Genomic DNA, 48,623 nt, shown 5'->3' with positions numbered 1-48,623 from the left:
GTGAGCGTGAGCGTGAGCGTGAGCGTGAGCGTGAGCGTGAGCGTGAGCGTGAGCGTGAGCGTGAGCGTGAGCGTGAGCGTGAGCGTGAGCGTGAGCGTGAGCGTGAGCGTGAGCGTGAGCGTGAGCGCGATGGTGTAGCTGCCCAGGCCGAAGAAGATGCCCTGCCCGAAGGACAGCAGCCCCGTGTGGCCCAGCAGCAGGTTGCAGCCCATGGCCGCCAGGCCATAGATCAGCACCTCGCTGGCGAGCGATCCGGATTGCATGGTGAGCGGCATCGCCAGCACGAAGGCCAGCGCCAGCGGCAGATGAAAGTGTTTGCGCAAGATCGTCATGGCGGGGTTCATCCTTTGCGGCCCAGCAGGCCATGCGGGCGCAACAGCAGCACGGCCGCCATGGCGATGTAGATCATCAGGCGCGCCCCTTCAGGCCACACCGTGCTCATCACGCTTTGCACGATGCCGATCAAGAGGCCACCGACCAGCGCGCCGCCGAAGCTGCCCATGCCGCCCACCACCACGACCACGAAGGCCACGCCCAGCGCCTCGATGCCCATGAAGGGCTCGGCCCCGCGGATGGGGGCGGCCAGCACGCCCGCGATGGCCGCCGTGGCAGCGCCCAGGGCGAACACCAGGCTGAAGATGCGGAACACGTTGATGCCCAGCAGCGACACCATCTCGGTCGATTCGCTGCCGGCACGCACCGCACTGCCCAGGCGCGTGCCCTCCAGCGCATACCAAAGGCCCACGGCGAGCACGGCCGTGAAGCCGATGACGAACAGCCGGTACTTCGGATAGACGAAGCTGCCCCACATCACCACGCCCTGCAGCAGGTCGGGCACCGCCACGCTGTCGCCCAGCGGGCCCCATTGCAGGATCACCAGTTCCTGCACGGCCAGCGCCAGCCCCACGGTGACGAGGATGTGAAACTCGTGCGGCTTGGCGTACACGTGGCGCAGCACCAGCTTTTCGGTCAGCCAGCCCAGGGCGCCCACCACGATCGGCACCACGGCCAGCGCGAGCCAGAAGCTCAGGCCCCAGCGCGTCATCTGGTAGCAGAAATACGCGCCCAGCAGGTAGAACGCGCCATGCGCGAAGTTCACGAAGCGCAGCAGGCCGAAAACGATGGACAGGCCGACGGCCAGCAGGAAATACAGCATGCCGATGCCGATCCCGTTGATGACCTGTAGCAGGTAGATGCTCATGGCGGATAGGAAAGGAGGAAGGGCCAGCCCGCGTGCGCAGGCTGGTTGAGGGGCACCCCAGAGCGCAGAGCGCGGGTGCGTTGCCGACGGACCGGGCCTGTGCAGGCGCCGCGCCCGGCGCGCGTCAGGCGAGCTTGCAGCCCGTCTGATCGACGGGCAGGAAGGACTTGCCGGAACTCACCACATCCACGTAGTCGTCCTTGTTGGTCATCCTGGCCTTGGGCCTTGCCCTTGAGCAGGTAGTAGTTCTTGAGCACCTGGTGGTCGCCCTTGCGGACCTCTTCTTCTCCCGTGAGGCCGGCGTATTTCATGCCTTCCAGCGCAGCGATGACGGCCTTCTGGTCCACCGTGCCGGCCTTGATGATGCCGTCGATCAGGAGCTTGGTGCAGATGTACGAGCCCGCCATGCTGTAGTTGGGATTGGCCTTGAACTTGTCGTTGCTGCGCTTGACCAGTTCCAGGTTCAGCGGCGCATCGGCGGTGTGCCAGTACTGCGCGCCGAAATACACGCCCTCGCACAGGTCTGCGCCCAGCGATTCGAATTGCTCCAGGCCCGACGCCCAGGCGATCAGGATGGTCATGTTCTTGTGCATGCCGAAGCTCACCGCCTGGCGCAGCGCGTCGGACGACTGCGAGCCGAAGTTCAGCAGCAGCAGCACGTCGGGCTTGGCGGCCATGGCGTTGGTGAGGTAGCCGCTGAATTCCTTCTCGGCCAGCGAGTAGTAGCTGTTGCCCACGTGCTCCAGGCCCTTTTCCTTGAAGATGTTCTTGGCCGCCGACAGCAGGCCGTCACCGAACACGTACTGCGGCGTCCCTGCCTGGTCCACGGCTGCACGGCCCTGGTGCATACACTGCACCACGGAAGCGACAGACGCGTGCAGGGCACCGCACTGCGCACTCCACCCCCCTTTCCAACCAGCAACGCACCATGGCCACGAAACCGCCCGCCGGCAAGCCGATCAAGCCCCTGAAGCGCCCCGACCTGGTGGCGCAGGAGATCAAGCGGCTCATCACCGAAAAGAACCTGAGCCCCGGTGACCGCCTGCCGCGCGAGAGCGAGCTGCAGGCGCAGTTCGAGGTGAGCAAGGGCACGATCCGCGAGGCGCTCAAATCGCTGGAGGTGCAGGGCCTGGTGACCATCTCCACCGGCCCCTCGGGCGGGGGCACCATCGCCGAAGTGTCGCTGGACCGCACGCTCCAGTTCCTGCAGAACTACCTGTTCTTCCAGGACGTGACCATCGACAACATCTACGCCGTGCGCCAGTTCCTGGAGCCCGAACTGGCCGCTGGCGCCGTGCCCCATCTGACCGAGGCCGACTTCGAAGCGCTGGAACACAGCATCGCCTGCTGCGACCCCAACTCCAGCAGCGAAGACCTGCTGAGCCAGCGCCGCGAGGACGTGAACTTCCACGACATCCTGGCCGCAGCCAACCCCAACCCCTTTTTGCGCTTCACCTGCGAGCTGATCAACGAAATGCTGCGCCAGCTCATCGTGTACGGCAACCGCACCCCGAAATCGGAGCACCGGCGCTTCGGCGAGGCCAACGCCAATTTCCACCGCGACATCGTGCAGGCGGCGCGCGCGCGGGATGCGGCCCAGGTGCGGGAGTTGATGGCACGCCACATGCAGGACGCGGCCAGCAGCGTCAAGCGCATGAAGGGCCGCATCCAGGGCCGGCTGATCCTGGATGCCGACACGCTGCGCAGTCCCCGCTCGGCCCACGTGCGCGATCGCTGAGCGATTCCCTCCATTCGCGGTACTTGCGGCATTCGCTCACTGTGTTGGCGGGTGTTATTTTTGAATCAATTGGTATCTTTGGGAACCATTGCCACGGATTTGACCGCATCCGCGGCGACACTTCGCGCCTGCGGGCTGCAGCGACCGGGAGGGCGATGCCGCTCAGCGAGTCCCGATACATTCCTTTTCATTCTTCCAACGCACCATGAATGCAGTTCTTCCGTGGGCCGGATGGCTGGCGGCCGCTGTGCTGCTGACCGCAGCCCAGGCCGGAACCAAGGCCCCTGCGGCGGTGGACCCGGCCCACTGCAAGCCGGCCGGCACCGATCTCGCGCTGCCCACGGCCTGGGAGCCCTACCGCGCTGCGGTGCGCGTGTGCTCCCTGGCACAGGCCGGCGCCGGCAAGGCCCCGCCCAAGGTGCGCCTGCTGGCGGTCTTCACGGACGAGCATTACCGCCGCTTGCCGGCCGACGCACCGTGGGAGAAGTTTCCGCTGCCCCAGCTGGTGGACGAAACGGGCCGCTGCCTTGGCCAGTTGCCGCATTTGTTCCCGGTCGATCCGCCCGAAGAACTGGAAGTGCGCCCCGGCCGGTGGCGCGCCGGCCTGCCCCAGGAGATCCAGCTCCAGGTGCGTTCACCCGCAGCCGGTGGCGACTACCGCCTGCCCACCCTGCGATGGGATGCCAAGACCCGCCATTACCTCGCAGCCCCGGCAGCGCCCTCGGCCCCGTCGCCGGGCCAGGACAAGACCCCATGCCCGTAGATGCCACCGCCGTCGCCAAGCTGAAACAAGCGTGCGACCAAGCCGCCGACCTGCATCCCAATTCCTGCAGCCACACCGTGTGGCACGTGATCAAGCAGTACCTGCCCGACCAGCCCTACATGAACGCCAATGCGCTGATGGACCATGTGCAGGGCCAGCGCCGCTGGCGCTCGGTGCAGGCCTCGCAAGTGGGCGAACTGGTGCGGTGCGGTGCGGTGCGGTGCGGTGCGGTGCGGTCATCGTGGTCTATCCCGGCCCCGACCAGGCCGCGGGCGGGTATTCGTACACACGCGGCGGCAAGACCCAAACGCTGCGCACCCGCGGGAGCTCTACCCGCCCGCCATGTCCACCTCGCTCGGCGACTGGGAAGGTGCCCGCAGCAAGGGCACCAAGACCATCTGGGACCCCTGGGCCAACGATGCCAAGTTCGCGAGCGTGACCTTCTGGCAACTGGTGGAATGATCCGCCGACCCACCGCACCGGCCGGGCTCCGGCCTTCCCGACGAACCCTTTTCATTCACAGCAACAGGCAACCTTCATGACCTCTCACAGCAAACTCCTGGGTCTTCTTTTCAGCGCCGCGCTTCTGGGCGGCTGCGCCAACACGTCGGGCAACGCCGACGCCAATGCCGCGGCAGCCGATGCCGCGGCCCAGGCCGCACCAGCGCCCGCCCCGGCACCGGCCGCACCGGCACCCGCGCCCGAGCCGGAACCGCTGCGCATTCCTGAAGACGGCACGGTGGCCGAGTTCTCGGGCCTGGAGACCGAACTGCCGGCCGACACGCCTGCGCTGCTGGACATTCTGACCGCCGACAAGAACGGCACCCAGCGCTGGGAAATCAAGGGCTATGCCGATCGCAAGGCCGCCAAGAACGCCCGCGAAATCGCGCTGGCCCGTGCCCTGGCCGTGCGCAAGGAACTGGTGTCGCGCGGCGTGCCGGCGAAAAATCTGCGCGTGATGTTCAGCACGGACCAAGCCCGCAACGCGGTCACCGTGCTGCCGCGCTGATCGATCGCTTCGCTCAGCCCATCGCTCGCCTGAGCCGGGAACAGCCCGGCAGGCCACCCGCGGCCCGGGCGCCCTTGCGCGCCACGGGCCGCTGTGCTTTCGATCAGCGGCTGCTTGGAAACGCGAACACCGCGCCTTCGCGCACGCCGGCCGAGGGCCAGCGCTGCGTGATGGTCTTGCGCTTGGTATAGAAGCGCACGGCGTCCGGGCCGTAGGCATGCAGGTCGCCGAACAGGCTGCGCTTCCAGCCGCCGAACGAGTGGTACGCCACGGGCACCGGCAGCGGCACGTTCACGCCCACCATGCCGACCTGGATGTGGTCGGTGAAGTAACGGGCGGCCTCGCCATCGCGCGTGAAGATGCAGGTGCCGTTGCCGTATTCGTGGTCGTTGATGAGCTGCATCGCTTCTTGCAGCGTCTTCACGCGCACCACGCCCAGCACGGGGCCGAAGATCTCTTCCTGGTAGATCTTCATGCCGGGCTTCACGTGGTCGAACAGGCAGGCGCCGAGGAAGTAGCCCGCCTCATGGCCTGCCACCTGCATGCCGCGGCCATCGACCACCAGGGTGGCGCCCTCCTGCACGCCGCTGTCCACATACGCCTTCACCTTCTCGAAGTGCGCCTGGGTGACCAGCGGGCCCATGTCGTTGCCGCCGTTGTCGGTCTGGGTGCCGGGGCCGACCTTCATCTTCGCGATCTCGGTCTTCAGGCCCGCGATCACCGCATCGCCCACTTCGTCGCCCACGGCCACCAGCAGCGGGATCGCCATGCAGCGCTCGCCGCACGATCCATACGCCGCGCCCATCAGCGCGCTCACGGCGTTGCCCACGTCGGCGTCGGGCATCAGCACCGCATGGTTCTTGGCGCCGCCCAGGGCCTGCACGCGTTTGCCGTGCTTGCAGCCTTCCGAATAGATGTACTCGGCGATCGGCGTGGAGCCCACGAAGCTCACCGCCTTCACGCGCGCATCGCGCAGCAGCGTGTCCACCGCCGTCTTGTCGCCGTTGACCACGTTCAGCACGCCGGGCGGCAGGCCCGCTTGCAGCGCCAGCCGGGCGATGAACAGCGTGCTGCTCGGGTCGCGCTCGGATGGTTTCAGCACGAAGGTGTTGCCGCAGGCGATGGCCATGGGCCACATCCACAGCGGCACCATGGCCGGAAAGTTGAACGGCGTGATGCCGGCCGTGACGCCCAGCGCCTGGAACTCGCTCCACGAATCGATGTTCGGGCCCACGTTGCGGCTGTGCTCGCCCTTGAGCAACTCGGGCGCGTAGCTGGCGTATTCCACGTTCTCGATGCCGCGCTGCAGTTCGCCGTGCGCGTCGCTCAGCACCTTGCCGTGCTCGGCGGTGATCAGCGCGGCGATTTCATCGGCGTGCTCTTCCAGCAGCACCTTGAGCTTGGACATGACCCGCGCGCGCTTGAGCGGCGGCGTGTTGCGCCAGGCGGGAAAGGCCGCTTCGGCCGAGGCGATGGCCTGCTCCACCGTGGCCTGCGAGGCCAGCGCCACGCTGGTGGACGACTGGCCCGTGGCGGGGTTGAACACGGGCTGCGTGCGGGCGGTGTCGGCCACGATCTGGCCGTCGATCAGGTGGCCGATGGTGGCGGTGACGTTCTGGTCTTGGTGCATGGGAATGGATTTCAGGATAAAAAATGCCCCTGGCGCATATTCCACTAGGGCACATAGCTACAAAATTAATAGCAAACAAGGGCAGCGGGACTCAAGCCGTCTCGGCCAGCGCATCGCCCAGGGCGTTCACCAGCCGGTCGATCTCGGCGCGTTCGCTGATGAACGGCGGCGCCAGCTGGATCGTGTCGCCGCCGTAGCGCACGTAAAAGCCCTTCTTCCAGCAGTTCATGGCGATCTCGTAGGGCCGGCGGGCCGGCTCGCCGGGCAGCGGTGCGATGGTGAAGCCGGCGGCCAGGCCGTAGTTGCGGATGTCCAGCACGTGCTGCGCGCCCTTCAGGCTGTGCACCGCCTGCTCGAAATACGGCGCCAGCGCCTTGGCGCGGCCGGGCATGTCTTCCTTTTGCAGGATGTCGAGCACTGCCAGGCCAGCGGCGCAGGCCACGGGGTGTGCCGAATAGGTGTAGCCGTGCGGAAACTCCAGCATGTACTCGGGCCCGCCCTGCGCCATGAAGGTGTCGTAGATCTCCTTGGAAGCCACCACGCCGCCCAGCGGCTGCGCGCCGTTGGTCACCTGCTTGGCGAAGTTGAGGATGTCGGGCGTCACGCCGAAGGCTTCCGACCCCGTCCACGCGCCGCAGCGGCCGAAGCCGGTGATGACCTCGTCGAAGATCAGCAGGATGTTGTTCTGCGTGCAGATCTCGCGGATGCGCTCCAGATAGCCCTTGGGCGGAATCACCACGCCGGCCGAGCCCGAGAACGGCTCCATGATCACCGCCGCGATGTTGGAGGCATCGTGCAGCGCGATCACCTCCAGCAACCGGTCCGCCAGCGCGCGGCCGCCTTCTTCGGCCATGCCTTTGACGAACGAGCCCATCGCCGGCTGCGTGTGCGGCAGATGGTCCGCCTCCACGCCCTGGCCGAAGGTCTTGCGGTTGCCCACCATGCCGCCCACCGAGATGCCGCCGAAGTTCACCCCGTGGTAGCCCTTCTCGCGGCCGATCAGGCGCGTCTTGCTGCCTTGGCCCTTGGCACGCCAGTAAGCGCGCGCCATCTTGAGCGACGTGTCGGCCGACTCCGAGCCCGAGCCGGTGAAGAACACGTAGTCCAGCCCCGCGGGCGTGAGTTCCTTGATCTTGTTGGCCAGCGCGAACGACGCCGGGTGGCCGAACTGGAAAGCCGGTGCGTAATCGAGCGTGGCGGCCGCGCGGCCGATGGCCTCGGCGATGTCCTTGCGGCCATGGCCCAGCCCCGCGCACCACAGGCCCGAAAGGCCGTCGAAGATCTTGCGGCCTTCGGAATCGGTGTAGTAGGCCCCCTGGCCCGAGACGATCATGCGCGGCGCGGCCTTGAACTGCCGGTTGGCGGTGAAGGGCATCCAGTGCGCATCCAGCCAGGCCGCGTCCATGCGCGGCGCGGTGGCTTCGGAGGCGGAGTCGAGAACGGTGAAGCTCATGGTCGATCCAATCAAGGGGCAAGAAAGCAGAAAGCAGAAAGCGGGAGGTGCCGGGCAGGCCAGGCGTGGCGGCACGCCCCAGCCGGCGGACAGCCCCATTGTTCAGGCCGCCGATAATCTCTCAAATAGACAGATATCAATGTTTACTTGACGATTCATGCAAGTAAAGGACGCCGCCGTGCCCCGCCATGCGCCACCCCCAGCCCCTGCCCAGCCCCGGGCCACAAAGCCATCCACACCCGTCGCCGTCGCCGCTGCCGCGCCCCCCGCACCGTCATCGCGAGAGCGGGCCGTTCTGGGCCAGCTGAGCGACATGGACCTGCGGCTGCTGCAGGTCTTCAAGAGCGTGGTCGATTGCGGCGGCATGGCCGCGGCCGAGCTGGAGCTGAACATCGGCACCAGCACCGTCAGCCGCCACGTGAAAGACCTGGAAACCCGCTTGGGGCTGACCCTGTGCCGGCGTGGCCGCGCGGGCTTCGCGCTCACGCCGGAAGGCCAGCGCGTGTACGACGAAACCCTGCGCCTGCTGGCCGCCGTGCAGGGCTTTCGCGACAGCGTGGACGGCATTCATTCGCGCATGGGCGGCCAGCTCGCCGTGGCCGTGTTCGACAAGACCGCCAGCAACCCGGCCGCACGCATCGGCGAGGCCATCGCCGCCTTCACCGCCCAGGCGCCGGACGTGCACCTGCAGATGCACGTGGGCTCGATCAATGCCATCGAGCGCGGCGTGATCGACGGCACCTACCAGGTGGGCATCATCCCCGCCCACCGCGCCTCGCAAAGCCTGCTGTACACCGACCTGTTCGGCGAAACCATGCTGCTGTACTGCGGCGCGGGCCACCCGCTGTTCGGGGCGGACCACTCGGCACTCGACTGGGACGCCGTGCGCGCCTACCCGTTCGCCGGCCTGGGTTATCACTCACCCAACATGGAACTGAGCCATCAGGCCCGCCTCACCCGCACCGCCACAGGCTTCGACCAGGAGTCGATCGCCACGCTGGTGCTCTCGGGCCGCTACCTGGGATTTTTGCCGGACCACTACGCCGAAGCCTTCGAGCGCCGGGGCCGCCTGCAGGCCGTGCGGCCCGAGGCGCTGCGTTACGACTGCCAGTTCGTGAGCCTGCTGCGAAGGTCGCCCGAGCCGCCGAGGGCGGCGCAGGCGTTTCAGCGGTGCTTGGTGGGGGCGCATTCTTCTAACAAGTAGCCAGGGGAACGACCGTGGACACCATCCATGGCAGGCGGCATCTATCCCTCATTTGAACTTTCCTTCCTTTACGGTGGTGAAGCTGGTGTTCAGCTCAGTGCGTGGCACTGCCGTTTTCTGAGCTGCCTATGCGGCAGTGAAGACCGCCAAGGTCGGCAGCACCCGCAATACCATTTTCTGAGCTGGCTATGCGGCAGTGAAGCAGCGGGGCCTCCAGGAGGCGCCAGCCGGGCATTTCTGAGCTGCCTATGCGGCAGTGAAGACGAAGATGGTCCTGTTCCACGATCCGCGACTTTTCTGAGCTGCCTATGCGGCAGTGAAGTTACTGCTGCGCGCCAGCGACCCATCGCTAGCTTTCTGAGCTGCCTATGCGGCAGTGAAGCAATGGCTGGCCTCTCCTTCGCACTGCCGGGTTTTCTGAGCTGCCTATGCGGCAGTGAAGCACTCTCTCTTCGGGTGCGTCCATGTGGTGTTTTTCTGAGCTGCCTATGCGGCAGTGAAGCAGCAGCAGTGCGGCCTGCCAAGATTTCTGCGTTTCTGAGCTGCCTATGCGGCAGTGAAGTCGCGTTGGCGTCACCGCCGCAGAACGGGCAGTTTCTGAGCTGCCTATGCGGCAGTGAAGCGGCCCCACGGGCGCGCAGTACCTCGATCGCCTTTCTGAGCTGCCTATGCGGCAGTGAAGGCAAAAAAGGAGGATGGATGTACCAGCAGCGTTTTCTGAGCTGCCTATGCGGCAGTGAAGCAGGCAGTGGAGCGGGATGCAGCACTGAGCCATTTCTGAGCTGCCTATGCGGCAGTGAAGCGGTCCAGGCGCTCAATCTCTGCGATTGCTAATTTCTGAGCTGCCTATGCGGCAGTGAAGGCCATATTGAGCCATGAGGGAAAGGCTAGGCTTTTCTGAGCTGCCTATGCGGCAGTGAAGTTTTTACGGAGTCGTCAACGTGAGGACTTATATTTCTGAGCTGCCTATGCGGCAGTGAAGCCCAAGACGACGCCATTCCCACTCTGCGCCAGTTTCTGAGCTGCCTATGCGGCAGTGAAGTTGGCGTTGATCGTGGCGTAGCGGCTGGCGTTTTTCTGAGCTGCCTATGCGGCAGTGAAGCGGAAGTACTGCAGATCTTCAAGCTCTTGTGCTTTCTGAGCTGCCTATGCGGCAGTGAAGGTTGGGCGGCAGGCTCATCGCGTCACCTCAATTTTCTGAGCTGCCTATGCGGCAGTGAAGCACCCACTTCGGGGCGTGCATCGGGTACGGCATTTCTGAGCTGCCTATGCGGCAGTGAAGCGTTGTCTTTCAGTTTTTCGGTTGTTCTGTTATTTCTGAGCTGCCTATGCGGCAGTGAAGACTCCAGAAAATTCAGGTTAAAGGGTCTTCATTTTCTGAGCTGCCTATGCGGCAGTGAAGAAAGACCCGCGCAGCACGCAAGCTCTTTATGTTTTCTGAGCTGCCTATGCGGCAGTGAAGTTGATGCGTATCTGGCTTCGGCGCCCCAGGCATTTCTGAGCTGCCTATGCGGCAGTGAAGTGCTCGCGCTCGCTCTTGATCGGCGCCAGTGTTTTCTGAGCTGCCTATGCGGCAGTGAAGGCGGCGCTGAGCCAGGCGGCGCGCGACGTCCTTTTCTGAGCTGCCTATGCGGCAGTGAAGGTACGAGTACTCCCTTCTCGCCAAACGATCTTTTTCTGAGCTGCCTATGCGGCAGTGAAGTGGAGAAAAATCTCTCCAACTTATTGATTGATAACTAGAAAACAGCCGCTGCCCCTATTTGTCCCTTTTACCCCCAACACTCCCAAGTGCTTGATTTATAAAGGCTTCAACCATGGCTCCAAAAAAAGGGTTAAAACCACGGAACCGTTGTCAGAGGACTCAACCCATAAGCGCTGAAGCGGCCGGGGCTCGGCACGGTTTGCACCGGGCCATGCTCGAAAAACAAGCGGAAGGCTTGTGCTGTGCTGGAGCTCTGCAAGTTCAGATAAGGCAGGTCCAGCCGCCGCGCCGCGCCATCCGGGATACGCCTTTGGGCCTCTGCCTCGTCATAGCCATGCCGACGCATCTGGCGGCGCCGCAAGCGATCAGGGCTGCTGTGCACCTGCACCCGGCGCACCACCCGGTGTGCCGCGCCCACAGGCACTGGCACGACGTTGCCTGCCAGTACATGGTCGCGCATGCCTTGCAGCCAGGGCAACGCTTGTAATCGCTCCAACGCAGGCTGGGGGCCATGGAGCCGCAGCGTGTCGCCCAGGTGCGTTTTTTGCGGATTCAAACCCGGAAAACTCACGCCGATCTCGCCCGTTCCCAACTGCACCAAAACACGGTGCAGTTTGGAAAACAGTGCGCTGTGCAACAGGGTTGGGCTGAACTCCGGATCCGGCAGCAGAGACAGGTCGATGTAATGCGTGGTCATGGTTGGCGCTCGACTCAGCTCGCATCGCCGAAAACGCCGCCACGGATCAATACGGCCATCACGAAGTGCTGTTGTTCAGCGGGGGGCACCTTGTCTTTCAGCAGCCATTCATCCAGCAGCGTGTAGAAATCCAGCTTTTGCTTAGGCTGCCGATACGCTTTTCCCTGAGTAGTGACAGAGCCGTAGGGTTCCACGGCAATCGGGCCCAGTTCGCCGGCGCCTTCGTACCAAGTGTCGATGGTGCGAATGGCGTTGCCGATCTTCTGAGAGTGAATGGCAGCCATGCCGTTGATGTGGTACAGGGTTTTGCTTTTGCCTACGCTGCCCTTGACCAGAATGAGTTCTTGCGACGGAAACACTTCTTGCCCAGCGCCTTGTCGCACAAAGGCCGTCACTCGCAACAGCGCATGGGTGTTGCCTGCCAGCCCGCCCGCGATGAGCTGGCTCAGCCCTTGCAGCCCGGGTACTTCGGAGCTGACAGCACCTATGGCGCGTGTATTCAACGCGAGGGCATCAAAAGACCAGGACTCAGCAGCCTTGCCGTCTTGCAATCGTTCCACGATGACCTGCACGCGCTCTGCACCAACGCGGTTGCGCCACAGAAAGCGGCCATTGGCCAAGTTTGCCGCGTAGCGCTGCGCCAGTTCGGCAAAGCCGTGCTGCTGCTTATACCCTTGCACAGTGGCCAGCAGCTTGGCCTGATAGGCCGCGCCATTGCAGGCCGATGGGGTGCCTGCTCCCCCGAGCACGCGCAGGGTGAACTGCACCTTGAGCGTATCGGCCTGTGGGGGCAACGCGGCCACATCCACGGTTTGCAGGTTGGGCTTTTCGATGGCGGCGTCAAGCTTGGCAGGGTCTTGGTCTTTTGCCTTGAGCCGGTTGCTGATGGTGCCGCGCACCGATTTGGGTTGGATGGTGACGGGCTGCCAAGCATGCGATTGGGCCCGGTCATCCCAGAGGCCGGCATGAAACACGGCATCAGACGGGTCGAGCTTGCGTTCAAAGGCCAGAACGGAAGCGGTGGAGAGTTTCTCGGTCATGGTGTCAATCCTTGAAAAATGGGGGTAAATCCGGCAAGCCGGATAAGGCGCTGTCTGTTCAGGTGTAGTCATAGACCTCTTCGTCATCCCAATCGCTCGCGCCGCCGGCTGCGGCGTCGGCACCAGCCTTTCCCGGGATAGGCTGATAGCCGTTGCGGCAGCGGTACAGGCCCAGGGTTTCGTCGGTCTCGGGTTGCCACAGCAGTTGCTGCAGGCTCTGAAGCCGATGCGGGCTGACCCATTCGCCCATCGAGTAAACCGACTCAACGAAGCGCACGGGCACCATGGCATCTCTGGCATTGCGCACACTGCCTGCGGTATGGATTGCCGTGAGCGCTGCATATCCAACGGGGATGGGCACGATCCACCCGCTGCCTTTGGACCGAAACGGATCCCCCCAGGCCACTTGGCCGTCGATTGCAGGCATTCCGTCCGCGCTAGGCAGCGGCTGGTGGTTGAAGCGGGCCGCGTGCAGCCAAGCGTCCAGCAAAGTGGCTTGTGCATGCGTCGCGCGCAGTTGCTGCAAGCGCACTGTCGGCAGGTCGTCGCGTCCCACCAAGGCGAAGCCAGGCAGCCACTGCCGCCGCCATGTGCGAAAGAGGCTGGCAGCTTCCACCGGGTCATCGGGCACGATATCCATCCATGGCCGCACGCGCTTTCCTGGCACTGCGCGCGAGGGCAGCACACTGCCGCCCGCCACACGCATGCCCGCGAGGGTTTCACCAGCGATGCGAGCCCATTCCGCCCATTGCGCCTGATTGCCCTGCACCAGCACCGATGCCGTGCCAGGCGTGTTTTTTTCGGATACGGCGATCACCAGCGTGATATGCAGATGCATGCGTCCCTCTTCCACGATGGCGGCAGTGCTGCCATCCTTGTCCACGGGATTGCGCGTCAGGTTAAAGCTGCGCACATAGCCGTGCGTCACCTGTTCCTGGTGGTGGTGGCAGACCACGCCCACCGCATGAAGGCGCAGTGGCACACCGGCCCGGGCCAGCTTGCGCTCCAGCGCCCACATCAGCCCGGTAAAGGCCGTGATGGACGGAAAGCCGTGCGTGAGCGGGCTGGCGATGGCGTTGGCGTTCTGGATCCGCAGATGGGGGAGAACGAGAAGGGCCTGGGGTTGGGCTTGGCTCATGCGTCCTCCCCCGATGCCTTGGCCAGCTCAGCATGCGTTTGTCGGACGGACACATGGTGCGGCGCGTCCAGCTTGTCACGCATTTCGCGCAATTGCTGCCGGAAGCCGTCCTCATCGGTCAATAGCACTTTTTTCCACTCGCGCGCTTCGGCATCGCCCAGCGGCAGCTTGCCACGCAGCTGATCGTTCAGCCAGTTGGCAAAGCGCTTGCCGATGGCTGCAGGCCAGTCCATGCAAAGCCAATCGAACGCAAATACCGGCTCTTCCGGCAGCTCAGCACGCAGCGGGTCCAGCCAAAGCTGCTCTTGGTAGTTCAGCTTGGCAAAGCGTTTTTCCGGGTCATGCACAGTCCACCCCGGTGGCAGCAGCTGCTGCATCTCGACGGCCAGCGAAACCAGTTCGTCCAGCAGCGTGTCCAGCAGGGCTTCGCGCCGCTGGCGCGTCGCTTGGTTGGGCTCGGGGTCGGATTCGAGAAAATGCCGCAGTGCACGTACCGTTTGGCGTACCTCCGGGCGGGCGATGAACAGGCGGTCGAACACCGATTCCGCATGCACGGGGAATCGCCCTTCACTGGATTTCCATTGGGGTGGCAGCGACGACAGGAGATAGTTCATGCCCCGTCGCTCGCTGTTGAGCTGGCTGATGTTCTGCGGCTTGGTACCACCCATGTTCTGCACCGCCAGCCCTGGATAGACGTGATATGTGCCTTCGTGCGCTTTGCGCTCGCGCCGGGCATCTCGGGCGGCTTTGTTGGCTTCGCCGAAGCGGTCTTCCTGCATCTGGGTATGCACGGCCTGGGCCAGCGACGTGGCGTAAAGCGGCGCGAGCAGGACATAGTCGCTGTCCTTGCCGGCATCTGCGCCCACAAGCCAATACAGCTGCTTGGCCAGCGGGTGGCTGCTGGCGCCTCCGGCACGCGGCTGGATGAGCGATACAAACGCATCGCGCAACGCATGGGCCTGCACAGGGTCCGCATCTAGCGCCGCCATGGCATCGGGATCCTGGTCCAGCAGGGCGCTCAACAAAGTGCGCCCATTCACCTCCAGCTTGAGCAACTTGTACACATCCAGCGCTGCCGCGTTGCCCACCACATCGCTTACAAACCGATCGCCGAGGGCATGGCTGCCCAGATCATCCAGCGAAGGAAGATGCCCAGGCTCCACATACAGATTGGTGCCTCGCGCGTCGGGGTGAATGGGTTTGAGGGAGTGGGTGACGGCCTGGATTTGCTCTACGCGCTTAGCTGCGCTGGACAACCAAATATGCTGCGAAAACGAAGCGATGATCTCATCGCGTTGTGGATCTTCGGGCGTAAGCTTGTCGAGCTTTGCTTGCAAGCGCTCTTGCAAGAATGCATTGATGGTCGCTCGATAGCCTGCCTTGGCACCCGTTTGCTGGGCTTCAGACATAGCGATATCTTTCCAAAAGGGTTGAAAGCTAAAATCCCCGGTCAGCACGAAGCCAACCGGGGATTTGAAAACGGCTAGAAAGCTATGAAGGCTCTTCTTAGAGCGCGAAAGCTATCCACTGTGACCTCCCTTTCTTGTTTGGTGCCTCTACAGCACGTGGCTGAATCAACCGTGGTGCGACTGGAATTCGCACCACGGTTTTCTTGAATTTCAATTTCAACCAGTCAACTTCAAAATTTCGATGTATGAAAATCATCTTGGTGTCGGCATGTTAGTTGTAGCGTGCTATCTTTGCAAGCCTGTTGAATAAACAGCTCAGAAAAGTCAGCTACAAAATTTAGCTGTCGATCCACTGCCGAACAGGTAGATCAGACTTTTTTTGTAAAGCCTAAAAACTCATGAAACCGCCATCCCTGCTGCTTGGAGGGCAAGCTGGCACCTGCATAGCGTTCAGCACACCGTTGCAAGGTCAAACCCTGGGCCTGCGCCAATTGGGTCAGTTCATGTATCAAGTTCACACCTGACCAGGGTGAAACAGTGCTGGCAGCAAACGCGGACTCCGGCACCCGATCCAGCTGGCTGTCTTCTATGCGCACGTAGAGCCTGTTGCCTCGACCAGGCCCGTCATCGACGCGATGCAATTGCAAGGTGGATTCGTCTTCATCGGGCAGCAAGACCACGTCGTCGCGCGGCTGTGGGTCGTAGCGAAAGCGCTGGTATTGCGGCAGCAGGCCGGTAAGCCACAGGTTGCCTTGATGGGCCCAATGCAGGCTGGCTGCGCGGATGGGGGCGGTGGTGTCTTGACCGTCTGCATGGCGCGGCAGCATGCTGTCGTGCATGCGGGCATGCTCCAAGTCCACTAGGTAGCGGTTGGGTTGCAGCTTGTCGGCAGCCGTCGCAATGCGTGGTTGCGCATCCACCGCCCACGGCGCTTTGCCTTGTGCCGTGCGCGCCATCACATCGCGCAAGCGATGGGACTTCAGGTGGAACCAGCGCGCCGCGTCGGTGGTACCGGCGGGCTGCGGATCCATCTCGAACCCAGGCTTGCAAAAAGCCGCTTCACCGATGTGCTCGTACGACCGCAGGTTGCGGTCGAGCACCACGATGTTGGCGTCTGCCACGCTACCCGGCCGATGACGGCGCACACGACCCGCCAGTTGAATCAGCGACCGCATGGACGAGGGCTCGACCACCGCCCAGTCGTAATCGTGGTCCCGGCCCACCTCACTGACGGGACTAGCCAGCACGATGAACAAATGGTGGGGCTCTGAGTGGCGATCGATGAGAGCACGCAACGCGGGGCGCTGGAGCGCTGGGTCTTGCCCTCCACGGGCGCCACGGCGATCGAGCAGGGTATCGAGCTGCTGCTCGATGACCGATCGCGCCAGCAGAGGGAATTGCGAGTGGTACACGCACAAATGCACGCGCACCTCGGGAGCCGGTGCACCCAACCGATGTATCGCCAAAGCCACCTCGTACAGCGGATCAATGTTGGCCATGCGGATCAGTCCCATGCTCACACGCTTGCCACTGATGGGGTCGATACTGTGATTGCAGGCATGCTGGTGCAACTGCCAGGCATGGTGCAGTAACAGGCGTGCAAAATCCGTGCGCCTTTCGGCCTGGTCCATGTCACGCCACTCATCAGGCAAATCGGCGATCTGCGCCAGGCGGCGCACTTCTGCCTGGGCCAACCGGATCACCCGTTTTTGCACGTATTGGGTGTGTGCCACACGAAAGGCGGCACCATCGGCGCAGTCTTGCGTGGTCTGATTGAACTCATCGATCCACAAGCAGCAAGGATCGACCGGCGCATTAGGCCGTTCGCTGCGATGCTGCTGGTACACCGCACGCCCGGAACGGTAAGCAAGGAAAAGTCCTTCCACCAATGCCGGCGGCAACGTGGCGGACGACAGCAGCACGCGAGAACCCAGCAACCCTGCCCAATGCACCAGGCGCGTCAAGGCAGGCAAATCGGCCATGTCGAAATCGTCTGGCTCGTCCAGTACCAGGTCACCAGTCATGAGCCGCAGCATGGGTGCAATCTGGCGACCGCCACGCAGGCTCTCGGTGGCGGGAGTGAGATGGTCCACCGTGCAGACCAGCAACGGTGCAGCGATCAGGGCGCGGGCTTTGGCATCGTCGGTCAGGCGCTGCAGCAAGGGATGCTGGTCGTTTCCCTCGTAGAGCACGGTGCACGCTTCATCAAGCAACTGCTGGCGCGACGCAGAGCCAGTGGTTTCGGCCTGCCACTCCCAATGGTCGAACAGAGCCCGGCTGGCCGAGCCACCTACCTGGATGGCGATTTGCTCCTCACTGAGACCCAGATCGCGTTGGAAACTGCGCCCGGTTTGCAGCGTGAGCGTACGCAACCCGATGGCGAACGCGCAGCGCAGGCCCGTGGCAGGGTCGGCGAGCGCATTCATGATCCGGGCGTTGCCCAACGTCTTGCCACATCCCGTGGAAGCCATGTTGACGATGAAAGCGCCTTGTGCAGCGGCACGGGAGCGAACGCTCGCAGCCAAGTCGGCAGCTTTGTCTTGCCAGGCGAAGCGGATGTCGGTGTTGCGCCTTTTCAGTGGCTTGTGGTTTTGCAGTGCGGGCAGGCTTCGCCCGAGGCTGGGCAAAGAGCGCGCAATCAGTGTGGCATGCCCTTGAACGCCAAGCAGGTGTTCGTCCAGCGTTTGATTGAAAAACGGCTTCCCGTGCTTCCCAAAAAGCCCCCTGTCGCTATCTTTTTTGATTGCATCCGTACAGGTATTGGCGTACAGCGGGTAGCCCGCGTTGCGATAGGGCAGGCGCCGTGGCTCGTCGCTGATGCTGGAGTAGTGGTGGTCTGCCAACATGAGGCACAGGCGCGCCACATGCATGGTGTAGGGGTCATGCAATACGCCTGCGTCGCCCGGGGCTTGGGGCCGTGCCAGCAGTTTGCGGGCATAGCGCGCAGCCTGTTTGCGCCAAGCCAATGTCGCCACAGGCAAGCCATGCGGAAAGTGCCAGTGGACCTGTACGGTGGCGGTGGAGGCTTGCTCGCGGGGCTCGTTCCAATCAGCGCTGACGCGGGCCAGGGCCCCATCCAACTCTTTGCTGTTGACGAATGGGGGGCGGGCACCAAAGCGGTGCCATTTGGCGCGAGGCAGGCCGATGTCCTCCTCATGGCTACCCTCGGGCCGATGCACCGGAAGACAAGGCAAGCGATGGTGGGTAAACACCAGCCAAGCCACCGCTTGTGCGAGCGGAGGCATTTGGGCAAAAGGCAGATGCTGCGTGGCCTGCGGTTCATCAAGACCATCGCGCAGCAATCGCCCTCCTGCGTGGTCCAACCATAGCGCTTCGAACGCCCTGGTGTCCGTGGCGGCGTCTGCACAACAGGCCAGACGCTGCAGCCATGCAGCATCGTCATCGCGGCCCACAAAAGCCTGAAACAGGCGCACCGAGACCCATTCATGGCGGTAGTGGTTGCGCTCGCGCACACCGAGATTTTTCAGGCGGTCTTGAAAAGCTTGCGTGGCTTTTCCCAAATCGTGAAGCAGGGCAGCGAGCGCCGCCAACGAAGTCATCAGAGGCAAGTGGTGCCAACTGCTTTCATCCTCCACGCGCAGGATGTTGCTGGCCGTGGTGTGGGTGGGGGTCGCGCCTTGCGCATTGAACTGCCGGCCATCGCCCACCACCCACAACAGCTCACTGTGGTCCTTGCCGTGGATCCAGTGGCACGCGACAGCGGTGTTTTTGCGAGCCGTTTTCCGCAGAAGCCGGCGAACGCTGTCCAATCCATCCGCCGTGATGGGGGTTTGCCAAGTGCGGTCTCCACGCCGTTCCGCGAACTGATCAAGGATGCGCCGGGTTTCCGTTAAGGCCCGTTTACTGCATTGGGATACGAAAAGGACGTTCACGGCACCGACTTCTGTGCGTGCCTCGCCGTCTCCAATGCGATCGCCTTGAGCGTATCGATCATGAAGTCCAGTGATTCGCTGCGGGTCAGGGCATCGATGCAGTGGTGGCGAAACTGCTGTTCATCGTCTCCCCGCATCGCCGAGAGAAAAGCCTGCGGCAGGATCGAGGCATCCTTTACCAGGTCAGCCGCATCGAAGACCAATCCACCCCGTCGTGTCTTGCCGTGCAGCACTGCTAGGCCGTGCGGGAGACCCAACACCCACGTGGCGGTCGCGCCAAGCCCGTAGGCCAGGTAGTTGCCATGGTCCAGGAAGCGGTTGGCGGCATCGCTGCCGGTCCCGCGTTTGGCACGTGTGAAATCGCCATAGCCCGTTGCGTCCACAGCCAGTTTGAAAAGCGCCTTGGTCAACCGCGCCTCATCGGTGAGCAACGCCGTTACGTCTGGCGCGTTGGCGATGTGCACCATGAACGGATCCAGCAAATTTTGCAAGCGCTGCGCGTCCACCACGAATCCGGCCTCGCGCACAGAACGCGTGGTCCATTGCGTCCGCAGCCTTTGCAGTCGCTGAATCTGAAGGGCTTTGGCTGCCATCAGCCGCAGTTCATCATCGAACCAGAAACGCACCCATGCTTGCAGATACTCCGTGGGGCGGTATTCGGACTGCGGTGGGAACCATGCCACTTCCACATCCACCTCATTGGCGCTGAACAATGGGGTGCCCCCGCCGCCCGCAAACCCCACCAATACGCCGGCTTTGGCCAATTCACGCATGGCCGCCTGGGTAATCGAAGTCCCGGTCCCCAGCAGAATGCTGGTGGTATTGGCGATGGGAATATTCCAGTACAGGCTTTTCTTGCCGGCATCCGTCACATATTCAACCCTGCCACCATTGACCAAGACCCGACAGTGTTCAAGGTAATAGAGATTGGCCCGCTTGGAGTGCAGTATGGATTTGAGATCAGATGCGGCGATATCTTCCATGGTCGCGTCGCAGTGTCCCGATTTTTCTTGCGCATTGCTTACATCGAAGGCTTACGATATTTGACAAGCAATGCGTCGCTGGCATTCTCTTGAAGAGGGCAGGCCTCAAACCAGGAACAGGCCTGCGCACTTTCCAATCAATCCGCCGAAGCCCCCGACTTCTTCACCAGTTCCGCCCAGCGCGGAATCTCCTTGGCCATGTGTGCCGCCAGTGCTTCCGGCGTGCTGCCCACGATGTCCATGCCCAGTTGCGTGTGCAGCTTGTCCACCACATCCGGTTGCTTCAATGCCTTGACGATCTCGGCGTTCAGCCGCTGCACCACGGCCTTGGGCGTGCCCTTGGGGGCGTACACGGCCTGCCAGGACGACATCTCGAAGCCGGGCACGCCGGACTCGATCATGGTGGGCAGCTCGGGCGCGAGGGCGATGCGCTGGCCGGTGGTGACGGCCAGGAGCTTGACGCGGCCGGCCTTGGCCAGGGGCAGGGCGGCGGTCATCTGGTCGAACATGAACGAGACCTGGCCGGCCGCCACGTCGGTGAGGGCGGGCGGCGTGCCCTTGTACGGCACGTGGGTGAGCTTCACGCCGATCAGGTCGCCGAACATCTCGCCCGCGAGGTGGGTGGAGGTGCCCGCGCCCGACGACGCGAACATGCGTTTGGACGGGTCTTTCTTGAGCAGCTCGATCAGTTCCTTCACCGAGTTCACGCCCAGCGCGGGGTTGACGATGAGCACGTTGGGCAGCGTGGCCACGAGCGCCACGGGCTCGAAGTCCTTGACCGGGTTGTACGACAGGTTCTTGTACAGGCTGGCGTTGATGGCGTGCGTGCTGATGGTGCCGCCGAACAGCGTGTAGCCGTCCGGAGCCGCCTTGGCCGCGTACGAGGCGCCGATGCCGCCGGCCTGGCCGGGTTTGTTGTCCACCACCACCGATTGCTTGAGCGCCTCGCCCAGCTTGTTGGCGAGCACGCGGCCGATGATGTCGGTGGAGCCGCCGGGCGTGAACGGCACGACGTAGGTGATGGGCTTGGCGGTGGGCCATTCCTGGGCGACGGCGAGGAATGGCGCCAGGGCGAGGGTGGCCAGCAAGGCGGTGTGCCGAATGAATCGCATGGGGTTTGTCTCCGGGTTGTCGTTGTGGTGCTGCGATGCGGGGGAAATGGGAAAGCGGAAAACGGGTGCGGGCTGACAGCGCCGCGTGTCAGCGGCCTTTCTCGGCGCGCCAGGTGGCGAAGTCGCCGTGGGTGGCGGCGTCGGTGGGCGGGTACAGGCCGATGATCGAGCGGCCTTCCAGCACCTTCTCGGTCACGAAGTCTTCGAAGGCGGTCATCTCGGTGGCTTCGGCGGCGATCTCATCGGCCAGGTGCGCGGGGATGACGATCACGCCCTCGCCATCGCCCACCAGCACGTCGCCGGGGAACACGGCCACGTCGCCGCAGGCGATGGGCCCGTTGATGTCGATGGCCTGGTGCAGCGTGAGATTGGTGGGCGCCGAGGGCCGCTGGTGGTAGGCCGGCATGTCGAGCGCGGCGATCTCGGGCGTGTCGCGAAAGCCGCCGTCGGTGACCAGCCCGGCCACGCCGCGCTTCATGAGGCGCGAGGCGAGGATGGAGCCGGCCGATGCGGCGCGCGCGTCCTTGCGGCTGTCGATGACCAGCACGGCGCCGGGCGGGCAGGCTTCCACGGCCTTGCGCTGCGGGTGGTCGGGGTTCTTGAACACGTCGATGGTATTCAGGTCTTCGCGCGCCGGGATGTAGCGCAGCGTGAAGGCCTCGCCCACCATGTTGGCGCGGCCGGTGCGCAAGGGGTGCACGTTCTGCAGGAACTGGTTGCGCAGCCCCTTCTTGAAGAGGGCGGTGCACAGCGTGGCGGTGCTGACGTGGGCGAGGCGGTCGCGGGTGGTGGGGTTCAAGGGCATGTCTCCGGGGTTCAGAAGATGTCGGGCTCGGGCACGGGGGCGCCGAAGCCGGTTTCGAGGAAATCGAAGTCGCAGCCCTGGTCGGCCTGCAGGATGTGGCGGCTGAACATCCAGCCGTAGCCGCGCTGGTAGCGCGCGGGCGGCGGGGTCCAGGCGGCGCGGCGGCGGGCGAGTTCCTCATCGCTCACTTCCATGTGGATGCGGCGCGCGGGCACGTCCACGGTGATGAGGTCGCCGGTTTTCACGAGCGCCAGCGGGCCGCCGATGTAGGCCTCGGGCGCGGCGTGCAGGATGCAGGCGCCGTAGCTGGTGCCGCTCATGCGCGCGTCGGACAGGCGCAGCATGTCGCGCACGCCCTGCTTCACCAGCTTGGCTGGAATGGGCAGCATGCCCCATTCGGGCATGCCGGGGCCGCCCTGCGGGCCGGCGTTGCGCAGCACCAGGATGTGGTCGGCCGTCACGTCGAGGTCGGGGTCTTCCACCGCGGCCTTCATGCTGGGGTAGTCGTCGAACACGAGCGCCGGGCCCGTGTGCTGCTGCAGGTGCGGCGCGCAGGCGCTGGGCTTGATGACAGCGCCGTCGGGCGCGAGGTTGCCGCGCAGCACGGCGAGAGCGCCTTCGGCGTAGATGGGGTTGTCCAATGGGCGGATCACGTCGTCGTTGAAGACCGCCGCGCCTTCGATGTTCTCGCCCAGCGTGCGGCCGGTGACGGTGCATGCACCCAGGTGCAGGTGCTGCGGCATGCGCGACATCAGGCCGGGCAGGCCGCCCGCGTAGTAGAAGTCTTCCATCAGGTAGGTGTCGCCGCTGGGCCGCACGTTGGCGATCACGGGCACGTGGCGGCTGGCCGCGTCGAAATCATCCAGCGTCACGGCGCAGTGCGCGCCCGCGCGGCGCGACATGGCCACCAGGTGGACGATGGCATTGGTGGAGCAGCCCACGGCCATGGCGACGTTGATGCCGTTCAGGAACGATTCGCGGCTCAGCAGCTTCGCCGGGGTTTCGTCCTGCCAGACCATCTCGACGATGCGGCGGCCGCTTTCGGCGCTCATGCGCACGTGGTTGGCGTCCGGCGCGGGAATGGACGATGCGCCCGGCAGCGTCATGCCGATGGCCTCGGCGATCGCCGTCATGGTGCTGGCCGTGCCCATGGTCATGCAGGTGCCGTGGCTGCGGGCGATGCCGCCTTCCACCCCGAGCCACTGCGTCTGCGTGATCTGGCCGGCGCGGCGTTCGTCCCAGAGCTTCCACGCGTCCGAGCCCGAGCCCAGCACCTGCCCGTTGTAGTTGCCGCGCAGCATGGGGCCGGCGGGCACGAAGATGCACGGCAGGCCCATGCTGATGGCGCCCATCAGCAGGCCGGGGCCAGTCTTGTCGCAGCCGCCCATCAGCACCGCGCCATCGACCGGGTGGCTGCGCAGCAGCTCTTCGGTCTCCATGGCGAGCATGTTGCGGTAGAGCATGGTGGTGGGCTTGACGAACGCCTCGGCCAGCGAGATGGCGGGCAACTCGATGGGAAAGCCGCCCGCCTGCAGCACGCCGCGCTTGACGTCTTCCACGCGCTGCTTGAAATGGCCGTGGCAGGGGTTGATGTCCGACCACGTGTTGACGATGGCGATGATGGGCTTGCCCACCCAGTCTTCGGGCGCGTAGCCCATCTGCATGATGCGGGAACGGTGGCCGAAGGAGCGCAGGTCGTCGGGGGCGAACCACCGGGCGCTGCGCAGGGATTCGGGGGGGCGGCGTGTTGTCGCGCCACGCGGCGCCGCAGATCTTCGAAAAGCTGCGCGCCGCCATCGTGTCGCTGGACCTGGCCCCCGGCACGGTGCTGGCGCGCGCCGAACTGGCCGAGCGCTTCGGCATCAGCCAGACGCCCGTGCGCGATGCGCTCATGCGGCTGGGCGAAGAGGGGCTGGTGGACATCTTTCCGCAGCACGCCACGGTGGTCAGCCGCATCGACGTGCCGGCCGCGCGGCAGGCGCACTACCTGCGCCGCTCCATCGAACTCGAAGTGGTGCGCACCCTGGCGCTGCAGGGCGGCGAGGCCATCGGCCAGCGCCTGCAGGCCCAGATCAGCGTGATGCAGGCTGCGGCCGAGCCGCTGCAGCCCGATGCGTTTTCGCAGGCGGACCAGGCGTTCCACCAACTGATGTACGAGGCGGCCGAGGTGCCGCGCCTGTGGGATCTGGTGCGCAGCCACTCGGGCCACGTGGACCGGCTGCGCCACCTGCACCTGCCCAGCGCGGGCAAGGCCCAGGCCGTGCTGGCCGACCACCGGGCCATCGCCGACGCGATCGCGCGGGGCGATGCGGGCGCTGCACAGGAGGCGCTGCGCGCGCACCTGTCGGGCACGCTCAGCCAGGTGGACGATATCTGCGCCCGGCACCCGGAATACGTGAACGCCGATTGATGGATTCGGATCTCGGTCGAATCGGCATCCAGCGCAATATCCACTAGGGCATACAGCTATTAATTTAATAGCACAACGAGATTTCGGCTTCTTCCGCACGGGCCACGCCGCTGCCGGCGCGGGCGCCGAACGTTGGGAGGACGGCAACCGGGCTGGTCATTCGCGCACCCGCGGCGGATAATCCGGCCACTTCCCTGCCCTCCACCGGAGCATTTCCATGGCCTCTGTTTCCTCGATCGCCGCTTCCGGCCTGCGCGCCGCCCAGGTGCGCATGGATGTGTCGGCCAACAACGTGGCGAACATGAAAACCCCCGGCTTCAAGCGCCAGACGGTGGACCAGGAGGCGGTGGCGGACCAAGGCGGCGTGGCCACCACCCGCGTGGGCCGCGCGGCGCAGGAGGGGGCTTCGCTGGAGGCCGATGCGGTCGATCAGATGTCCGCCACCTACGCATTCAAGGCCAATCTGCAGGTGCTGCGCACCGAAGACCGCATGATGGGCTCGCTGCTCGACACCCGGGCCTGACCTTCCAGGGGTTCAGGGTTGGGCGCCGGCCAGGCCGGCCAGGCGCTCCATCAGCCAGGTGCGAAACGGCATGAACGGCCCTCTCACGCCGCCAAGGCGGCATTGCTCTCGGCCGCCGCCGCGCGGCGGCGGGCGGCACGCTCCCAGGCCTTTTCATGGAAGAAGAACGCCACGGCCTGCACCGTGGGCTCCAGCAGCCAGTGAGCCGTGGGTTGGGCCGGTAGCGCAGGGAGCCAATGATGCGCTTGCCATCACCAAAACGCTGAACGCCATCGGCATGGCTGGCATCGGCAGCTATATCAGCGGCTGTCGGCATCTCTCTGGTCACAACGGTGGCTGTGGCGCCATTGCTTGCGATGGCGATCACGGCCGTGTTTGGCGGCTATGTTCTTAACTCGCTGGACAACCACTATGGGATCAAAGGCAAGGTGATCGCCGCCCTCAAAATGCTTCCGGAGCAGACCGCCCAGGGCATCTACTACATCGACACCAAGACACAATCTTGGCAGGACGATCTGCGCAATGCCGTGGCGCAAAAGAAAGTCGAATTAGGCAGGGCTATCGATCAAAGCGTGAAGGACTGGCTTTGCCGCATTGCCTGCGTGCGATATTAGATCGCTGCCACTTGAATACCATCAGAGCATGCACGACGCCAAGACATTACGGAAAGCCATGTGGTGGATTACGCCGCTATTTCTTGGAATCGCGGCGAGCGGTATTCTGGCAACTCAATATGGACTGATACCCACCTTTCAGGAAATTGCTTCTCTGGCCCCCGTTGTCCGAATTGCACCTGTTGCCCAGATGGCGCCGTTCACGGCGTTTACATTTCTTGTGGCTATGGTGTTGGGCGCGATGCGCGCGGTACCCTGCCGCGAAAACAGCATCAAGAAATTCGAGCGGTTTTTCATGTTCGCCCTCTTGCTGAATGTGTTTGTAATGGTGTTGATCCCAGTCACTTCGGTGGCCCTGCGCTTCTATATGCCCACCTTGGGCTACTCGATTTGCTCGGACTTGAAGGACAACCCTGCAATGTGGTTCACAGACTGGATCCGCAACCCTGATTGGTGCGTCAAGGGCAAAAGCCGGGAATGGGTAAACGAACAGGCGGGCTCTAACAACCAGCAAATTACTCCATAGCCTCCTTCTCCGACTCGCTGCCCAGTGCAATGCCCACCGCGAAGGCGTCCAAGGAACGGCAAGTGGCGCTGAGTGGTTCAGAGGTGCTGACGATGGCCGACCATGGCACGCACGTCGTCGTGATCTGCGACGGACAGAATTTCTCCGACTGCGACGCGTAAAGCGGTCATAGCGCATTGGCGAGCGCCAATTGATCGTGTCCAACACCGCGATAGCCAAGCGCCAGGGCGCCGCTATGATGGCCGCACTTTTCAACCCCTCCGCACACCTCGAACGGGAGCACCGCATGGCCCTCATGGACTTCATCAAGAAACAGTTCATCGACATCATCCAGTGGACGGAGGACAGCGACGGCACCCTGACCTGGCGCTTCCCGATGCGGGACATGGAAATCCAGAACGGCGGCACGCTGGTGGTGCGCGAGTCGCAGATGGCGGTCTTCGTGAACGAGGGCCAGGTGGCCGACGTGTTCGGCCCCGGCACCTACAAGCTCACGACGCAGACGCTGCCGGTGCTCACCTATCTGAAGAACTGGGACAAGCTCTTCGAGTCCCCGTTCAAGAGCGACGTGTACTTCTTCAGCACGCGCCAGCAGGTGGACCAGAAGTGGGGCACGCCGCAGCCCATCACCATCCGCGACAAGGACTTCGGCGCCGTGCGCCTGCGCGCCTTCGGCAACTACGCCTTCCGCGTGGCCGACCCCAAGCTGTTCCACACCGAAATCTCGGGCACGCGCGCTGAATACACCGTCTCCGAGATCGACGGCCAACTGCGCGGCCTGGTGCTGCAGAACATCAGCAACGCCATCGCGGGCAGCGGCCTGCCGTTCCTCGATCTGGCGGCCAACCAGGTGATGTTCGCCGAAGCCCTCGCCAAGGAGCAGCAGCCCGCGTTCGCCAAGATCGGCCTGCTGCTGGAAGGCATGACGGTGCAGAACGTCTCGCTGCCCGAAGAGCTGCAGAAGATCCTGGACCAGAAGATCGGCATGGGCATGGTCGGCAACGACATGGGCAAGTTCATGCAGTACCAGACGGCGCAGGCGATTCCGAAGTTCGCCGAAGGCTCGGGCAACGGCGGGGGCGGCATTGCCGGCGACGCCATGGGCCTGGGCGCCGGCGTGGCGCTGGGCCAGGTGCTGGCGCAGAACCTGCAGCAGGGCCTGCAGGGCCAGAACCCCGCAGCGGCCCAGCAGGCCGCTGCCGCCGTGGCAGCCGCGCCGGCGGCCGGCGTCAAGCCCGAGGACGTGATGGCCACGCTGGAGAAGCTGGGCGAGCTCAAGGCCAAGGGCATCCTCACGCAGGAGGAGTTCGACGCCAAGAAGGCCGAACTGCTCAAGAAGCTGGTCTAGTCGTCGCTATCGATTGAATAGCATCCTGCCCAATCAATACTAGGGCAGGAGGCCAAAAACACTCCAAAAAACATGGCCGAGAGCGGCACCCAGCGTACCTACCGCGCGCCCTGCCCCGGCTGCGGCGCGCCGGTCGAATTCAAGAGCGCGCAGTCCACCCACGCCGTCTGCCCGTACTGCCAGAGCACGGTGGTGCGCAGCGGCGAGGTGCTCACGCGCGTGGGCAAGATGGCCGAGGTCTTCGACGACCACAGCCCCCTGCAGCTCATGGCCAGCGGCCGCATCGTGCTGGACGGGCAGGACCTGCCCTTCACGCTGATCGGGCGCCTGCAATACAAGGGCGACACCGGCACCTGGACCGAGTGGAACGCCTTCCTCGACGACGGCACCACCGCCACCCTGGGCGAAGACAACGGCGCCTACGTGTTCACGCGGCCGACCGCGGTGGGGCGCGAGCTGCCCGCGGCGGAGCAGTTCCGGGTCGGCATGACCACGGCGGTGGCCGGCAAGCCGTACAGCGTGGCCGCCAACGTGCAGGCGCACCTCATCTCCGCCCAGGGCGAACTGCCCAAGCTGCCGCCGCTGGGCCAGCCTTTCAGCATGGTGGAGCTGCGCAGCGCGGACGGCGAGGTGCTGTCGATCGACTACGGCAGCATGCCCCCGAAGGTGGACCGCGGCCGGGCCGTGCAGCTCGAAGATTTGAAGCTGCAGGGCCTGAAGGACGCGTCTGCCAAGGACGAAAAAGGCCGCCAGTTCAACTGCCCCAACTGCGGCGCGCCCGTGTCCGTGAAGCTGGGCAGCACCAAGAGCCTGACCTGCCCGTCGTGCAACAGCCTCATCGACCTGTCCAGCGGCCTGGGGGCCGAGCTGCGCCATGCCGAGCAGGACGAGCCGGTGAGCCCGCTCATCCCGCTGGGCAAGGTGGGGCAGCTGGAAGGCACGCACTGGCAGGTGGTGGGCTTTCAGCACCGCATGGGCGTGGAGCCGGGAGACGACGAATATTTCGGCTGGGACGAGTACCTGCTCTACAACCAGAAGAAGGGGTTTTCCTTCCTGGTGGATGCCACCGACGGCTGGAGCCTGGTGCGGCCCACCACCGGCGCGCCGCAGATGACCGGCGGCGGCCAGAGCGCCACCTACCTGGGCACCACCTACCGGCTATCGAGCCAATACGACGTCGAGACCACCTACGTGGCCGGCGAGTTCTACTGGCCGGTGGAGCGCGGCCAGAAGAGCGCCAACCGCGACTTCGCCAGCAGCACCGGCCGCGGCCTGCTGTCGATGGAGCAGACCCCGCGCGAGATCACCTGGTCCAGCGGCAGCAAGATCGACAGCGCGGTGGTGGCGCAGGCCTTCAAGCTGGACGGGCAAAAAGACCTGTTCAAACGCGCGGACGCCGCCCCGCTGGCCAGCGCCACCAGCCTGGGCTGCGGGACCATCATCGTGATTGCGATCATCCTCATCATCATCCTGCTGCTCATGAGCAACTGCTCGGGATCGTCGGGCGGCGGCTACCGAAGTTCAGGCGGCTCCTTCGGCGGATATTCCAGCGGCGGCGGACACAAATGACGAGCCGCCAAAGCACCGCCCTCTATTGCGGCAACCCCTTTTCATCTGACGGAGGTCTTCATCATGGCTCTTGAATGGCTGCGGCCCGCCGCGTTTTTCGGCTCCATCCTGTTCGCGCTCATCGGCGTGCTGGTGTTCTGGGTGAGCTTCATCATCATCGACAAGATCACGCCCTACGACCTGTGGGCCGAAATCGTCGAGAAGCAGAACAAGGCCCTCGCCATGGTGGTGGCTGCCATGTGCCTGGGGATCAGCATCATCGTGGCGGCGGCGATCCACGGGGGGTGAGGCGGCACAATAGCGGGCTTTGCGTGCCGCGCGGCCGGGGCCCCTGCCGGCTGCCAACGATTGCCCACTGCCCGCATGAACGCCGATTTCAAGAAAACCCTCTGGGCCACCGCCGACAAACTGCGCGCCAACATGGACGCGGCCGAATACAAGCACCTGGTGCTCGGCCTCATCTTCCTCAAGTACGTCAGCGACACCTTCGCCGCGCGCCGCGCCGAGGTGGCCGCCCGCCTCACTGATCCGAACGACGGCTATTACTACGGGGAATCCGGCCCGGAAGACCTTGCCGCCGAACTGGACGACCGCGACTACTACCGCGAGGCCAACGTCTTCTGGGTGCCGCAGGGCGCACGCTGGGAAACCCTGCGCAACCTGGCCAAGCGGCCCGACATCGGCAAGCACATCGACGACTCGCTGGCGCTCATCGAAAGCGAAAACCCCAAGCTCAAAGGCATCCTCGACAAACGCTACGCCCGCACCCAACTGCCCGACGGCAAGCTGGGCGAACTGGTGGATCTGGTGTCCACCATCGGCTTCGGCGACACCCCCGATGCCGCCAGCGACATGCTCGGCCAGGTGTATGAATACTTCCTGGGCATGTTCGCCAACGCCGAGGGCAAGCGCGGCGGGCAGTTCTACACCCCCGCCAGTATCGTCAAGACCCTGGTCGCCGTGCTCGATCCGCACACCGGCAAGGTGTACGACCCCTGCTGCGGCAGCGGCGGCATGTTCGTGCAGAGCGAAAAGTTCATCGAATCCCACGGCGGCAAGAAGGGCGACGTATCCATCTACGGGCAGGAGAGCAATCCCACCACCTGGCGCCTGGCTGCCATGAACCTGGCCATTCGCGGCATCGACTTCAACCTGGGGCGTGAACCTGCCGACACCTTTGTGCGCAACCAGCACCCCGACCTGCGCGCCGACTTCATCCTGGCCAACCCGCCCTTCAACATCAGCGACTGGTGGCACCCCAGCCTGGAGGGCGACGCCCGCTGGGTGTATGGCGACCCGCCCCACGGCAACGCCAACACCGCGTGGCTGCAGCACATGCTGCACCACCTCAAACCCACCGGCCGCGCGGGCATTGTTTTGGCCAATGGCAGCATGAGCAGCAGCCAGAACAACGAAGGCCAGATCCGCGCCGCCATGGTCGATGCCGATGTGGTGGAAGTAATGATCGCCCTGCCCGGTCAGCTGTTTTTCAACACGCAAATCCCGGCCTGCCTATGGTTTTTGGCCAAGAGCAAAAAGCGCAAGGGCGAAGTGCTGTTCATCGACGCCCGCAAGCTCGCCACAATGATCAGCCGCGTGCAGGGCGAGCTGACCGACCAGGTCATCGACCGCATCGCCGCCACCGTGGCCGCCTGGCGTGGCGAGGCGCTGGATGCAGACCCCAAAATTAATAGCTGCCTGCGCAATGAATACTTGGACATTCCGGGTTTTTGCCGTTCAGTCCCGCTGGCCGAGATTGCCCAGCACGGCCATGTGTTGACGCCGGGCCGCTACGTCGGCGCCGAGGCGGCGGAGGACGACGACGAAGCCTTTGCCGACAAGATGCAAAAACTCACCGAGAAGCTGGGCGAGCAGATGGCCAAAGGTGCGGAGCTGGATGCGGTGATTCGGGCGAAGCTGGGGGGGCTGGGGTATGAGTTCTGAGATACGGAGCTTGGTTCGCCTCGCTGAGTGCGCGACATTTCAGGAGGGATACGTAAATCCGTCACAGCGTGATCCTTCCTATTTTGGCGATGACGTGAAATGGCTGCGGGCGACAGACCTGAACAACGGCTTCGTGTTTGAGACTGGTCGTCGCTTGTCTAAAAAGGGCTTTGAAAGTGCAGGGAAGAGCGCCACGCTGTTCGCTCCTGGAACGCTCGCAATTAGCAAGTCAGGGACGATTGGCCGTATTGGCATCTTGCAGGACTACATGTGCGGGAATCGAGCAGTTATCAATATCAAGCCGAATGCAACATGCGACACAAGTTTTTTGTTTTATACGTTACTTCACAGTCGTGCCGAGATTGAGACATTAGCGGAAGGTAGCGTCCAGAAAAACTTGTACGTCTCAACATTGGGCAACCTGAAGATTGCGTTGCCTTCTCTTGTGGAGCAGAAGGCAATCGGCTCCCAGCTTGGCGCCCTCGACGACCGCATCACCCTCCTGCGCGAAACCAACGCCACGCTCGAAGCCATTGCCCAAGCGCTGTTCAAGTCGTGGTTTGTCGATTTCGACCCCGTGCGCGCCAAGATGGAAGGCCGCGCCCCCGAGGGCATGGACGAAGCCACCGCCGCGCTGTTTCCCGATACGCTGGAGGAGTCGGAGTTGGGGTGGGTGCCGAAGGGGTGGGGGCAGGGAACACTGCCCGACATTGCTAAACCAGTTAAAAAGCAGCTGTCTCCCGCCAACTTCCACGATGGGATCAACTATGTTGGTCTGGAGCACATTCCCAGACGGTCACTTAGCCTGACGGACTGGGACACTGCTGATGGACTCGAAAGTGCCAAAGCAGCTTTCGCCGCTGGGGACATACTCTTCGGAAAGCTTCGTCCCTATTTCCACAAGGTAGTCGTTGCACCATTTGATGGCGTGTGTTCAACAGACGTTTTGGTTTTCCAACCCACGAGGCTCGAATACAGAGGGGTTGCGATGATGCATCTGTTCAGCGCTGATTTGATTGGCTATGCAGAGAGGTTGTCGAATGGCGCAAAGATGCCGCGAGTCAGTTGGAGCGACCTTGCTGCATATCCCATCGTCGTACCACCCATATCAGTGTCCCAGGCTTATACGGAGTCCGTTGCACCACTGATTGCTCGCATGACCCACAACGTTCATGCTGCCCAAACCCTCTCCACCCTTCGCGACACCCTGCTCCCCCGCCTGATCTCCGGCCAGTTGCGCTTGCCCGACGCGCAGGCACTGCTCAAGGAAACCGCGTGATGTTCTCCATCCACTCCCTGGAAGACCTCTCCTTGCTGCGCGAGACGGTGGAGCTGGAATGCAAGCTGGCCCAGGGGCAAAGCGGCCAGGGAGAGGTGCCCAAGGATTTCTGGCCCACCTATTCGGCCATGGCCAACGCCCATGGGGGCGTGGTGCTGCTGGGGGTGCGCGAGAAGGATGGGGTGTTCTCCATCGCAGGCATTGCCAACCCGGCCAAGGTGCGGGCAGACCTGTTCAACAACCTGAACAACCCGGGCAAGGTCAGCGCCAACCTGCTGGCGGATGCCGATGTGCAGGAGATGGCGCTGCAAGGCCAGACGATCTTGCTGGTGCGCATTCCGCAGGCCACGCGCAAGCAAAGGCCCGTATTCCTCAACGGCCAGCCGCTCGGCCATACCTACAAACGGCTCAACGACGGCGACCGGCTGTGCGATGAAGAGACGGTCAAGCGCATGCTGGCAGAGCAAGTGGAGGACGAGCGCGACGCCCGCATCCTGTCGCACTTCGGCATGGAGGACATCGACACGGAAAGCCTGCGCATCTACCGCCAGATGCTCAAGGATGAAAAGCCCGGCCATCCTTATCTGGAACAGGATGATTTCGCCTTCTTGCAAAGCCTGCGAGGGTGGCGCCGCGACCGTGCCACGGGCGTGGAGGGGCTGACGTTCGCAGGGCTGCTGATGTTTGGCCGGTGGTCGGCCATTCAGGAGGCCGTGCCGCACTATTTCGTGGATTATCAGGAGCGCCCGGAAGCCAAGACGGAACTGCGCTGGGTGGACCGTCTGGTGCCAGACGGCACCTGGTCAGGCAATCTGTTCGAGTTTTACCGCCGCGTTTACCGCAAGCTGGTAGCGGACCTGAAGGTGCCCTTTGGCTTGAAGGGCGGGCAGCGGCAAGACGACACCCCAGTGCATGTGGCCTTGCGCGAAGCACTGGTCAATACGCTGGTGCATGCCGACTACACCGGGCGGGTATCGGTGCTGGTGGTGAAGCGGCCAGACATGTTCGGCTTTCGCAATCCCGGCGGTCTGCGCTTGCCCCTGGAGCAGGTGATCCGGGGCGGCGAGAGTGATTGCCGCAATCGCATCCTGCACCAGATGTTCCTGTTGATCGGCCTGGGAGAGCGGGGTGGCTCTGGCATGCCCAAGATTTTCAGCGGGTGGCAAAGCCGGCATTGGCGTCAGCCACTGTTGCGGGAAAAGGACGTACCGGAACAGACCTTGCTGGAATTGCACATGCTGGATCTGCTGCCTGGGCCGGTGCTGGACACACTGAAGGCCCGCTTCGGTGCAGCCTTCGAACGCGTCAATTCCTTGGGGCGGGTCATTTTGGCCACTGCAATGATCGAAGGCGTGGTCAACCACGCGCGCATGACCGAGATTTGCACCGATCATCCGCACGATCTAAGCCAGGCGCTGGCCAGGTTGGAGCGAGACGGCATGCTGCTGTCGCAAGGGCAGTCCCGGGGCAAGGTGTACCACCTGCCGGGCTCGGCCCCAGTTTCCCCGGAGCAGGTTTTTGCGGCGGGAGGTAGCTCCGGTAATAACGATCACAGCTCCGGTAGTAGCGCTGCCAGCTCCGGTAGTAACGAAGATAGCTCCGGTAATAGCGCCGGAAGATTGCCAGGCGCCAGTAGCAGGGTTTTGAATGAAGGGACCGAGCAGGCGCCTCGGGACGGGCATGGCTGCCTGCTTTCTCCCCTGCTGGATGCGCCCGTGGTGGATGCCTTGGAGGCGTTGTCACCCGCGTTACGCGACGATTTACTGCAGCGTGCCGCTTTGCCAAGAGCCAAAGCCCGGCTGGATCGGGACAGCATGGCTGCGGTGATCCTCTCCGTGTGCGAAGGGCGCTACGTCCGTTTGAGCGTTCTCGCTGAACTGCTGAACCGCGATGCAGATGGGTTGCGAAAAGGGCATCTGGACACTTTGGTCAAGGACCATCGCATCCGCAGGGCATTTCCAGGGACTCCTACCCATGAAATGCAGTCCTACCGAACTGCAGATAGCACGGACCATGGGGCCGATGGCTCATGACAACGCAGCAAGCCGATCCTCCTGTTGGCCAGACCGAGACATTGCCATGACCGAAGACCAGCTCGAACGCGAAACCTTGGCCTGGCTACAGGATGTGGGCTACGTCCACGTTGCCGGTCCCGACATTGCCCCCGATGGCTCCGCGCCCGAGCGCAACGACTACCGCCAGGTGTTGCTGAAAGGCCGTCTGCGGGCTGCCCTGGTGCGGTTGAACCCCGGCGTGCCGGCCACTGCCATCGAAAACGCGCTGGCGCAGGTCCAGGACCTGGGCGTGCCTGCGCTGCTGGCGGCCAATCGGCGCTTTCATCGGCTGCTGGTGGCGGGTGTGCCGGTGCAGTACCAGCGCGGCAACGAGACGGTGGGCGACTTCGTGCGCCTGATGGATTGGGACGCGCCAGAGAACAACGACTGGCTGGCCGTGAGCCAGTTCAGCGTGCGCGGGCCCCGCCACACGCGCCGACCCGATGTGGTGTTGTTCGTGAATGGTCTGCCGCTGGTGCTGCTGGAATTGAAGAATCCCGCTGACCAAGCCGCCAGCGTTTGGAAGGCGTACGACCAGATCCAGACGTACAAGGAGCAGATCCCCGACCTCTTCCATACCAACGAGGTGCTGGTGATCTCGGACGGCTCCGAGGCCCTGCTGGGATCGCTGAGCGCGAGCGCTGAGCGCTTCATGGCATGGCGCACGATTGACGGCGTGCAACTGGACCCGCTAGGCCAGTTCAACGAACTGCAGACGCTGGTGCGCGGCGTGCTGGCGCCGCACTACCTGCTCGATTACCTGCGTTTTTTCGTGCTGTTCGAGGACGATGGCGAACTGGTGAAGAAGATTGCGGGCTACCACCAGTTCCATGCGGTGCGCGCCGCGATTGCGCAAGTGGTGGCTGCTGCCACGCCGGGCCGTGGCGCAGATCCGAGCATCAAGGGGAAGGGCGGTGTGGTGTGGCACACGCAGGGCAGCGGCAAGAGCATCACCATGACCTGCTTTGCCGCCCGCGTGATGCAGGAACCCGCACTGCACAACCCTACCATCGTGGTGATCACCGACCGCAACGACCTGGACGGCCAGTTGCTGGGCGTGTTCGGCTTGGCGCAAGACCTGTTGCGCGAGCAGCCCGTGCAGGCCCGTACTCGGCAGGAGTTGCGCGCGCTGCTGACCAATCGTCCCTCCGGCGGCATCGTATTTGCCACCATCCAGAAGTTCATGCCCGGCGAAGACGAGGACAGCTATCCCATGCTGTCGGACCGCCACAACATCGTGGTGATTGCCGACGAGGCCCACCGCACGCAGTATGGATTCGAGGCCAGGTTCAAGGCAAAGAAAACAGCTTCAGCGCACCGGTATCTGGCTCAGACATCTACAAAACCCATAGTGACTGGCGATGGCATCGCACCACCGCACGGCGTCGAATTCACGCCGCCCGCCTATGGCAACGCTCTGCAGGGCCGCTACCAGGTGGGCTACGCCCAGCACCTGCGCGACGCCCTGCCGCACGCCACGTTCGTTGCGTTCACGGGCACGCCGGTGAGCGGCACCGACCGCAACACCCGCGCGGTGTTCGGTGACTACATCCATGTGTACGACATGCAGCAGGCCAAGGAAGACGGTGCCACCGTGGCCATTTTTTACGAAAGCCGCTTGGTGAAGCTCGGCCTGAAGGCCGAGGAAATGCCCGACATCGACGCAGAGGTGGACGAGCTGACCGAGGACGAGGAAGAAAGCGTGCAATCGCGCCTGAAAAGCCGCTGGGCCGCGCTGGAACAAATAGTCGGCGCCGAGCCCCGTGTGGCCCTTGTGGCACAAGACCTGGTGGCGCATTTCGAAGAACGCAACCATGCCCAGTCTGGAAAAGCCATGGTGGTGGGCATGAGCCGCGACATCTGTGTGCACCTGTATGACGAGATCGTGCGCCTGCGCCCCGGCTGGCACGACGCCGACCCCGCAAAAGGCGCCATCAAGGTCGTGATGACCGGCACCGCCTCTGACAAACCGCTGCTGCGCCCGCACATCCACAGCGCACTGGTGAAAAAGCGGCTGGAAAAGCGATTCAAGGACCCGGCCGACCCGCTGAGCATCGTGATCGTGCGCGACATGTGGCTCACCGGCTTCGATGCACCCTGCCTGCACACGCTGTATGTGGACAAGCCCATGAAGGGCCACAACCTGATGCAGGCCATTGCACGCGTGAACCGGGTGTTTAAGGACAAGCAAGGCGGGTTGGTGGTGGACTACATCGGCATCGGCAACGAACTGAAAGCCGCCATGAAGGAATACACCGCAGCCAACGGCCGGGGCCGCCCCACGGTGGACGCGCATGAAGCCTTCAGTGTGGTGCTGGAAAAGCTCGATGCGCTGCGGGCGTTGCTGCACGGGTTCGACTACGCAGGCTTTTTGACCGGCGGCCACCGCGTGCTGGCGGGCGCGGCCAACCATGTGCTGGGCCTGCCGCGCCAGGCAGGGCAAGACGGCAAGAAGCGCTTCGCCGACATGGCCCTGGCACTGAGCCACGCCTTCACGTTGAGCTGCACTCTGGACGAGGCCAAAGCCGTGCGCGAGGAGGTGGCCTTCATGCAGGCGGTGAGGGTGATTCTGACCAAGCGCGACATCACGGCCCGAAAACGCACCGACGAACAGCGCGAATTGGCCGTGCGCCAGATCATCGGCCACGCGGTGGTGTCCGAGCGCGTCGTCGATATTTTTGACGCCGTAGGGCTGGAAAAGCCCAATATCGGCCTGCTGGACGAAAGCTTTCTGGCCCAAGTGAAGTCGCTGCCCGAACGCAATCTGGCGGTGGAACTGCTAGAGCGCCTGCTGGAGGGCGAAATCAAAAGCCGTTTTGCCAGCAACCTGGTGCAGAGCAAGAAGTTTTCAGAATTGCTGAGTGGGGTGATTGCCCGTTACCAGAACCGCAGCATTGAAACGGCACAGGTGGTGGAGGAACTGCTGGACATGGCCCGCCAATTTCGCGAGGCCCACGGCTTGGCCGCGAAGCTCGGACTGACCGAAGACGAGGTGCGCTTTTACAACGCGCTGACCGAAAACGAGGCCGCCGTGCGCGAACTGAGCGATGAGACGCTCAAAAAAATCGCCCATGAGTTGACGGAGAACCTTCGCAAGAACATCACGGTGGATTGGAGCCGACGCGAAAGCCTTCGCACCAGCCTGCGGCTGATGGTCAAACGCATCCTGCGCAAATACAAATACCCGCCCGACAAAGCCGACAGCGCCGTCGAACTGGTGCTGCAGCAGGCCGAAGCGCTGGGCGAAGCATGGGAGCACTGATGCCGGACGCTTCTTTGCCCACCACCACAGCCAGCGCGGCGCCTGCCCCCCGCCCCATCGACATCGCACTGCTCGCCAGCGTCTTCGTCGTCGCCGCCTGCGGCCTGCTCTACGAACTGGCCGCAGGCGCGCTTGCCTCGTACGTGCTGGGCGATTCGGTGCTGCAGTTCTCCACCATCATCGGCACCTACCTCTTCGCGATGGGCGTGGGATCGTGGCTGTCGCGCTACTTCGAGCGGCAATTGCCGGCGCACTTTTTGCGCATCGAACTGCTGGTGGCGCTGGTGGGCGGCGCGCTGCCGGCCACGCTGTTCCTCGCCAATGCCTACGCGCCGGGCGCGTTCCGCGTGCTGCTGTACGGCATGGTGATGCTGGTGGGCACGCTGGTGGGGCTGGAGATTCCGCTGGTGATGCGCATCCTGAAGCGCAACGCGGTGCTGAAGGACCTGGTCTCGCAGGTGCTCACGTTCGACTACCTTGGCGCGCTGGCGGTGTCGCTGGCGTTTCCGCTGCTGCTGGTGCCGCACCTGGGGCTGATCCGCACGGGGCTGCTGTTCGGCCTGATGAACGCGGCGGTGGCGCTGTGGGCGGTCTGGCTGTTTCGCCACGAGCTGCGGCGCCTGCGCGCGCACGTGCTGGCCTGCGTGGCGGTGTTCGGCGTGCTGCTGGGCGGGCTGGCGGGGGCCGAGCACATCACGCGCTTTGCCGAGGACAAGTTCTACCAGGACCGCATCGTGGTGAGCCGCACCACGCCCTACCAGCGCATCGTGGTCACCGAGGGCAAGGCGGGGCACCGGCTGTACCTCAACGGCAACCTGCAGTTCGCCGAGCGCGACGAGTACCGCTACCACGAGGCCCTGGTGCACCCGGCGATGGCGGCGTTCGCCTCGGGCGGCGCGGGACCGCGGCGCGTGGCGGTGCTGGGCGGCGGCGACGGCATGGCGGTGCGCGAGATCCTCAAGTACCCGTCGGTCGAGTCGGTCACGCTGGTCGAGCTGGACCCGGCGATGACGCGCCTGTTCACCGACGACCCCACGCTCGCGCGGCTGAACGGCGGGGCGCTGTCCGACCCCAAGGTGCATGTGGTGAACACCGACGCGTTCCAGTGGCTGCAGGACAAGCCATCGGACCCGGGCGCCGCCCCCGCCCCCTTGAGCGCGGCGGGTGGCGATGACGGCATGTTCGATGTGATCGTGGTGGATTTTCCCGACCCCACCAACTTCGCCATCGGCAAGCTCTACACCAACAGCTTTTATGCCCTGCTGGCGCAGCGCCTGTCCGCCAGCGGCTATGCCGTGGTGCAGACCACCTCGCCGCTGGTGGCGCGCCAGAGCTTCTGGACGGTGGTGCAGACCATCGAATCGCTGGGGCTGCGCACGGCGCCGTACCACGCGCATGTGCCCAGCTTCGGCGAGTGGGGCTTCGTCATCGCCAGCCGCCGCCCGTGGCACCTGCCGCAGGCACTCCCCGAGGGGCTGCGCTTCCTGTCGGTGCCGACGCTGGCGCTGCTGTTCGACTTTCCGCGCGACATGGCGCGCGTGCCGGCCGAGGTGAACCGCCTGTCCAACCAGGTGCTGGTGCACACCTACGAACAGGAGTGGGGTAAGGTGGCGGCCCACTGACCGCTCGGGCCGCCCGGCCGCACCGCCCACCATGCAACGCCGCCAATTCCTCGCCGCCTCGGCCACCTCGGCCGCTGCCGCCGCCCTTGCCGGATGCGGCGCGCCGCCCGAACTGGACGGCGGCTTTGCCGGCATCGACATGGCGCGCGGCCATGCGCTGCGCGACCGGCTGCAAAAGGGCGGGGCGATCGAGCCCGACATCGTGCGGCGCACCCAGGTGGTGGTCGCAGGCGGCGGCGTGGCGGGCCTGGCGGCCGCGCGCTCGCTGCGGCTGGCCGGCACCGACGACTTCGTGGTGCTGGAGCTGGAAGACACCGCCGGCGGCAACAGCCGCGCCGGCAGCGTGGCCGGCATCGCCTGCCCGCTGGGCGCGCACTACCTGCCCGTGCCGGGCGATGCCGCCCGCGAAGTGCAGGACCTGCTGGAAGAACTGGGCCTGCGCCAGCGCGTGGCCGGCCGCTGGCGCTACGACGAGCGCCATCTGTGCCACAGCCCGCAGGAGCGCCTGTTCTTCCAGGGCCAGTGGCAGGACGGGCTGCTGCCCGTGCAGGGCGTGGGCGCCGAAACGCTGGCGCAGTACCGGCGCTTTTCCGCCCGCGTGGCCGAACTGGGCCGCGCCGCGCCCTTCACCATGCCGGCTTTAAAAGGATGGAAGCCCAATCAGCCCCTGGCGCAGATCCATCTAGGGCTTGACGCTATTACTTTCATAGCATGGCTGGAGCAGGAGGGCTTCGACGACACGCACCTGCGCTGGTACCTGGACTATTGCTGCCGCGACGACTACGGCGCCGGCACGGCGCGCGTGTCGGCCTGGGCGGGCATCCACTACTTCGCCAGCCGCCACGGCTTCCATGCCCCCGGCGATGCGGCCACCGAAGACCGCGAGGGCGTGCTCACCTGGCCCGAGGGCAACGGATGGCTCACCCAGCGCCTGGCCGCGCCGCTGCAGGCCGGCGGCCAGCTGCGCACCGGCAGCTCGGTGCTGCGCATCGAGGAAACCCGCCAGGGCGTGGAGGTGGACGTGTTCCACCACGCCAGCGAGAGCGTGGAGCGCTGGCAGGCACGCCGCTGCATCGTGGCGCTACCGGTCTTCATCGCGGCGCGCGTGGTGCGCAACCCGCCGGGCTTTCTGCAACAGGCGGCGCAGCGCCTGTCGTGGTCGCCCTGGCTGGTGGCCAACATCCACATCGACGCCCCGCTGGCCGACCGCGAGGGTGCCGCCCCGGCCTGGGACAACGTGCTCTACGCCGACCCCACGCCCGGGGGCCTGGGCTACGTGAACGCCGGCCACCAGCGGCTGGACCCGCGCCCGGCCGCCACCGTGCTCACCTACTACCAGGCGCTGGGCGACGTGGCCGATGGCCGCCAGCAACTGGCCGAAAAGCCCTGGGCGCAATGGCGCGACGCCATCCTCACCGGACTGGCCGCGCCCCACCCCGACCTGGCCCAGCGCGCCAAGCGCATGGAGATCACGCGCTATGGCCACGCCATGTCCGTTCCCGTGCCGGGCACGCAGGCGTTCCTGAGCAAAATCGCCCCCCAGCGCCCGTCCGGCAAGCGCTACGCGCTATCGAATGGAGATCGCGTGCCCGTGCCGCCCACGCCTGGCACCGCCCGGCTGGCGTTCGCGCATGCGGACTGGTCGGGCTATTCGGTGTTCGAAGAGGCGTTCACGCGCGGGCACGCGGCGGCATTGGCCTGAGAGGCATTTGTCGCCGGTTGCCGTCAATGGTCATCGGTGAAGCCGTGGTAGCTCCTGCGCGGTGTCAGCCCATGCTCTCTGCGAATGGAGTTTTCCGAAGGGACCTCGTCGGCATAGGGCCCTACGCCGATCGTGCGCAGTTCCACCGGCAGCAGCGCTTTTTCCAAAGGACGGTCCGAACCCTGGTGACCAGAGGTCGAAGTGTCTTGCGAGCGGCGTGGCTGGATGCCGTGCAGGCTGTCCCGCGCATGGATCATTTCGTGGCCGAGCGTTGCGACGTAATGGTCCGCGCTCAACTCGTAATCGTCCGAAGCCTCGGATGAAAACTTCATCCCGATGTCCGGGTCCGTGTTGATCCAGACTTCATCGGCTCCAGGGAGGCTTTGTTGCACAAACCGCCCCTTTGCGCTGGTAGCCTGCACGCATGAGTGAACCCGTGCAGCCAAAGACCCGCTACAAGACCACCAATTGGACTGAGTACAACGCAGCACTCAAAGCGCGTGGATCGCTCACGATCTGGCTGGACAAAGACATGCAGTGGTATGCATCCGCCAGTGGCAAGCGGGGTCGCCATCACACGTTCACTGACGCAGCCATTCAGTTTTGCCTGAGCATCAAGTGCTTGTTTGGCTTGGCACTGCGCCAGAGCCTGGGGCTGATTCAAAGCCTGCTGGAGTTGGCCAAGCTCAATTGGCGGGTTCCCGACTTCAGCACCTTAAGCCGCCGCCAGAGAACACTGCAAGTGCAACTGCCTTACCGGCGCAGCAGCACAGCGCTGGATTTGCTGGTGGACAGCACGGGCATCAAATTCCTGGGCGAAGGGGAATGGAAGTGCAAGAAACACGGGGCTGAATACCGACGGCAGTGGCGCAAGGTGCACTTGGGCATTGATGCCAGCACGCTGGAGATACGGGCCATTGAAGTCACAGACAACAGCGTGGGCGAGGCGCCCATGCTGCCCGGACTGCTGGCGCAGATACCGCCGGATGAACCGATAGCCAGTGTGAGTACCGACGGTGCCTATGACACCAAAGACTGCCATGCAGCGATAGCGCAAAGAGGCGCGCAGGCGGTAATACCCCCGCGCAAGAACGGCAAGCCTTGGAAGGAAACCAGGCAGGGGGCGGCAGTGCGCAACGAAGCGCTACGGGCGTGCAAAAGGCTGGGGCGCGGGATTTGCAAGCAATGCAGCGGCTACCACCGCCGAAGCCTGGTGGAGACCAAGATGCACTGCTTCAAAAGGCTGGGCGAGCGGGTGATGGCCAGAACGTTTGAGCGCCAGGTGGTGGAGTTGCATGTGCGGGTGGCTTTGCTCAACCGCTTCACGCAGCTTGGGTGCCCGACAACGGTGCCTGTGTCGGTGCCCGCTGTGGCGTAGCTGCGTCCGGGGTTTGGGTTATCTCGGTCTGAATGGGGTTTGTGCAACAAAGCCTCGCCGCCATCGACGGCGGCCCGCGCTCGGCCGACGTGGTGGCGGTGGACGACACCCTGGTGGCCAGCCTGTCGCGCGAGGGTTTCCTGGCGCTGCTGCGCGACGAGCCGCGGGTCGCGCAACGGGTGATGCACTACCTCACTACGCTGGTGCGCCAGTTGTCGGACCGCGTGATCGACCTGAGCACGCTGGGCGTGCACCACCGCGTGCATGCCGAACTGCTGCGGCTGGCCCGCCTGGCCGGCGTGCAGGCCAACCAGGCCCGCATCGAGCCCGCGCCCGCGCATGCGGACCTGGCCAGCCGGATCAGCACGAACCGCGAACAGGTCACGCGCGAGCTGGGCGCGCTGGTGAAGGCCGGCGTGCTGCAAAAGGACGGCCGGGCGCTGGTGGTGACCGATGCGCAGCGGCTCGAACGCATGGTGGCCGAAGTGCGCGGAGAGTGATCGGCGTCGCAGTCCGCGGGCAAAAACGACGGCAAGCAGCGAGATTGCTATTGTTTTAATAGCTGCCAGTGCATGATTGACTAGGGCGCCGGGCACTTTTGGCTTGAATCGCCTCGAAAAGGCCTCGATTCAGCGGCTGGCTGCCGCCGCCTCCGCCTCCGTCCCTGCCGCTGCGGCGCCCAGCAGCCAGTGGCGGAACCGGTCCAGCGTGGCCAGCTGGGCGCGTGCCTCGGGGTAGCAGAACCAGTAGCCCAGCTCGCTCGTGTAGCCGCCCTGCGCCAGGGGCTCGGCCACCACGCCCGCGGCGATTTCGTCCTGCACCAGGCAGCGCGGCACCAGGGCCACGCCCATGCCCACCGAGACGGCGCGGATCATGCTCTCGAACTGGTCGAACTGCGGGCCGGCCAGCGTGTCCAGGCCGGACACGCCATGCACCTCGCTCCAGCGCTCCCAGGCATCGGGCACCGAGACGTGGCGCAGCAGTGCGCTGCGCACCACGTCGCGCGGCTCGCGCAGTGGGCTGCCGGCCTCTCCCGCGCTGGCCGGGGGGGCGATCAGCGCCACATCGTTGCCCGCCAGGCAGTGCGCCCGCGCACCGGGCCAGTGGCCGTCGCCGAAGAGAATGGAGCAGTCCAGCTCGGGGTCGGCGAAGTCGTAGCCATGCACGAAAGGCACGAAGTGCAGCGTGATCTGCGGGTGCTGCTGCTGGAACTGCGGCAACCGCGGAATGAGCCATTTGGCGGCGAAGGTGGGCAGGGCGGACAGGTGCAGCGCGCCGCCGCCGTCGCTGCTGGTGATCAGCTCCAGCGTGGCGGCCTCCAGCCTGGCGAGCAGGGCCCGCACCGCCTTTTCGTAGCGCTCGCCGGCGGGGGTGAGGGTCAGGCGCTTGCGGCTGCGCTCGAAGAGGGCGATGCCCACCCAGCGCTCCAGCTCCTGCATCTGCTTGCTGACCGCGCTCTGGGTCAGGTGCAGCGCTTCGGCCGCCCGCGACACGCCGCCGAAACGCGCGACCGTGCAGAAGGCCCGCAGCAGGTGCAAGGGGGGATTGAGTCGTCGCAAGGACATGGCGCGCTGCTTCTCAAAACATTCTTGAATGGAATGTTAACAGGCACACCAATTGCTTTTAAACACCCACCGAATTCGGTAATCTCCGCCCCATCACCAAGGAGAATTCCATGCAACGCCGTCAATGGATCGCAGCCGTGGCTGCCGCAACTGTCCTTCCTGGAATGTCTTACGCGCAAGACAAGCCCCTGCGCATCATCGTTCCGTTCCCGCCCGGCGGCGCCACCGACATCGCCGGCCGCGCCCTGCAGGAGCCGCTGCAGCGCCTGCTGGGCCAGCCGGTGGTGATCGAAAACCGCGCGGGCGCCGGCGGCTCCATCGGCATGGCCGAGGTGGCGCGCGCCGCGGGCGACGGCCTCACGCTGGGCGTGGCCACGCTGTCCACCCACGGCGTGAACCCGGCCGTGTTCTCCAGGCTGCCCTACGACCCCGTCAAGGACTTCGCCGGCGTGACCGAGATCGTGAAGGCGCCCGGCGTCATCGTGGTCAACCCCAAGGTGCTGCCGGTGAAGGACTTCGCCGAGCTGGTGAAGTACCTCAAGGCCAACCCCGGCAAGGTGTCCTACGCCACGCCGGGCAACGGCACCATCGGCCACATGTGGGGCGAGTTGTTCAAGAGCAGCACGGGCACTTCGATGGTGCACATTCCCTACCGGGGTGCCGGCCCGGCCATCAACGACGTGGTGGGCGGCCAGGTGCCGGTGTATTTCGACCAGGTGGCCTCGTCGCTGCCGCATGTGAAGTCCGGCAAGCTCAAGGCCCTGGCCGTGTCCTGGCCCGAGCGGCTGGACGTGCTGCCCGAGGTGCCCACCTATGCGCAGCTGGGTTTTCCGCAGGCCAACGAGCCGTCGTGGTTCGGCCTGGTGGCGCCGGTGTCCACCCCCGCCGCCGCCGTGCTGCGCGTGCAGCAGGCCGTGGCAGCGGCGCTCAAGGAGGCCGCGGTGCGCGACCGGCTCGCCGGCCAGGGGCTCTATGCTTCGGGCACCTCGCCAGCGGACTTCACGCAGCAGATCGTCCGGGAGATCGACAAGATGAAGAAAGTGGCCGCCTATGCCAAGATCCAGCTCGACTGATTTCGCAGGAGTGCGCCGATGCATGCAGCGCTGCAACTGATCCAACGACGCCATCGCCTGGAGGCGGCCCAGCCCGGTGCGGCGGGCGCGCCCTCGGCGCCGGCGGCCATGCTGTCCACCGCGCCCGGCCGCACGGCCCTGGTGCTCGACTCGCCCCACAGCGGCACCGTCTATCCCGACGACTTTCGCGCCGCCATCGACCTGCCCACCCTGCGCCGCGCCGAAGACACCCATGTGGAGAAGCTCTACGGCTTCGCGCCCGCGCTGGGCGTGGCCTGGGTCGAGGCGCACTTTCCGCGCATCTACCTGGACGCCAACCGCGACACCACCGAAGTGGACGTGAGCATGTTCGAGGGCGAGTGGACCGATCCCGTCACCACCGATCCCGTCGTGCTGCAGAAGGTGCGGCTGGGCAAGGGGCTCATCTGGAAGTTCACCGACGAGGGCGTGCCCATCTACGACCGGCCGCTGGCCGTGGCCGAGGTGCGCGCCCGCATCGACCGCTGCTGGCGCCCCTACCACGCGGCCGTGGCCCGGGCGATCGACGAGGCCCATGCCCGGCATGGCTACAGCATCCACATCAATTGCCACTCCATGCCCGCCGTGGCCGCCAGCCACGCGACGCTGCACCCCGGCTTGCACCATGCCGACTTCGTGATCGGCGACCGCGACGGCACCACCGCCAGCCCGGCGCTGTCGCAGGCGGTCTGCGCCTTCTTGCGGGAGCGCGGCTACAGCGTGGACTACAACCACCCCTACAAGGGCGTGGAGCTGGTGCGCCGCTACGGCGACCCGGCGGCCCACCGCCACAGCATCCAGGTGGAGATCAACCGCAAGCTCTACATGGACGAGCAGACGCTGGCCATCGAGCCGGCCGGGTTCGCCCGGCTGCAGGGCGACCTGCGCGCGCTGGTGGACTGGCTGCTGGCGACCGACCCGCGGGGCTAGCACGAGGGCCGGCCCCAGCGAACCGCCGCAGCTCGGGCCGGCTGCGGAAACTTCGCAATGCGGGCCTCGGCTTCGGGCGGGCGGCGCAGGCAGGGCGGCGGGCTTCGTAGATTGCTAACCCTCCCTTCACGATACGCTGGGCCGCGTGCCCCGCCCCCGCCATGACATCGCTTTCTACCTTGTTCGCACGGGACCCGCACCCGCCCCGTTCCGAAGCGTCTTCCTCCGCAGTCTCTCCGTCCGCATCGCCTGCCACCACGGCTGCCGGGCCGAAGCCCGCCTCCCGCTCCCTGTCGGCCTCTCCCCAGGCCCAGGCCCTGCCGCCACGCTCGTCCAGCGGCACCCACCCGGCAAGCGCCCTGTCGCCACGGGACGCCGCCCTCGGCGTGGCGCGATGGAAGCAGGAGCTGCAGCGCTGGTGCGATGCCGATCCGCACCGCGCCCAGCAGAGCCATTCGAGGCGGTTCGCCGGCCTGCCGGCCTGGGGGCGCCGATCGGGTGCCGGCAAGCCCGGTCACGAACTGCCCCTGCTCGCCGAACAGCGCGAAACGGCGATGCAGCGGGTGCTCGAATGCCACGCCCAGGGCGCAGACGGGCGCGAGCTCGACCTGCAATGGCTGTCGCTGTCCTCCCTGCCACCGGGGCTGGACCGGCTCCCGCACCTGGAAAAGCTGGACCTTTCGAACAACATCGGCCTGTTCACCGTGCCCGAGGAACTGGCCCGGTGCCAGAACCTGTGCAGCCTTTCGGTGCGCAATGGCCTGGTGGCCCAGGTGCCGGCGTCGCTCTTTCAGTTGCCGAACCTGGAAACCCTCGACCTGTCGGCCAACCCGCACCTGACGGCGTTGCCGGATGCTGTGGCGCAGTCGCCCCGCCTTCGGACGCTGCAACTGTCCCATTGCAACCTGGGCCGTTTGCCCCAGGGCATTGCCGACATGCCGGCGCTGCAGGCGCTGGACGTGTCGCACAACCTCGAACTGCATGCCCTGCCGCCCGGCCTGCTCGGCGGCAAGGTCGCGCTGTCGCTGAAGGGCACGCCGGCAGCGCTGATGGACAGCTTGCTGCAGCCGCTGCTCTCAAGCCCCGCGCAGCGCGCCGGGTGGCAAGCCACCCTGACCGCGCTGTCGGACAACTGGCAGAAATCCCGACCCGCGTTGCAGCCTGGCAGCCCGGGGCGCGCGGCCATGGACCAGGCCCGCAGCGCGCTCTCGCTCCACCTGCGCACCGACCGTGCCGGCTCCGAAGCCGCCTGGGCCGATGCCGACGCGGCGGTGCAAGGCTGGCTGAGCGAGGGCCTGCCGATCACGGGCGAGCGCCTGATGGAGATCGGCTGGCGTCTGAATGGCCAGCCTGCCGGGGGGGCGCAGTTGCGGGCGACGGAGGTCCAGGCCATCCCGGCCGGCAAAAACGGCATGGAGCCTGCGGTCGCCGAGCACCTCGACTACCCCCGCGCCGGTTCGCTGCCCGGCCATCTGGACGCCCTGGCGCAGTGGCTCGGCGCCGGCAGTTCGACGGCAGCGTCGGCCCCGGCTGCCGTGGAGCGATCCGCGCTGCTGTATCGCGCTCTGGTGAGCCTGCGGCCGTTCGACGAAGGCAACGCCCCGGCCGCGCTCATGGCCATGGACTGGGCGCTGCAGCGGCAAGGCCTGCCGCCCGTGGCGGACGGCGGCGGCGCGCAGGTGGCCGCCGCGCTCGCCGATGCCGCGGTCTTCCCTTCAGCGGGCCCTTCCGAGGCGCCGCAGGCGCTTTTTGCGGCCGTGGTGCAGGGCATGAAAGAAACCCAGCGCACCGCATCGGGCGGTTGACGTCGCCTTTGCCGCCTTGAATGGTGGCGGAAATTTCGCACGCGCGGCCATGGCGTCGCATCCCGGGCCATCGGCGCGGTGCGGGGTTTGTAGATTGGAAACACCCCGTCACGCATGGCGGGTTTTTGTCACCAACCCCTGACCCACGCTGCCCGCGTGTCCCTGCCATGACCACGACCACCGACTTCCATGCCCGCGTATCCCACGGCCCCGGCCCCGAAGCCGGCGGCTCGGCCAGGGACGACGACTCGGCGTTCCGCTTTCTGCGCCGCCACTATTCCGCCCCCGGCGCTGCCCGGCCGGCCGCGTCCACGGCGGACACCCCCGACATGGACCGCTGGCTGCGCGAGCTGCAGGACTGGTGCGACGCGGACCCCAACCTGCCCGCGCCCCGCAAGGAAGGCCTGTGGAGGCGCATGCTGGGCCGCCTGCGCCCCGCCGCCGCCGACCTGGATGACGACACCGAAAGCGCCGCCACGTTCGTGGAGCGCCGGCGCGAAGCCGTGAACCGCGTGCTCGCCTGCCATTCGATGGGCGAAGAAGGGTGGCAGCTCGACCTTCGGGTGCTGCGCCTCACCTCCCTGCCGCCGGGCCTGGACCGGCTGCGGTTCCTCAAGCACCTGGACATCTCCGACAACACGGGCTTTCACCGCCTGCCCGAAACCCTGGCGCTGTGCCGGGGGCTGCGCACCCTCACGGCGCGCAACTGCTTCGTCACCGAAGTGCCGCAGGCGCTGGCGTGGCTGCAGCACCTGGAGCTGCTGGACCTGTCGGCCAACTTCGGCCTGCGCGAACTGCCCGATTCGCTGGCGCAGGCACCCCGGCTGGCCACGGTGATCCTCACGCACTGCGGCCTGCAATCCGTGCCCGAGGCCATGGCCCGCATGCCCGTGCTGCAACTGCTGGACCTGTCGCACAACCTGCAGCTGCACTCGGTGCCCGCCCTGGTGCGGGACCACCCCGCGGTGGACCTGGCCGGCACGCCCGTAGCGCTGCTGTCGAACCTGCTGCAGGCGCCCCGCTGGAACCCGCCGCAGCAGGCCCGCCTGGCCGCGCGGCTGGACGGCGTGGTCGTCGGCTGGCAGGAATGCCTGGGCGTGCTGCGCAAGAATGCCGGCCTGCGCACCGAAGTGAATGCCTGGCGCAGCGGCCTGTCGCTCGTGCTGCGCACCGACGGCGTGGGCACGGAAGACGCCTGGTCCGATGCCATGCAGGCCGTGGGCA

General features: G+C 65.1%; 37 protein-coding genes, 3 pseudogenes and 1 CRISPR repeat array (1 of these 41 only partly in view). Of the genes and pseudogenes, 23 read left to right on the top strand and 17 right to left on the bottom strand.

All coding sequences use genetic code 11. The features are described 5' to 3' along the window. The 3 genes and pseudogenes from AVHM3334_RS12390 to AVHM3334_RS12380 all read right to left on the bottom strand — a co-directional run. A partial coding sequence (locus AVHM3334_RS12390; protein ID WP_502869897.1) for an ABC transporter permease subunit occupies positions 1-332 on the bottom strand: 332 nt, incomplete at its 3' end. Positions 333-340: 8 nt separating this feature from the next. After that, positions 341-1,201, bottom strand: a complete 861-nt coding sequence (locus AVHM3334_RS12385) for a branched-chain amino acid ABC transporter permease (RefSeq protein ID WP_284412691.1) — start codon at positions 1,199-1,201, stop codon at positions 341-343. Positions 1,202-1,325: 124 nt separating this feature from the next. Next, positions 1,326-2,013 (bottom strand): annotated as a pseudogene (locus tag AVHM3334_RS12380) (ABC transporter substrate-binding protein); the annotation flags it as partial. Positions 2,014-2,129: 116 nt separating this feature from the next. Here AVHM3334_RS12380 and AVHM3334_RS12375 point away from each other — a divergent pair. The 3 genes from AVHM3334_RS12375 (at position 2,130) to AVHM3334_RS12365 (ending at position 4,711) form a co-directional block, all read left to right on the top strand. Further along, the gene (locus AVHM3334_RS12375) at positions 2,130-2,939 is read left to right on the top strand and encodes a FadR/GntR family transcriptional regulator (RefSeq protein WP_284412689.1); all 810 of its coding nucleotides are present in this window, start codon (positions 2,130-2,132) and stop codon (positions 2,937-2,939) included. Positions 2,940-3,144: 205 nt separating this feature from the next. Beyond that, a complete protein-coding gene (locus tag AVHM3334_RS12370) occupies positions 3,145-3,702 on the top strand; it encodes a hypothetical protein (protein ID WP_284412687.1) in 558 nt (185 codons plus the stop codon). A 538-nt stretch (positions 3,703-4,240) separates the two neighbouring features. Then, positions 4,241-4,711, top strand: a complete 471-nt coding sequence (locus AVHM3334_RS12365; RefSeq protein ID WP_284412685.1) for an OmpA family protein — start codon at positions 4,241-4,243, stop codon at positions 4,709-4,711. A gap of 103 nt (positions 4,712-4,814) precedes the next feature. On the opposite strand, the gene AVHM3334_RS12360 is transcribed toward AVHM3334_RS12365, so the two are convergent. Beyond that, positions 4,815-6,341, bottom strand: a complete 1,527-nt coding sequence (locus AVHM3334_RS12360; RefSeq protein ID WP_284412684.1) for a CoA-acylating methylmalonate-semialdehyde dehydrogenase — start codon at positions 6,339-6,341, stop codon at positions 4,815-4,817. Positions 6,342-6,432: 91 nt separating this feature from the next. Then, positions 6,433-7,794, bottom strand: a complete 1,362-nt coding sequence (gene aptA, locus AVHM3334_RS12355) for an omega-aminotransferase AptA (protein ID WP_284412682.1) — start codon at positions 7,792-7,794, stop codon at positions 6,433-6,435. Between the two features lie 313 nt (positions 7,795-8,107). On the opposite strand from aptA, the gene AVHM3334_RS12350 reads away from it, so the two are divergent. Next, positions 8,108-8,998, top strand: coding sequence for a LysR family transcriptional regulator (locus AVHM3334_RS12350; RefSeq protein WP_284412697.1), 891 nt, complete (start codon positions 8,108-8,110; stop codon positions 8,996-8,998). 114 nt (positions 8,999-9,112) lie between these two features. Beyond that, positions 9,113-10,700: a CRISPR direct-repeat array (repeat unit 28 nt; unit sequence TTTCTGAGCTGCCTATGCGGCAGTGAAG). Positions 10,701-10,830: 130 nt separating this feature from the next. Here the strand turns inward: AVHM3334_RS12350 and cas6f are convergent. The 9 genes from cas6f to araD all read right to left on the bottom strand — a co-directional run bounded on the left by cas6f (position 10,831) and on the right by araD (position 23,504). After that, positions 10,831-11,397, bottom strand: coding sequence for a type I-F CRISPR-associated endoribonuclease Cas6/Csy4 (gene cas6f / locus AVHM3334_RS12345; RefSeq protein ID WP_284412680.1), 567 nt, complete (start codon positions 11,395-11,397; stop codon positions 10,831-10,833). Positions 11,398-11,411: 14 nt separating this feature from the next. Further along, the gene (gene csy3, locus AVHM3334_RS12340; RefSeq protein WP_284412679.1) at positions 11,412-12,437 is read right to left on the bottom strand and encodes a type I-F CRISPR-associated protein Csy3; all 1,026 of its coding nucleotides are present in this window, start codon (positions 12,435-12,437) and stop codon (positions 11,412-11,414) included. A gap of 58 nt (positions 12,438-12,495) precedes the next feature. Then, positions 12,496-13,575, bottom strand: coding sequence for a type I-F CRISPR-associated protein Csy2 (csy2, locus tag AVHM3334_RS12335; RefSeq protein WP_284412677.1), 1,080 nt, complete (start codon positions 13,573-13,575; stop codon positions 12,496-12,498). After that, positions 13,572-15,032: a type I-F CRISPR-associated protein Csy1 gene (gene csy1, locus AVHM3334_RS12330; protein ID WP_349816619.1), complete on the bottom strand. Its 1,461-nt coding sequence runs from the start codon at positions 15,030-15,032 to the stop codon at positions 13,572-13,574. The genes csy2 and csy1 overlap by 4 nt, the downstream gene beginning before the upstream one ends. 320 nt (positions 15,033-15,352) lie before the next feature. Beyond that, complete coding sequence (gene cas3f, locus AVHM3334_RS12325) at positions 15,353-18,877, bottom strand: type I-F CRISPR-associated helicase Cas3f (protein ID WP_284412675.1); 3,525 nt, start codon at positions 18,875-18,877, stop codon at positions 15,353-15,355. Next, on the bottom strand, positions 18,874-19,860 hold the full coding sequence (cas1f, locus tag AVHM3334_RS12320) for a type I-F CRISPR-associated endonuclease Cas1f (protein ID WP_284412673.1): 987 nt from the start codon (positions 19,858-19,860) through the stop codon (positions 18,874-18,876). Before cas1f ends, cas3f begins: the two co-directional genes overlap by 4 nt. A gap of 137 nt (positions 19,861-19,997) precedes the next feature. Continuing rightward, positions 19,998-20,972 carry a Bug family tripartite tricarboxylate transporter substrate binding protein gene (locus AVHM3334_RS12315; protein WP_284412671.1) on the bottom strand — a complete coding sequence of 325 codons (975 nt, stop codon included), beginning with the start codon at positions 20,970-20,972 and terminating at the stop codon, positions 19,998-20,000. An 88-nt stretch (positions 20,973-21,060) separates the two neighbouring features. Further along, complete coding sequence (locus tag AVHM3334_RS12310) at positions 21,061-21,771, bottom strand: ribonuclease activity regulator RraA (RefSeq protein WP_284412669.1); 711 nt, start codon at positions 21,769-21,771, stop codon at positions 21,061-21,063. Between the two features lie 17 nt (positions 21,772-21,788). After that, positions 21,789-23,504: an L-arabinonate dehydratase gene (araD, locus tag AVHM3334_RS12305; RefSeq protein ID WP_284412693.1), complete on the bottom strand. Its 1,716-nt coding sequence runs from the start codon at positions 23,502-23,504 to the stop codon at positions 21,789-21,791. Between the two features lie 17 nt (positions 23,505-23,521). On the opposite strand from araD, the gene AVHM3334_RS12300 reads away from it, so the two are divergent. Further along, positions 23,522-24,187 (top strand): GntR family transcriptional regulator, encoded by a 666-nt coding sequence (locus AVHM3334_RS12300; RefSeq protein ID WP_284412667.1) that lies wholly within the window; start codon positions 23,522-23,524, stop codon positions 24,185-24,187. Positions 24,188-24,404: 217 nt separating this feature from the next. Next, positions 24,405-24,710, top strand: coding sequence for a flagellar basal body rod protein FlgC (locus tag AVHM3334_RS12295; RefSeq protein WP_284412665.1), 306 nt, complete (start codon positions 24,405-24,407; stop codon positions 24,708-24,710). A gap of 83 nt (positions 24,711-24,793) precedes the next feature. Here the strand turns inward: AVHM3334_RS12295 and AVHM3334_RS12290 are convergent. Continuing rightward, positions 24,794-24,907: pseudogene (locus tag AVHM3334_RS12290) on the bottom strand (DUF2061 domain-containing protein); the annotation flags it as partial. 159 nt (positions 24,908-25,066) lie between these two features. Between AVHM3334_RS12290 and AVHM3334_RS12285 the strand changes: the two are divergent. The 11 genes from AVHM3334_RS12285 to AVHM3334_RS12235 all read left to right on the top strand — a co-directional run bounded on the left by AVHM3334_RS12285 (position 25,067) and on the right by AVHM3334_RS12235 (position 40,630). Continuing rightward, positions 25,067-25,324 carry a hypothetical protein gene (locus tag AVHM3334_RS12285; RefSeq protein WP_284412663.1) on the top strand — a complete coding sequence of 86 codons (258 nt, stop codon included), beginning with the start codon at positions 25,067-25,069 and terminating at the stop codon, positions 25,322-25,324. A 28-nt stretch (positions 25,325-25,352) separates the two neighbouring features. Further along, on the top strand, positions 25,353-25,850 hold the full coding sequence (locus AVHM3334_RS12280; RefSeq protein WP_284412661.1) for a hypothetical protein: 498 nt from the start codon (positions 25,353-25,355) through the stop codon (positions 25,848-25,850). A gap of 286 nt (positions 25,851-26,136) precedes the next feature. Further along, a complete protein-coding gene (locus AVHM3334_RS12275; RefSeq protein WP_284412659.1) occupies positions 26,137-27,198 on the top strand; it encodes an SPFH domain-containing protein in 1,062 nt (353 codons plus the stop codon). Between the two features lie 72 nt (positions 27,199-27,270). Further along, positions 27,271-28,767 (top strand): DUF4178 domain-containing protein, encoded by a 1,497-nt coding sequence (locus AVHM3334_RS12270; protein ID WP_284412657.1) that lies wholly within the window; start codon positions 27,271-27,273, stop codon positions 28,765-28,767. A gap of 63 nt (positions 28,768-28,830) precedes the next feature. Then, positions 28,831-29,055, top strand: a complete 225-nt coding sequence (locus tag AVHM3334_RS12265; RefSeq protein ID WP_284412655.1) for a DUF350 domain-containing protein — start codon at positions 28,831-28,833, stop codon at positions 29,053-29,055. Between the two features lie 75 nt (positions 29,056-29,130). Next, a complete protein-coding gene (locus tag AVHM3334_RS12260) occupies positions 29,131-30,711 on the top strand; it encodes a type I restriction-modification system subunit M (RefSeq protein ID WP_284412652.1) in 1,581 nt (526 codons plus the stop codon). Between the two features lie 10 nt (positions 30,712-30,721). Further along, complete coding sequence (locus AVHM3334_RS12255; protein WP_284412651.1) at positions 30,722-31,990, top strand: restriction endonuclease subunit S; 1,269 nt, start codon at positions 30,722-30,724, stop codon at positions 31,988-31,990. Continuing rightward, the gene (locus AVHM3334_RS12250; protein WP_284412649.1) at positions 31,990-34,023 is read left to right on the top strand and encodes an RNA/DNA-binding domain-containing protein; all 2,034 of its coding nucleotides are present in this window, start codon (positions 31,990-31,992) and stop codon (positions 34,021-34,023) included. The genes AVHM3334_RS12255 and AVHM3334_RS12250 overlap by 1 nt, the downstream gene beginning before the upstream one ends. 46 nt (positions 34,024-34,069) lie before the next feature. After that, complete coding sequence (locus AVHM3334_RS12245) at positions 34,070-37,306, top strand: type I restriction endonuclease subunit R (RefSeq protein WP_284412647.1); 3,237 nt, start codon at positions 34,070-34,072, stop codon at positions 37,304-37,306. After that, complete coding sequence (locus tag AVHM3334_RS12240; protein WP_284412645.1) at positions 37,306-38,928, top strand: polyamine aminopropyltransferase; 1,623 nt, start codon at positions 37,306-37,308, stop codon at positions 38,926-38,928. Before AVHM3334_RS12245 ends, AVHM3334_RS12240 begins: the two co-directional genes overlap by 1 nt. Before the next feature lie 31 nt (positions 38,929-38,959). Continuing rightward, the gene (locus AVHM3334_RS12235) at positions 38,960-40,630 is read left to right on the top strand and encodes an FAD-dependent oxidoreductase (protein WP_284412644.1); all 1,671 of its coding nucleotides are present in this window, start codon (positions 38,960-38,962) and stop codon (positions 40,628-40,630) included. A gap of 23 nt (positions 40,631-40,653) precedes the next feature. Here AVHM3334_RS12235 and AVHM3334_RS12230 read toward each other — a convergent pair whose 3' ends face one another. Further along, positions 40,654-41,022, bottom strand: coding sequence for a M91 family zinc metallopeptidase (locus tag AVHM3334_RS12230; protein ID WP_284412642.1), 369 nt, complete (start codon positions 41,020-41,022; stop codon positions 40,654-40,656). A gap of 32 nt (positions 41,023-41,054) precedes the next feature. On the opposite strand from AVHM3334_RS12230, the gene AVHM3334_RS12225 reads away from it, so the two are divergent. Then, on the top strand, positions 41,055-42,008 hold the full coding sequence (locus AVHM3334_RS12225) for an IS5 family transposase (RefSeq protein WP_284412640.1): 954 nt from the start codon (positions 41,055-41,057) through the stop codon (positions 42,006-42,008). A gap of 53 nt (positions 42,009-42,061) precedes the next feature. After that, positions 42,062-42,508, top strand: a pseudogene (locus tag AVHM3334_RS12220) (Crp/Fnr family transcriptional regulator); the annotation flags it as partial. Positions 42,509-42,637: 129 nt separating this feature from the next. On the opposite strand, the gene AVHM3334_RS12215 reads toward AVHM3334_RS12220, so the two are convergent. Continuing rightward, complete coding sequence (locus AVHM3334_RS12215) at positions 42,638-43,573, bottom strand: LysR substrate-binding domain-containing protein (RefSeq protein WP_284412638.1); 936 nt, start codon at positions 43,571-43,573, stop codon at positions 42,638-42,640. A gap of 110 nt (positions 43,574-43,683) precedes the next feature. On the opposite strand from AVHM3334_RS12215, the gene AVHM3334_RS12210 reads away from it, so the two are divergent. The 4 genes from AVHM3334_RS12210 to xopAC (AVHM3334_RS12195) all read left to right on the top strand — a co-directional run. Further along, entirely contained in the window at positions 43,684-44,646 is a 963-nt protein-coding gene (locus AVHM3334_RS12210; protein WP_284412636.1) for a Bug family tripartite tricarboxylate transporter substrate binding protein, read from the top strand. An 18-nt stretch (positions 44,647-44,664) separates the two neighbouring features. Then, positions 44,665-45,594 carry an N-formylglutamate amidohydrolase gene (locus tag AVHM3334_RS12205; protein WP_284412634.1) on the top strand — a complete coding sequence of 310 codons (930 nt, stop codon included), beginning with the start codon at positions 44,665-44,667 and terminating at the stop codon, positions 45,592-45,594. Positions 45,595-45,755: 161 nt separating this feature from the next. Next, positions 45,756-47,399, top strand: a complete 1,644-nt coding sequence (xopAC, locus tag AVHM3334_RS12200; protein WP_284412632.1) for a leucine-rich repeat domain-containing protein — start codon at positions 45,756-45,758, stop codon at positions 47,397-47,399. A gap of 167 nt (positions 47,400-47,566) precedes the next feature. Next, positions 47,567-48,623: the 5' portion of a XopAC/AvrAC family type III secretion system effector gene (gene xopAC / locus AVHM3334_RS12195; protein WP_284412630.1), read on the top strand. The gene runs 578 nt beyond the window's last position; 1,057 of the gene's 1,635 nt are visible here — the first part of the coding sequence; its start codon is at positions 47,567-47,569; the stop codon falls past the right edge of the window.

It is taken from the genome of Acidovorax sp. SUPP3334 (assembly GCF_030159055.1).
Taxonomy (GTDB): Bacteria; Pseudomonadota; Gammaproteobacteria; order Burkholderiales; family Burkholderiaceae_C; genus Paracidovorax.
This window is presented reverse-complemented; position numbering and strand designations above follow the sequence as displayed.

What these genes read in the sequence shown, in the direction of transcription:
- AVHM3334_RS12285 (WP_284412663.1), top strand. Translation starts at nt 25,067, where the DNA reads ATGGCGATCACGGCCGTGTTTGGCGGCTATGTTCTTAACTCGCTGGAC.
- AVHM3334_RS12350 (WP_284412697.1), top strand. Translation starts at nt 8,108, where the DNA reads ATGGACCTGCGGCTGCTGCAGGTCTTCAAGAGCGTGGTCGATTGCGGC.
- AVHM3334_RS12365 (WP_284412685.1), top strand. Translation starts at nt 4,241, where the DNA reads ATGACCTCTCACAGCAAACTCCTGGGTCTTCTTTTCAGCGCCGCGCTT.
- AVHM3334_RS12375 (WP_284412689.1), top strand. Translation starts at nt 2,130, where the DNA reads ATGGCCACGAAACCGCCCGCCGGCAAGCCGATCAAGCCCCTGAAGCGC.
- AVHM3334_RS12270 (WP_284412657.1), top strand. Translation starts at nt 27,271, where the DNA reads ATGGCCGAGAGCGGCACCCAGCGTACCTACCGCGCGCCCTGCCCCGGC.
- AVHM3334_RS12210 (WP_284412636.1), top strand. Translation starts at nt 43,684, where the DNA reads ATGCAACGCCGTCAATGGATCGCAGCCGTGGCTGCCGCAACTGTCCTT.
- xopAC (WP_284412632.1), top strand. Translation starts at nt 45,756, where the DNA reads ATGACATCGCTTTCTACCTTGTTCGCACGGGACCCGCACCCGCCCCGT.
- AVHM3334_RS12215 (WP_284412638.1), bottom strand. Translation starts at nt 43,573, where the DNA reads ATGTCCTTGCGACGACTCAATCCCCCCTTGCACCTGCTGCGGGCCTTC.
- csy3 (WP_284412679.1), bottom strand. Translation starts at nt 12,437, where the DNA reads ATGACCGAGAAACTCTCCACCGCTTCCGTTCTGGCCTTTGAACGCAAG.
- AVHM3334_RS12295 (WP_284412665.1), top strand. Translation starts at nt 24,405, where the DNA reads ATGGCCTCTGTTTCCTCGATCGCCGCTTCCGGCCTGCGCGCCGCCCAG.
- cas1f (WP_284412673.1), bottom strand. Translation starts at nt 19,860, where the DNA reads ATGGAAGATATCGCCGCATCTGATCTCAAATCCATACTGCACTCCAAG.
- AVHM3334_RS12240 (WP_284412645.1), top strand. Translation starts at nt 37,306, where the DNA reads ATGCCGGACGCTTCTTTGCCCACCACCACAGCCAGCGCGGCGCCTGCC.
- AVHM3334_RS12275 (WP_284412659.1), top strand. Translation starts at nt 26,137, where the DNA reads ATGGCCCTCATGGACTTCATCAAGAAACAGTTCATCGACATCATCCAG.
- csy2 (WP_284412677.1), bottom strand. Translation starts at nt 13,575, where the DNA reads ATGAGCCAAGCCCAACCCCAGGCCCTTCTCGTTCTCCCCCATCTGCGG.
- AVHM3334_RS12315 (WP_284412671.1), bottom strand. Translation starts at nt 20,972, where the DNA reads ATGCGATTCATTCGGCACACCGCCTTGCTGGCCACCCTCGCCCTGGCG.
- AVHM3334_RS12225 (WP_284412640.1), top strand. Translation starts at nt 41,055, where the DNA reads ATGAGTGAACCCGTGCAGCCAAAGACCCGCTACAAGACCACCAATTGG.
- AVHM3334_RS12250 (WP_284412649.1), top strand. Translation starts at nt 31,990, where the DNA reads ATGTTCTCCATCCACTCCCTGGAAGACCTCTCCTTGCTGCGCGAGACG.
- cas6f (WP_284412680.1), bottom strand. Translation starts at nt 11,397, where the DNA reads ATGACCACGCATTACATCGACCTGTCTCTGCTGCCGGATCCGGAGTTC.
- AVHM3334_RS12245 (WP_284412647.1), top strand. Translation starts at nt 34,070, where the DNA reads ATGACCGAAGACCAGCTCGAACGCGAAACCTTGGCCTGGCTACAGGAT.
- AVHM3334_RS12280 (WP_284412661.1), top strand. Translation starts at nt 25,353, where the DNA reads ATGCACGACGCCAAGACATTACGGAAAGCCATGTGGTGGATTACGCCG.
- AVHM3334_RS12235 (WP_284412644.1), top strand. Translation starts at nt 38,960, where the DNA reads ATGCAACGCCGCCAATTCCTCGCCGCCTCGGCCACCTCGGCCGCTGCC.
- AVHM3334_RS12265 (WP_284412655.1), top strand. Translation starts at nt 28,831, where the DNA reads ATGGCTCTTGAATGGCTGCGGCCCGCCGCGTTTTTCGGCTCCATCCTG.
- AVHM3334_RS12385 (WP_284412691.1), bottom strand. Translation starts at nt 1,201, where the DNA reads ATGAGCATCTACCTGCTACAGGTCATCAACGGGATCGGCATCGGCATG.
- aptA (WP_284412682.1), bottom strand. Translation starts at nt 7,794, where the DNA reads ATGAGCTTCACCGTTCTCGACTCCGCCTCCGAAGCCACCGCGCCGCGC.
- AVHM3334_RS12360 (WP_284412684.1), bottom strand. Translation starts at nt 6,341, where the DNA reads ATGCACCAAGACCAGAACGTCACCGCCACCATCGGCCACCTGATCGAC.
- AVHM3334_RS12205 (WP_284412634.1), top strand. Translation starts at nt 44,665, where the DNA reads ATGCATGCAGCGCTGCAACTGATCCAACGACGCCATCGCCTGGAGGCG.
- AVHM3334_RS12260 (WP_284412652.1), top strand. Translation starts at nt 29,131, where the DNA reads ATGAACGCCGATTTCAAGAAAACCCTCTGGGCCACCGCCGACAAACTG.
- AVHM3334_RS12370 (WP_284412687.1), top strand. Translation starts at nt 3,145, where the DNA reads ATGAATGCAGTTCTTCCGTGGGCCGGATGGCTGGCGGCCGCTGTGCTG.